Here is a 56,068-nt window from a genome sequence, read left to right as displayed (position 1 = left end):
TCCTCGGCGAAGGACGAGGCCGCCAAGCGCAGCGGCATCGCCTTCGAGCAGGAGGGGGCCGGCGGCTGGGCCGGTTTCACCGACAAATACTGGCTGACCGCGCTGGCGCCGGTCGATCCCATGGCCAGGTTCCGCGCCACCTTCCGCGCCGTGCCGGAAGCCGGCCCGCGTGGCCCGGAAGACCGCTGGCAGGTGGATTTCGCCCCGCCCGCGCCGCTCACCGTGGCGCCCGAGGCAACCGGCGGCGGCCAGGCGCTGCGCCTGTTCGCCGGCGCCAAGGAGGTGCATCTGCTGGATGCCTACCAGGACCGGCTGGGCATCACGGATTTCGACAAGGCGATCGATTTCGGCTGGTTCTACTTCCTGACCAAGCCGTTCTTCTACGCGCTCGACTGGCTGTTCAAGCTGTTGGGCAATTTCGGCGTGGCGATCCTGGTCTTCACGGTGGCGCTGAAGCTGGCCTTCTTCCCGCTGGCCAACAAGGCCTACAAGTCGATGGCCCGGATGAAGACGCTCGGGCCGAAAATGCAGGAGATCAAGGAGCGCTACAAGGACGACCCGGCCAAGGCGCAGGCCGAGATGATGGCACTCTACCGGACCGAGAAGATCAACCCGGCCTCCGGCTGCCTGCCCATCGTCATCCAGATCCCGGTGTTCTTCGCGCTCTACAAGGTGCTCTTCGTCACCATCGAGATGCGGCACGCGCCCTTCTTCGGCTGGATCCACGATCTTTCCGCGCCTGATCCCACCAACCTGTTCAACCTGTTCGGCCTGCTGCCCTTCGACCCCATGCAGTGGTCGCACTTCCTGCACATGCCGGCCTGGGCGCTCATCATGGGCGTGACCATGTACCTGCAGCAGCGCCTGAACCCGCAGCCGCCGGACCCCGTGCAGGCCAAGATCTTCCAGTGGATGCCGATCATCTTCACCTTCATGCTGGCCAGCTTCCCGGCCGGGCTGGTGATCTACTGGAGCTGGAACAACCTGCTCTCGATCGCGCAGCAATGGACCATCATGCGCCAGGACCGCCTGGCCAAGGCCGCCCATGGCGCGGCGGTGCCGGTGCCGGCGGCGAAGCCGAAGAAGGGGTGACCGGCCCTGATCGCGGACGGCCGGAGGACGGGAGCGTGAATCAGGGCCGCAACACGGGCCCTGATCGCGGACGGCCGGAGGACGGGAGCGTGAATCGGGGCCGCGACCAACTCCCCGCAGGCGGCCTCTCCGAGGCCACCACCGAGGAACAGCGGGCGGCGCTGATCGAGGCCGGGCGGCTGCTGTTTGCCCGGCCCTGCACCTTCTTCTACGCGGCGCAGCGGATCGACCAATTGCCGCCCACCACCGGGCCGGAGGTCGCCTTCTGCGGCCGCTCCAATGTCGGCAAATCCTCGCTGGTCAATGCGCTCACCGGGCAGAACGCACTGGCCCGCGTATCCCATACGCCGGGGCGGACGCGGCAGCTCAACTTCTTCGATCTCGGCGGCAGGCTGACCCTGGTGGACATGCCGGGCTATGGCTATGCCCAGGCCTCGAAAAGCGTGAAGGAGGACTGGCAGGGGCTGATGTTCGATTTCCTGCGCGGCCGCCCGACGCTGCGCCGCGTGGTGCTGCTGCTGGATGCGCGGATCGAGACCAAGCCCGCCGACCGCATGGCCATGACGCTGCTGAACGAGGCCGCCGTCGCTTTCCAGATCGTGCTGACCAAGGCGGATGGCGCCAAGCCCTGGTGGCTGGCGCAGCGCCGGGCCGAGGCCGAGGCGCTGGCCCGCAGCCACACCGCCGGCCACCCCTTGGTGCTGGTGACCAGCAGCGAGACGGGGGAGGGCATCCCGGAACTGCGGGCCGAGCTGACCTCGCTGGCCCTGCCGCCGGCCGAGCCCTGGGCGCCGCCGCCGCCCCGCGCTTGACCCTGCACGGCCCGCCCCTTAAGCGCGCAACGCCATCGCGGGAATCCCGGCCCATGACCGAACCGACAGCCGACCAGATGGAGATCCTGGCCGGCGCACTGCCTTTCCTGAAGCGCTATGACGACCAGATCGTCGTGGTGAAATACGGCGGCCACGCCATGGGCGAGGAGGAGACGGCGCTGCGCTTCGGCCGCGACATCGCGCTGCTGGAGCAGGTGGGCGTCAACCCCGTGGTGGTGCATGGCGGCGGGCCGCAGATCAACGCCATGCTGAAGCGGCTGGACGTGAAATCCACCTTCGTCCAGGGCCTGCGCGTCACCGACGCGCAGATGCTGGATGTGGTGGAAATGGTCCTTGCCGGGCCGGTGAACAAGCAGGTGGCGGAGGCCATCACCCGGGCCGGCGCGCTCGCGGTCGGCATCTCGGGCAAGGATGGCGGGCTGGTGCGGGCCCGCAAGCTGACGCGCAGGGTCCGCGACCCGTCGAGCCATATCGAGCAGGTACTCGATCTCGGCTTCGTCGGCGAGCCGGAATGCGTGGATACCCGCGTGCTGAAGCTGCTGATCGGCGCCGATATCGTGCCGGTCGTGGCCCCGGTCGGCATCGGCGCCGATGGCCAGACCTACAACATCAACGCCGATACCGTGGCCGGCGCCATCGCCGGTGCGCTCGGCGCCGAGCGGCTGCTGATGCTGACCGATGTACGCGGCGTGATGGATGGCAGCGGCCGGATCGTGTCGGAGATGACGGTGGCCGAGGTGCGCACCGGCATCGCCGCGGGCTGGATCTCGGGCGGCATGATCCCGAAGGTCGAGACCTGCATCTATGCCATCGAGCAGGGGGTGAAGGGCGCGGTGATCCTGGATGGCCGCGTGCCGCATGCGGTGCTGCGGGAGCTGTTCACCGATGGCGGCGCCGGGACGCTGATCAAGCCCTGATCCTGCGGCGGGGCGGACTCAGTCCTCCCGCTCGGCCAGCAGCTCGATCTGCCAGCGCATCTCCTCGGGCGAGAGCGGCCAGCCGCCATGCTCCGCCGCCCCCAGCGCATTGCCGGGGGCCAGGTGGCCGAGCGCGGTCTGCGCCAGCATGGCGCAGCGCGGGCTGAATCCGGCCTTCCAACAGAGGCTGACCAGCCCCTTGGCGCTCCGCAGCCGGATCGCCTGCTCCACTAGGCTGGCGGGCAGGCCGGCGGCCTCGGCCAGCAGCCGGGTCATGCCTTCGCGGTCGCCGCGCAGCCCGGCATCCTCGAAGGCCTGCTCCGGTGGCATCAGCGGCGCCCCACGCGCCGGCAGGGCCGCTGGGTTGCCGGTGGAGGGCACCGCCAGGCGCTGCGCCACCCGCTGGCGCAGCGCTTGCGCCAGGCCGGGATCGAGATCCGGCCGGGCCGCCAGCGCGCCCAGCAGATGGTCGGCGATGCACACCGCCAGGTTGCGCGCCGCATGCGGCGGCAGGCAGGGGCGGCGGACCAGGCTTTCCTGCCAGGCGGTATGCGCCGCGGCATTGGCGATCAGCGCGTCGAGCGTCGATTCGCGGATGGCGGCGGAGGGATTCTCCAGCAGCAAGCCAACGATGCCAGGATCGGCGGCGGCAACGATCGCATCCGACAGCGCCTCGCTCAGCCGCGGCCGGCGGGCGACCGCGGCGACGGTTTCCGGCACCGGCGGGGCCGCCACCAGCGCCAGGAGGTCTGCCTCGGTCAATTGCGGGGAGAAGCGGATGACCGGCTCCGCCACCTCCATGGCGGCGTCGCTGGCGAGGCGCAGGATCAGCTCCCGTGGCGCATCCGGCATCGCCTGCAACTCCTCGGCGATGACGGCGCGGACCATGACCGCAGTATCGGCGGCAAGGTCGCAGAGGGTGCTCCAGGCCAGTTGGCGGAGCCGATCCTGCTGCGCCGCCGCCAGGGCAGGGGCGAGCTGGGCGAGCTTGCGGCCGAGCACGGCGCGCACCCGGGGCTCCGCATCCGCCGCCAGCAGCCGGTCGGCCTGGGCCGGCGTCGCGACATTGGCGGCGACCGCGGCGCGTACCATCACCTCGGGCGCGCCGGCCAGGAAATAGAGGATCTCCGGCGCGGCATCGGGCAGGCAGGCCAGGGCGACCCGCTCGGCCTCCCCGCCCGCCTGCGCGATGTGCCTGGCGGTGTCGTAGCTGGCGGGGTTCACGGTGGAATCTCCGGCGCAACGGACCAGGCGTTCCGCCCCGCCCGCTTGGCGACATACATGGCGGCATCGGCGCGGGCGAGCAGCGCCTCCGGCGTTTCCACCCCATGCCCCGGCCGGGCACAGCCGATGCTGAAGGTCAGGGCGGCCGCGCCGCTCCGCAGCAGCGGCGGCAGCAGGGTGGTGGCGGCGGCACAGATGGCGGCGGCGCGATCGGCCGCGGCAGCCGCATCGGCACCTTGCAGCCAGAGCGCGAATTCATCGCCGCCGATCCGGGCGACGAGATCGGTGGGCCGCACCATCTCCCGCAGCAGCCCGGCCACCGCGACCAGCGCCGCATCGCCGGCCTCATGGCCCAGCAGGTCGTTGATCGGCTTGAAGTTGTCGAGGTCGATGAACAGCAGCGCACCGCCCGGCCGATGCTCCTCCGGGGCCTGCGCCAGCCGGTCCAGCCTGCGGCGCAGATCCTCCAGGAAGGCGCGGCGGTTGAGCAGGCCGGTCAGCCCCTCGGTCCGGGCCTGCAATTCCAGTTCCCGTTGCAGCACCTGGTTGCTGAGCGTGACGAAGGTCAGGTCGGCCAGCGAGGCCAGCAGATGCCGGTCATCGGCATCGAATTCGCGGCCGCCAGCGGCGCGCCAGACCAGCAGGGCGTGGCGCGGCGTGGCGCGATACGGCTGCGGCAGCAGCGCCAGGTGCTCGCCCCCCGGGCCGGCCAGGAAGCGGGGTGCCGCAATTGCCGGGAGGAACTGGAGCGCGGTGAGCAGCGGGGTCGGGTCGGCGCCATGCCGCGCGCCCACCAGCAGGCCGCCGGCGGGCTGGCACTCCAGCATCGCGGCGCCGGCGCAGCCGAGGGCGGGGGGCAGTGCTTCGAGCATCGCCGTCAACATGCGCGGCGCCAGGACCTCCTGCCGCACCCGGCGCACCATGGTTTCCAATGCCGCCGCGCGGCGGAGCGCCGCGGCCTGCGCCTCGGATTCCGCGATTTCCGCGGTCACGTCGCGGGCGGTGCCGCGCAGCCCGGCGAAGCCCCCCGGCGGCATCGGTCAGCGGCATCAGGGTGAAGGACAGGCAGGCGGGCGCCGCATCCGCCTGGTGAAGCCAGGCGATCATCCCCCGCACCGGCTGGCGCAGCGCGAAGGGATCGGGCTCCGGCCGCAGCAGCAGCCGCCGGGCGGGGCGGCCGAGCAGCGCCGCGCCGTCCCAGCCCAATGCTCCATCCGGCGCCAGGAAGGTGAGGCGGTCCGCCGCATCGGTCTCGAAGACCAGGTCCGCCGCCAGCATGGTGAGGTCCCGCCAGCGCTGGCGGGATTCCAGCAGGGCGCCGCGCAGCGGCTGGTCGAGTGCCGCCGGCCCATGCAGGCGGGCAGGTGCCGTGCGGGGCAGCACGGTGGCGCCCATGGCGCAGGCCTCCAGAGCCTCGGTTTCGGCGGGGTCCATGCCTGGAAGCTTGGCCGGCAGGCGGTGAATCCCTGGTTATCGCCGCCGCCGTTGTATTCGTGGCGGCGCGTTGACAGCCGCCCTTGGGCATCGGCATGGTCCGGCGCCATTCGAACCCCGCCCGATGCAGGAACCAGCAGGATGACCCATTCCGCCCTCCAGGCCCCGATCGAAGCCCTGTGGGAGCGCCGCGATTCCGTCTCCTCCGCCACCGGCGGCGAGGACCGGGCGGTGGTGGAGGCGGCGCTCGACCTCCTGGACCGCGGCGAGGCGCGGGTCGCCGCACCGGACGCGGCGGGCAATTGGCAGGTGAACCAGTGGTTGAAGCAGGCGGTATTGCTCTCCTTCCGGTTGACCGATTCGGCGCCCATGGAAACCGCGGCCGGTGCCTATGACAAGGTGCCGCTGAAATTCGCCGGCTGGGGCGCCAACCGCTTCCGCGAGGCCGGCTTCCGCGCCGTCCCCGGCGCCGTGGTGCGGCGTTCGGCCTTCATCGCGCCGGGCGTGGTGCTGATGCCGAGCTTCGTGAATGTCGGCGCCTGGGTCGGGCAGAACACCATGGTGGATACCTGGGCGACCGTCGGAAGCTGCGCCCAGATCGGCCGCAACTGCCATCTTTCGGGCGGGGTCGGCATCGGCGGCGTGCTGGAGCCCTTGCAGGCCAACCCGGTCATCATTGAGGACGACTGCTTCATCGGCGCCCGCTCCGAAGTGGCGGAGGGCGTGGTGGTGGAACGCGGCGCGGTGCTCTCCATGGGCGTCTTCATCGGTGCCTCCACGAAGATCATCGACCGCGCGACGGGTGAGCTCTTCATGGGCCGGGTGCCGGCTTATTCGGTGGTGGTGCCGGGCAGCCTGCCGGGCAAGCCGCTGCCGGACGGCTCGCCGGGGCCGAGCCTCTATTGCGCGGTGATCGTCAAGCGGGTGGATGCGCAGACCCGCGCCAAGACCTCCATCAACGAATTGCTGCGGGACTAGCCGCGCCTTGCGGAACACCCCGACCGACCCGCTGCCGCTCGCGCAGGCGCTGATCCGCTGCCGCAGCGTGACGCCGGCCGATAACGGCGCGCTGGCCGTGCTGGAGGCGGCGCTGCGGCCGCTCGGCTTCACCTGCCACCGGCTGCGCTTCGGCCCCGAGGGACAGGAAGTGGAGAACCTCTTTGCCCGGCGCGGCACGGAGGGCCCGCATTTCTGCTATGCCGGCCATACCGATGTGGTGCCGCCCGGCACCGCCGGCTGGGTGGACGATCCCTTCGCCGCGGCGGTGCGGGATGGCGTGCTGTACGGGCGCGGCGCCTGCGACATGAAGGGCGGCATCGCCGCCTTCGTCGCCGGGCTCGGCGATTTCCTGGCCGCCAATCCGAGCCACCCCGGCAGCATCAGCCTGCTCATCACCGGCGACGAGGAAGGCCCCGCGCTGGACGGCACCGCCCGCGTGCTGGACTGGATGGCGGCCAATGGCCAGATCCCCGACATGGCGCTGGTGGGCGAGCCGACCTCCCGCGCGGCGCTCGGCGACATCGTCAAGATCGGCCGGCGCGGCAGCATGACCGCCTGGATCACCGTCTTCGGCACCCAGGGCCATAGCGCCTATCCGCAGCGCGCCGACAACCCGGTGCATCGCCTGCTGCGGGTGCTGGGGCGCCTGACCGCCGAGCCGCTGGATGCCGGCAGCGCGTGGTTCGAGCCGAGCACCCTGCAGGTCACCGGCTTCGAGACCGGCAATGCCGCGAGCAACGTCATCCCCGCCGAGGCACGGGCGATGCTGAACATCCGCTTCAACGACCACCATGACAGCACTGGCCTGACCGAGCGGCTGCACGCCGCGCTGCGGGCCGAGGAGGCGCGCTACGAGATGCGCGTCGCCGTCTCGGGCGAGAGTTTCCTCACCTCGCCCGGGCCCTTCGTGGACCTGCTGAAGCGCGCGGTGGAGCGTGCCACCGGGGCGGCGCCGCGGCTGGATACCGGCGGCGGCACCTCCGATGCCCGGTTCATCGCGCGGTTCTGCCCGGTTGCGGAGCTGGGTGGCCTCGGCAGCAGCCTGCACCAGGTGAATGAAAGCGTGCCGGTGGCGGAATTGCGCGATCTGGCGGCGCTCTACCGCATGGTGCTCGAGGAGGCATTCGCCTGAGCGGGACCGGCCAGCAGGGCAGCCCGCCCCCGGTCGCGCCGCAGCCGCCACCACCGCTCAACATGGTGATCGAGGCCGGGCTGCGTGGCGCCTTCATGCTGGCGCGCGGCCATGCGCATGGGCTGATGCTGATCGAGGAGACGCCGGCCGGCGTCGCCCGCAGCTTCTGGGCCGCCGCCATCTGCCTGCCGGCCTTCCTGGCGCTCCGCTTCCTGGCCTGGTCCGGCGAGACGGATGCGGCGGCCGGGACCGGGCTTGCGCTGGTGGCCGAGCTGATCGGCTATGCCTGTGCCTGGGTCGGTTTCGCGCTGGCCGCCCTGCCGCTGGCCCGGGCGGTGCAGCGGGAAGCGGAATGGGCGCATTTCATCGCCGCCTGGAACTGGACCAATGTGGTGCAATACCTGGTGCTGCTGGCGCTGACCGTGCCGGCGGCGCTGGGCCTGCCGCCCCTGCTGGCGCAGGGGCTGGGGCTGGCGGCGCTGGGCTATGCGCTGTGGATCGAATGGTTCGTGGCGAAGGCGGCGCTCCGGCTCGGCAGCCGCCAGGCGCTGGGCTTCGTGGCGCTCGACATGGTCATCGGCATCTTCATCGGCGGGCTGGTGCGGAAGGTGTCGGGTGGCTGAGGCTCACACCCAGTCCGGCTCCTGCGGATAGCGGGCGAAGAGGAAGGTCAGCCCCTCCGGCGGCGCGGTCTGGCCAGCCTGGCCGCGGTCGCGGCCTTGCAGCACGCGGCGCGGCCATTCCACGCCGCGCCGGCCATCGCCCACCTGCACCAAGGTGCCGACCAGGTTGCGGACCTGGTGGTGCAGGAAGCTGCGCGCCTCCGCCAGGATCACCACCTCCTCGCCGAGCCGGCTGACCTCCAGCCGGTCCAGGGTGCGGAGCGGCGAGGCGGCCTGGCAGGCGGCGGCGCGGAAGGCCGAGAAATCGTGCCGGCCGAGCAGCCCCTGCGCCGCCGCATGCATCGCCACGGCATCGAGCCGGTGCTGGATGTGCCAGACCCGGCCGAGATCCAGCGCCGGGCGCGGCCGGCGGTTCAGGATGCGGTAGCGGTAGCCGCGGCGGGTGGCGGAGAAGCGGGCATTCCAGCCCTCCGGCGCCAGGGCGGCGCGCCGCACCGAGAGGGGATGCGGGCGGGTGTGGAAGTTCAGCGCCTCCCGCAGCCGCTCCGGCGGCAATTCGCGGGCGATTTCCATCTGCACCACGAGCGCCTCGGCATGCACGCCGGAATCGGTGCGGCCGGAGGCGATGGCGGTCGGCGGGATGCCGCCATTCAGCCGCGCCGCCGCTTCCTCCAGCACCTGCTGGACGGAGAGGCCTTCCGCCTGCCGCTGCCAGCCGACGAAAGGGGCGCCGTCGAATTCCAGCATCAGGGCATAGACGGGCATCAGCCCAGCGCCATGCCTGGCGGCAGCGGGAAGCCGCGCAGGAAATCGGCGGCAGGCAGGGGGCCGCGACCGGGGCGTTGCAGGCGGGTGAGGCGCAGCGCGCCCCGGCCGCAGGCGATGGTGGCCTCGCTGTCCAGAACCGTGCCGGGCGTGCCGCCGCCCGTGGCAGGTTCGGCCGCGAGCACCCGGATCGCCTCGCCGCCGGTTTCAAAGAAGGTGCCGGGCCAGGGGTTGAGGGCGCGCACGCGGCGGTCCAGCGCGGCGGCATCCTGGCGCCAGTCCAGCCGGCCATCCGCCTTGGTGAGCTTCGGGGCATAGGTCACGCCGGCTTCGGGCTGCGGCACGGCCGGTGGGTTCAGCGCCAGCGCCTCAGGCGCCAACCGGGCGCCGAGTTCCGCCAGCGCATCATGCAGGTCCGGGGTGGTGGTGCGCGGGCCGATCGGCACCTCGCCGCGCAGCAGCATCGGGCCGGTGTCCAGCCCCTCCTCCATCTGCATGATGGTGATGCCGGAGACCGCATCGCCCGCCAGGATCGCCGCCTGGATCGGCGCCGCGCCGCGCCAGCGCGGCAGCAGCGAGGCATGGATGTTGAGGCAGCCGCGACGCGGCGCTTCCAGCATGGGCGCGGGCAGGATCAGCCCATAGGCGGCCACCACCGCCGCATCGAGATCGAGCGCCGCGAAACCGGCATGCTCGGCCGCATCGCGCCGGAGCCGCGCCGGGGTGCGGACCGGCAGGCCGAGATCGAGCGCCGCGCGATGCACGGGGCAGGGCGTCTCGCGCTGGCCGCGGCCGGCGGGGCGCGGCGGCTTGCAATAGACCGCGGCGATCGCATGCCCAGCCGCATGCAGCGCCCGCAGCGCCGGCACCGCGAATTCCGGGCTGCCCATGAAGGCGAGGCGAAGCGGCCGACCCGGGCCGCTCACTCCCGCGCCTTCGCCTTCAGGTCCTTGGCCAGGCGGCGCAGGATCATGTTGCGCTTGAGCGGGGTCAGGTGGTCGATGAAGAGCACGCCATCCAGATGATCCAGCTCATGCTGCAGGCAGGTGGCGAGCAGCCCCTCCGCCTCGACCTCCCGGCGCGCGCCGGTGAGGTCCTGGAAGCGCAGCTTCACCCGGGCCGGGCGCGTCACATCCGCATATTGGCCGGGCAGGGAGAGGCAGCCCTCCTCCCGCACCGCCGTCTCGGCGCTGGCGGCGAGGATTTCCGGGTTCACCAGCACCATCGGATCGGGCTTTTCCTCCGGCTGCAGGTCCACCACCATGAACCGGAGCGCGGAACCTACCTGCGGCGCGGCCAGGCCGATGCCGGGGGCGCGATACATGCTCTCCAGCATGCGCGGCGCCAGGGCGCGCACCTGGTCGGCGTCGCCGGGGCCGACGGGGCGGCACTTGGCGCGCAGCCGAGGGTCGGGCACCAGCAGGATCGGCAGCAAGAGGTCGGCGTCGGGCGGGGTATCGGGCATGGCGCGGGGGAGCGTGTCTCGTTCTGCCGCCGGTCCAGGAAGGAGGAGCCTTGCGGCGAGGAAGCCCGCGGCCGGGATCGGCCACGGGGCGGAGCCGGCATGTAGCCCTCGCGCCAGCCCCTTGCAACGTCCGGGCCGCCCGACAACATCTGGGGCGCGGCGGGGTGCTTCGGGCCCTGCCGGCATGCTTCGCTCGGGATGAGGAGGCCCTGGCCATGTCACGCTCTTCGGTTTTTGGCTCGCCGTTGTTTCTCGGCTTCGACCATCTGGAACAGATGCTCGACCGCGTCGCGAAGAGTGCCGACGGCTATCCGCCCTATAATATCGAACAAACCGCCGATAACCGCCTCTGCATCACCCTGGCCGTGGCCGGCTTCGCAATGGACGACCTCCAGATCACCCAGGAGGACAACCAATTGGTGATCCGCGGCCGGCAGCGGGATGATTCCGAGGGCCGCATCTTCCTGCATCGCGGCATCGCCGCGCGGCAGTTCCAGCGCGCCTTCGTGCTGGCCGAGGGGATCGAGGTGGAGGGTGCTTGGCTCGACAACGGGTTGCTGCATGTGGACCTCCGCCGGCCGCAGCCGGAGGTGCGGGTCCGGAAGATCGAGATCACCGGCGGCAGTGCAGCCAAGGGCAATGGCGCGGCCAAGCCCTCGGCCGGTGGCGTGGGGCATATGATCGTGGAAGGGCGTGCCAATCGGGGCGAGAGCCTCTGAACCGGGCGCCAGCTAGCGCATGGGCCATGCAGCCATGCGGAAAGGAGATGACATGATGAGCGGCAAAGATGGTCCGGGCGGCGCGCAGCCGCCGGTCTCCCTGAAGCAGCTTTCCGTGGCGGATTGGGCGCGTTTCGGCCTCCAGGAGGTCGCCTATATCCGCCCGGTCCTGGTGAATGGCGTGCAGGCCATCGCGATCCACGCCGCGGACGGCACCCCGATCGGTGCCGCGCCCAACGCGCAACTCGCGATCGCCGCCATCCTGGAGAACGAGATGGAGCCGGTGCTGGTGCACTGAACTCCAGGATCGCGCCCGGAACCTCCCCCGCAAGCCTGCGGGGGAGGGGGAAGCGCGGCGTTCAGGCCGCGGGGGTATCGATCCAGCCGACGCAGCCATCCGGCCGGCGATAGACCACGTTCAGGGTGCCCGATCCGCTGTTGCGGAACATCAGCACCGTCAATTGCGCCAGATCCAGGCGCATCACCGCTTCACCCACCGATAGCCTGACGATCTCGGTTGCCTGTTCCGCCACGATGAGGCTGCGGTCCGGCGTCCCTTCCAGGGCGTGGCCGTTCACCGTTCCGGCCTCGTCCTCCGGTGTGGAGGCCGTCTCCTCCGTCTCCTCCTCCGGCTGCAGGATGTATTGAGTCGCAGTTTCGGCCTCGGTGCGGTTCTCCGCCTGGCTGCGGGCGTGGTCGTTCACCCGGCGGCGGTAGCGGCGCAACCGCTTGGCGACATGCTCGGCCGCCACCTCGAAGGCCCGGTGGGCATCGGCGCCTTCCCCCCTCGCCCCGCATCAGCAGGCCACGGCCGGCCTTGAGGTTGATATCGCAGGCGAAGAAGGACCGGTCGCGGCGGAAGGTGACATTCGCCTCCACTGCGTGGTCGAAATACTTGCGTGCAATGGTATTGAGGCCTTCCCGGACATGCGTCTTCAGCGCCTCGCCGGTTTCGACCTGCTTGCCCGCAACGGTGATGTGCATAAGGACCAACCCTCCTCTCAGTGTCGGGAAGGGTCCGCCCGGTTCACCGGCGGCGGCCGCACGGCAGTATTGCCGAGGGGCTCCGTCTTGTACCGGCCGATCAATGCCCCCAGGGCTGCGCCCCAGGGAATGACTGGCCGGCAGGGTCAGGCCGGGACGGCCTTTTCCCGCTTGCGCTGCACCGAACTCGGTATCCGCAGCGCCTCCCGGTATTTGGCCACGGTCCGGCGGGCGATGTCCACGCCTTCCTGCCGCAGCCGATCCACGATCGCGTCGTCGGAAAGGATGGCCTCCGGGTCCTCCGCCCCGATCATCGCGCGGATGCGGTGCCGCACCGCCTCGGCGCTGTGGGTTTCACCGCTGCCGGTGCCGGCGATGGCGGTGGTGAAGAAGTACTTCAACTCGAAGGTGCCACGCGGGGTTGCGAGGTACTTGTTGGCCGTGACCCGGCTGACGGTGCTTTCATGCATCGCCACCTCCTCCGCGACATCCCGCAGGATCAGGGGCCGCAGATGGCCGACGCCATGGCGGAAGAAGCCATCCTGCCGCCGGACGATCTCGCTGGCGACCTTCAGGATGGTGGTGGCGCGCTGTTCCAGGCTCTTCAACAGCCAATTGGCACTCTGTAATTGCTCCGCCAGGAAGGCCCGGTCGTCGCGGGAGCGGAGACCGGTCTGGGCACGGGCATGGAAGCCGCGATTAAGCAGAACGCGCGGCAGCGTCTCCGGGTTCAATTCCAACAGCCAGCCGCCATCGGGGGCGCGGCGCATCAGCACATCCGGCACCACCACCGGCGCGGGGGCGCTGTCGAAGCTGGCGCCGGGCTTGGGGTCGAGGCGGCGGATCTCGGCGATCATATCCGCCAGGTCCTCCGCATCGACGCCGCAGATCTGCATCAGCGCCGGCCGGTCGCGCCGCGCCAGCAATTCCAGGTTGTCGAGCAGCGCCGCCATGGCGGGGTCGAGCCGGTTGCGCTCGGCGAGCTGCACGGCCAGGCATTCGCGCAGGTCGCGGCAGAACATGCCGACCGGGTCGAAGCGCTGCATGCGCTGGCGCACCGCGGCGACCTTCGCCACCTCGCAGCCAAGCGCTTCCGCCAGCGCCTGGTCCGGAACCGCCAGCCTGCCGGCGGCATCCACCAGCGCCAGCATCTGCGCCGCGATCAGCCGGTCCTGCGGGTCGCTGAAGGTGAGGCGAAGCTGCTCGCCGAGATGCTCGCGCAGCGTCCGCCCAGCCCCGGCCAGGTCCTCGACGCCGGAGAGGTCATCGGCGAAATCGGCGCGGCCGCCGCTGCCATGGGGGGTCTCATAGCTGCCGCCGGAATCGTAGACATTGCTCCAATCGGCATCGAGTGGCGCCTGCGCCTCGGAGGGCAGGGAATCGGAGGTTGCGGCGGCGTGGCTGTCAGGGGTGGCGGGCGCGGGCGGCAGCGGGTCGGCGCGGAGGCCGTCATCGGGGCCGGGCAGGACACGCTCGTCGCGTTCCAGCAGCGGGTTCCGCTCCAGCTCCTCCTCGACGAAGGCGGAAACCTCGATATTGCTCGACTGCAGCAGCTTGATGGCCTGCCGCAGCTGCGGCGTCATGACCAGCGACTGGGATTGCCGGAGGTCGAGGCGGGGGGCCATGCTCATGGCGGCAGCCCCGGATGGGACGTGGCGGCTACCGGCATGGCGGGGTCAGAGACTGAACCTCTCGCCGAGATAGACGCGCCGCACGCCCTCATGCGCCACGATGTCGCGCGGCGTGCCCTCCATCAGCACCTGGCCGTCATGCAGGATATAGGCGCGGTCGATGATCTCCAGCGTCTCCCGCACATTGTGGTCGGTGATCAGCACGCCGATGCCCCGGTCCTTCAGGTGTTTCACCAGATCGCGGATCTCGCCCACCGCGATCGGGTCGATGCCGGCCAGAGGTTCGTCCAGAAGGATGTAGGAAGGATGAGTGGCCAGCGCGCGGGCGATCTCGCAGCGCCGCCGCTCGCCGCCGGACAGCGCCAGGGCCGGGGCGCGGCGGAGATGCGCGATGCCGAATTCCGCCAGCAGCGCATCCAGCATCTGCTCCCGGCGGTCGCGCACCGGCTCCACCACCTCCAGCGCGGCACGGATATTGTCCTCCACCGAGAGGCCGCGGAAGATCGAGGCCTCCTGCGGCAGGTAGCCGAGGCCGAGGCGGGCGCGGCAATACATCGGCAGATGCGTCACGTCATGCCCGTCCAGCACCACCTGGCCCTCGTCGGGCTGCACCAGGCCGGTGATCATGTAGAAGGTCGTGGTCTTGCCCGCGCCGTTCGGGCCGAGCAGCCCCACCGCCTCGCCGCGCCGCAGGCTGATGGAGACGTTCCGCACCACCGGCCGCTTGCGGTAGCGCTTGCCGAGCCCGGTGGCGGAAAGCCCGCCCTCTCCGGGCAGGGCGCGCAGCGGGCCTTGCCCGATGCCGATGGCAGCTTGCCGATTCATCGTCCGCGGCGCTCCGTTGGGGCGGACCCGGCGCCGGGCAGCGCCGCCGCCGGGTCGCCCTGCTGCTGGTTCGGCAGGATCAGGCCCTGCACCCGGGCGCCGGGCGCGGCCACCAGCCGGGCCACGCCGGTCCGCATGTTCACGATCGCCTCCCGGCCATTGAGCTGATTCTCGCCGCGGGTGATGCGGACATCGCCGAGCAGCCGGGCCATACCGGTGGCCGGGCTGTAGACGCCGCGATCGCCGCGCACCACATCGGTCGGCGTGCGGATCTCGACATTGCCGAAAGCCTCGACACGGTCGATCCGGCCGGCACCCGGCACCTCCTGTTCGCCCTGGGCCGCCGGGCGGGCCACCGGCGGCGGCGAGGTCTGGCCGGGCGCGGCGGGGCCTTCCAGGAAATAGGCAACCAGGGTGTCGGCGGTGATGCGGCGCCCCTCCTGGGTGTCCACCACCACCGCATTGCCGCGCGCCACCGCCATGCGCCGCGCGCTCCAGTATTCCAGGCTGTCGCGGGCGGTGATGGTCTGCTGCGGCGTGGTGAGGGACAGGTTCCGCCCGCTCAGCACCAGCACCGCCTGGTCGATGTCATAGACGGCGCGCTCGCCCCGGGCGGTATCGGTGGCGGTGGAGATCTTCACCCCGCCCTCCGCCTCCAGCCGCCAGATCTCGCTGCTGCCGCCGAGCGCCGATTCGCCGGGCGCCCCGGTGGCCGGGGGCGGCGGCGCGGCCGCCCGCCCGCCGGTGGGACGGTAGCGGGCCAGCAGCCGGTCCGCATCCACGGTGACGCCGCCGCGCACCGCGCGCGCATTGCCGCGGGCGATCACCACCTGCTCCGCCTGGCGCCATTCGATGCCGTCGGTGGCGGTGACATCCACCGGCCCGCCCTGCGAGAGGTCGATGCCCTGGGCCGGCGCCCGGTCCAGCACGGCGCCGGCCAGCGGCAGGGCCAGGGCGGCGGCGAGGAGCAGGCGCCTCATTCCCGGCCGCCTTCCAGCACCGCATGGGCGCGGCCGGTGAAGACCACCACCGCGCCGCGATCCGCCAGGCGGAAGCCCTCGGAGGTGAGGGTCCCGAAGGGACCCTGCGCCGCCACCGGCTGGTCGCCGCTGGCGGTTCCGGCATCGATCTCCACCGCGGCCTGATCGGTCCGCAGCATGGTGCCGTTGTCGTGGTAGATCGTGACCTCGCCGGCGAGGTCGAGATGGCTGTCCGGCTTGTCGTAGCGGCCCTTGCGGGCCTGCAGGTAGATCCAGCCGCCATCGGTCAACAGGATATCGGCGCGCGGCTCATCGAGGTCGAGGATCTCGGCGCTGCCCTGCTGCTGCCCGGCATTGGCGGTGACGGTATAGGGGCGGTTCAGCTCGTCGATGCCCTGGTAGCGCGGGTTCACCACCCGCAGCGCCTCCGGGCGCGGCTGCGTGGTGCGGCGGAAGCTGACGCGGGAGCGGTCCTCATTGCCCTCGATCTCCGGCCAGAACACCACGAGCGCGAGCAGCGCCAGCGCCAGCGCCGGCAGCAGCCGCTTCGATACGCTGACGAAGAAGCGCCGGCGCGCCATCTGCCCCGAGGTCGGCGCCCGGCGCTGCCGGGAGGGCGGCAGCATGTGGCGGGACGGCGCCGCCATGGGCTTCTCGGCCACGGGGGAGGGCGCAGGGGTAGCCACAGGAATGGAAGAGGGCGATTCGGGTGGCGGACGGTCCGGCATGGCCTGGCTCATGCCACGCCCGCGCGCAGCAGGTCGTGCACATGCAGGATGCCGACCGGCGCGCCGGCCGCGTCCACCACGAAGAGCGCCGTGATCGAACGCTCGTTCATCAGCCGCAGCGCCTCGGCCGCCAGCGCCTCGGGGCCGATGCTGCGGGGGCCGCGGGTCATCACCTCCGCGGCGGTACGGGTGAGCAGGCCGCCTTCCGCTGCGGCGCCGCCGGGTTCCAGCGCCCGGCGCAGGTCGCCATCGGTGATGACGCCGACCAGCCGCCCATCCTCCACGATGCCGAGGCAGCCGAAACGCTTGGCGGTCATCGCCACCAGCGCGGCATCCATGCGGAGATCGGGCGGCGCCAGCGGCATCTCGGCACCGACATGCATCAGGTCGCGCACCCGGGAGAGCTGCGCGCCGAGCTTCCCGCCGGGGTGGAAGACGCGGAAATCGGCCGCGCTGAAGCCACGCCGGGTCAGCAGGGCCACCGCCAGCGCATCGCCCAGCGCCATCTGCATGGTGGTGCTGGTGGTCGGCGCCAGGCCCATCGGGCAGGCTTCCGGCGCGGCGGGGAGCACCAGCGCCACATCCGCGGCACGGGCCAGCGCGCTCTCGGCCCGGCCGGTGATGCCCACCAGCGACAGGCCGAAGCGGCGGGCATGGGCGACGAGATCGGCCAGTTCCGGGGTTTCGCCCGAATTCGACAGCGCCAGCACCGCATCCCCGGCCACGATCATGCCGAGATCGCCGTGGCTGGCCTCGGCCGGATGAACGAACAGCGCGGGCGTGCCGGTGGAGGCGAAGGTGGCGGCGATCTTGCGGGCGACATGGCCGGACTTGCCCATGCCGCTCACCACCACCCGCCCGGTGGCGGCGGCCAGCAGCCCGGCGGCACGGCCGAAGCCTTCGTCCAGCGCGGTGCCGAGCAGGCCGAGCCCCTCCGCCTCCTGGGCCAGCACGCGGCGGGCAACGGCGAGATCGGCATCGGCCCCGGGCTCTTGGCCGGGGCCGGGCGAGGAGGGAGTGAGGGAAAGGTCCACGGCCGGATGTATGGGCTGGCCTGCCCCCAGGGTCAACGAGCCGGTGGATGCTTCAAACAAGAATCATGCCAGGGCTTGCAGGAGCGTGGCGCGCGCTTAATGCGCGAGAATGTCCGGGTCCTCATAGCCCAGCAGGTCCAGCTCGCCCCGTGCCGGCAGGAAGCGGAAGCAGGCCTCGGCCAGGGCCAGCCGCCCCTCCCGCCGCAGCAGCCCCTCGAGCCGGGACCAGAGGGCGTGCAGGTGCAGCACGTCGGAGGCCGCATAGGCGAGCTGCTCCGGCGTGAGGTCTGGGGCGCCCCAGTCCGAGCTCTGCTGCTGCTTCGAGACCTCGACCCCCAGCAACTCCTTGCAGAGATCCTTCAGGCCGTGCCGGTCGGTGAAGGTCCGCACCAGCTTGGAGGCCACCTTGGTGCAGATCACCGGGGCCACCGTGACGCCGAGATGGCGCTGCAGGGCGGCGCAATCGAAGCGCGCGAAATGGAACAGCTTGGTCACCGCCGGGTCTTCCAGCAGGCGCTTGAGATTGGGGCAGTCGGCACCGCGGCCGCCGAGCGACTCGGGCAGGATCTGCACCAGATGCGCGTCGCCGTCGCCGGCCGAGAGCTGCACCAGGCAGAGCCGGTCGCGATGCGGGTTGAGACCCATGGTTTCGGTATCGATCGCAACCATCGGGCCGAAGGCGAGGCCATCCGGCAGGTCGTTCCGGTGCAGGCGGATCACGGCGCGGCTCCCTGTCCCACGGCCCGGGGCCATGGCGTTGCGGGCGAAGAGTGTCGTTGTCACTGCTGTCTCCCGCCGCGGGGGGAGTGGTGCCCAGGAAAGGACTCGAACCTTCACGACCTTGCGGTCACTGGCACCTGAAGCCAGCGCGTCTACCAATTCCACCACCTGGGCACAGGCTGCGGCTGCGGCACCCAATAATGGCACCGGAGGCGGCGCTATTAGAGGCGCGGCCCGAAACCGTCAAGCGGCTGGTTGCGCGTTTGCGCCCCTTGGCGGCTTGGCGCCGCCCCGCCGCTTCCATATGGTCCGGCGCCGGCCTGGATTGGAGCCCTCGGATCATGCGCGGAACCACGATACGCAAAATCGCCACGGTCTTCGGGGGCTCCGGCTTCATCGGCCGCTATGTGGTGCAGCGCCTGGCCCATCGGGACTACGTGGTGCGCGTGGCCACCACCGATCCGGGGGGCGCGCGCTTCCTGCAGACCCAGGGACGGGTCGGGCAGATCGTGCCGCTGGCGGCCAGCGTGGTGGATGCGGGCGCAGTGGAGCGTGCTGTGGCCGGCGCCGACCTGGTGGTGAACCTGGTCGGCATCCTGCATGAGCGGCGCCGCGGCGACTTCCAGCGCATCCATGTCGAGGGCGCCGGACTGGTCGCCCGGATCGCCGCCGCCGCCGGGGTGGAGCGGTTGGTGCATGTCTCGGCCATCGGTGCCGACCCTGCGAGCCGGAGCGCCTATGGCCGCAGCAAGGGGGAGGGCGAGGCGGCGGTGCGCGCCGCCTTCCCGCAGGCGACCATCCTGCGCCCCTCCATCGTCTTCGGGCCGGAGGACCAGTTCTTCAACCGCTTCGCCGGTCTGGCGCGGATGCTGCCCTTCATGCCGGTGATCGCCGGGAATACGCGCTTCCAGCCGGTCTATGTCGGCGACGTGGCGGATGCCGTCCTGGCGGCGGCGGAGCGGGAGGATGCGCCGGGCCGGACCTATGAACTCGGCGGGCCGCGCAGCCTGAGCTTTCGGGAAGTGCAGCGATTCGTGCTCGACACGACCGGATACCGCAAACCACTGGTGGATATCCCGCTTGGGCTGGCGCGGATGCAGGCGCGGTTCTCCGAATTCCTGCCGAATCCGCCGCTGACCCGGGACCAGTTGCTGATGCTCGGCCACGACAATGTGGTGGCGGAAGGGGCGCCGGGGCTGCCTGAACTCGGCATTTCCCCGAGCGCGCTGGAGGCCGTGGTGCCCGGCTATCTGACCCGGTTCCGGGAGGGCGGCGGCCGCCGGCCGCAAGGCGCGATGGGTTAGGTCCGATTCGGGCCTTACTGGCTTGGGAAATCGGCTGCCCAGGTTGAGGCCACCCCAACTTAGCGCCGAATAGGTCAGGCTCTTTGACCTGACGGCGAAAAAACACTGGCGCCGCCGTTGCCGGGCCATTAATGCTGCGCTGCATGCAGGCTGCGGCGCCGCCCGGTCTCGGCTGGGCCTGCGCCCGCCGCAACCCAGACGCTGCGGCTCCACAACGAGACTTCGGGGATCGCCACCATGGCCGAGCGGATGCTGCAATTCGTGCGCCTGTCGCAGGCCCAGCCCGAGAAACGCGATCTGGCCGCACGGCGCAGCGATTTCGGCGAGATCTACCGGGAATTCGCGGAGGCGGCCGCGGCCGAGCAGTCCAGCCGGTGCAGCCAGTGCGGCGTGCCCTTCTGCCAGATCCACTGCCCGCTCCATAACAACATTCCGGACTGGCTGAAGCTGACCGCGGAAGGCCGGCTGGAGGAAGCCTATGAGGTCTCCTCCGCCACCAATACCTTCCCCGAGATCTGCGGCCGCATCTGCCCGCAGGACCGGCTCTGCGAGGGCAATTGCGTCATCGAGAAGGGCTTCGAGAGCGTCACCATCGGCGCGGTCGAGAAATACATCACCGATACCGCCTGGGAGCGGGGCTGGGTGCAGGCGCCGAAGCCGCGCCGGGAATTGTCCTGGAGCGTCGGCATCATCGGTGCCGGTCCCGCCGGGTTGGCGGTGGCCGAGCGGCTGCGCACCCGCGGCTACCAGGTGCATGTCTATGACCGCTACGACCGGGTCGGCGGGCTGATGATCTACGGCATCCCCAACTTCAAGCTGGAGAAGGAGGTGGTGCTGCGCCGCTGGAAGCAGTTCGAGGAGGGCGGAATCCATTTCCACCTGAACTGCGCCATCGGCACCGATATCAGCATCGCCGAATTGCGCGAGCGGCATGATGCGGTCTTCATTGGCACCGGCGTCTACAAGGCGCGCGACATCGCCTGCCCCGGCATTGGCCTGCCGGGCATCGTGCCGGCGCTCGACTACCTCACCGCCTCCAACCGCGACAATCTCGGGGATGCGGTACCGGCCTTCGCCTCCGGCGCGCTGGATGCGGGGGGCAAGGCGGTGGTGGTGGTGGGCGGCGGCGATACCGCCATGGATTGCGTGCGCACCGCGGTGCGGCAGGGCGCCACCTCCGTCACCTGCCTCTACCGGCGCGACCGGGCCAACATGCCGGGTTCCATGCGCGAGGTGAAGAATGCCGAGGAGGAAGGCGTGACCTTCACCTGGCTGGCGGCGCCGGAAGCCTTTCTCGGCGATACGCAGGTGACCGGCGTGCGCGCGGTGCGGATGCATCTCGGCCTGCCGGATGCCACCGGTCGGCAGCAGGTGGCGCCGATCCCGGGCAGCCATTTCGTGCAGCCCTGCGACCTCGCCATCACCGCGCTTGGCTTCGACCCGGAGGACATGCCTGCGATGTTCAACGAGCCGGGGCTGGCGGTGACGCGCTGGGGCACGCTGAAGGTGCATCACCGCACCATGATGACCGAATTGCCCGGCGTCTTCGCCGGCGGCGACATCGTGCGCGGCGCCTCGCTGGTGGTCTGGGCGATCCGCGACGGCCGCGATGCGGCGGACCAGATCGACCGGTATGTGCGGCAAAAGGCCAGCGAAACGCTGGCAACGGCGGCGGAGTGACCGACATGGATGGCATGAGCGAGAAGGGTTCCGCCTTCGTCGAGGCCTTCCGGGCCAATGCCGCCCGCCTGGGCGCGGCGCATATCGACCTCACCGAGCATGACGCCTGCGGCGTCGGCCTGGTGGCGGCGCTGGATGGCAAGCCGCGGCGCCAGGTGGTGCAGGCCGGCATCGATGCGCTGAAGGCGGTGTGGCACCGCGGCGCCGTGGATGCCGATGGCAAGACCGGCGACGGCGCCGGCATCCATGTCGAGATTCCGCAGGACTTCTTCGCCGAGGTGGTGCAGCGTGGCGGCGACCGGCCGCGGCCGGGCCGCATCGCGGTGGGCCAGGTCTTCCTGCCCAAGACCGACCTCGGCGCGCAGGAGCGCTGCCGCCAGATCGTGGAAAGCGAGATCCTCTCGGCCGGCTATGCCATCTATTCTTGGCGCCAGGTGCCGATCCATGTCGAATGCATCGGCGAGAAGGCGAATGCGACGCGGCCGGAGATCGAGCAGATCCTGATCTGGAATCCGCTCGGCACCGATGATGCGACCTATGAGCGGGATCTCTATGTCATCCGCCGGCGGATCGAGAAGCAGGCCATCGCGGCGCAGATTCCGGAACTCTATCTCTGCTCGCTCTCCTGCCGCTCGATCGTCTACAAGGGCATGTTCCTGGCGCAGCACCTGGCGGAGTTCTACCCGGACCTGCTGGACGAGCGGTTCGCCTCCCGCTTCGCGATCTACCACCAGCGCTACAGCACCAATACCTTCCCGACCTGGCGGCTGGCGCAGCCCTTCCGCATGATCGCGCATAACGGCGAGATCAACACGCTCTCCGGCAACATCAATTGGATGAAGAGCCACGAGACGCGGCTCAGCCACCCGTTGCTCGACTCCTATCTCGACGACATCAAGCCGGTGGTCCAGGCCGGCGGCTCCGACACCGCGACGCTCGACAACGTATTCGAGCTGCTGGTGCGCGGCGGCCGTGACGCGCCGATGGCCAAGGCCATGCTGATCCCCGAAAGCATCAGCAACAACGCCACCCTGCCGGAGGCGCATCGCGACCTCTTCCTCTACTGCAACGCGGTGATGGAGCCCTGGGACGGGCCGGCGGCGATCGCCGCCACGGATGGCCGCTGGATGATCGCGGGGCTCGACCGCAACGGACTCCGGCCGATGCGCTACACCATCACCCAGGACGGGCTGCTGGTGGTGGGGTCCGAGACCGGCATGGTGAAGCTGCCCGAGGAGGCCATCATCGCCAAGGGCCGCGTCGGCCCCGGCCAGTGCATCGGCGTCGATCTCGAAGACGGCCGCTTCTACCGGGACCGCGAGCTGAAGGACGCGCTCGCCGCCCGCCGGCCCTTCGGCAAATGGGTGGAACGCACCACCCGCATCGACGAGATCGTGAAGGCCGATTCCAACGAGCCCGACCTGCTGCACGGCGAGGAATTGCGCCGCCGCCAGCTCGCGGTCGGCTACACGCTGGAGGAGCTGGAGAGCATCCTGCACCCGATGGTGGAGGATGCGAACGAGCCGGTGGGCAGCATGGGCGACGACACGCCCATCGCCGTGCTGTCGCAGCAGTATCGCGGGCTGCACCACTATTTCCGGCAGACCTTCAGCCAGGTGACGAACCCGCCGATCGACAGCCTGCGCGAGACGCGGGTGATGACGCTGAAGGTGCGGCTCGGCAATCTCGGGAATATCCTCGACGAGGACCCGACGCAGTGCGACATGCTGATGCTGGACAGCCCGGTGCTGTCCAATGCCGAATTCGCCGCCATGCGTGCCTATATGGGCGCCACCGCCTGCGAGGTGGATTGCACCTTCGCGGTGGCTGAGGGCGAGGCCGGGCTGCGCCGTGCCATCGACCGCATCCGGCGCGAGGCCGAGGAGGGCGTGCGCAGCGGCTGCGCCCATATCGTGCTTTCCGATGAGAACCAGGGGCCGGAGCGCGCGGCCATCCCGATGATCCTGGCGGTCGGCGGCGTGCATACGCATCTGGTGCGGCACAGCCTGCGCACCTTCACCAGCCTGAATGTCCGCGTGGCGGAATGCCTGGACGTGCATTACCTGGCGGTGCTGATCGGCGCCGGCGCCACCACGGTGAACGCCTACCTGGCGCAGGAGAGCATCGCCGACCGCCAGCGCCGCGGGCTGTTCGGCGAGTTCTCGCTGAAGGACTGCGTCGGCCGCTACAAGAAGGCGGTGGACAAGGGGCTGCTGAAGGTGATGTCCAAGATGGGCATCTCGGTCATCAGCTCCTATCGCGGCGGCATGAATTTCGAGGCGATCGGCCTCTCCCGCGCCCTGGTGAACGAGTTCTTCCCCGGCATCCAGAGCCGCATCTCCGGCATCGGCCTTTCCGGCATCGCGCAGCGCGTGCTGGCGCTGCACCACACCGCCTGGGACGCCGAGGCCGTGACGCTGCCGGTCGGCGGCCTCTACAAGATGCGCAAGCGCGGCGAGAGCCATGCCTTCGAGGGCGGGCTGATCCACACGCTGCAAAGGGCGGTGGAGACGGACAGCTACACCACCTTCAAGCGCTATTCCGAGGCGGTGCGCCGGCTGCCGCCGGTGGCGCTGCGCGACCTGCTCGATTTCCGCGCCGAAGGCCGCAGCGCGATCCCGATCGAGGAGGTCGAGAGCATCACCGAGATCCGCAAGCGGCTGCTCTCGCCCGGGATCTCGCTCGGCGCGCTGAGCCCCGAGGCGCATGAGACGCTGTCGATCGCGATGAACCGCATCGGCGCGCGTTCCGACAGCGGCGAGGGCGGCGAGGACCCGGGGCGCGCCAGGCCGCGCGCCAATGGCGACAATGCCAATAGCGCCATCAAGCAAATCGCCTCCGGCCGCTTCGGCGTGACAGCCGAATACCTGAACAATTGCCGGGAGATCGAGATCAAGGTCGCGCAGGGCGCCAAGCCCGGCGAGGGCGGGCAATTACCCGGCTTCAAGGTGACGGGGCTGATCGCCAAGCTCCGGCATTCGACGCCGGGCGTGATGCTGATCTCGCCGCCGCCGCATCACGACATCTACTCGATCGAGGATCTGGCGCAGCTCATCTACGACCTCAAGCAGATCAACCCGGAGGCTTCGGTCTGCGTGAAGCTGGTGTCGCGCGGCGGCATCGGCACCATCGCCGCCGGCGTGGCCAAGGCCAAGGCGGATGCCATCCTGATCTCCGGCCATTCCGGCGGCACCGGGGCCAGCCCGCAATCCTCCATCAAATATGCCGGCCTGCCCTGGGAAATGGGGCTCTCCGAGACGCACCAGGTGCTGTTGCTGAACCGGCTGCGGCACCGGGTGAAGCTGCGCACCGATGGCGGCATCAAGACCGGCCGCGACGTGGTGGTCGCCGCCATGCTGGGCGCCGAGGAATTCGGCATCGGCACGGCCAGCCTGGTCGCCATGGGCTGCATCATGGTGCGGCAGTGCCACAGCAATACCTGCCCGGTCGGCGTCTGCACCCAGGACGAGACGCTGCGGCAGAAATTCGGCGGCACCCCGGAGAAGGTGATCAACCTGTTCTCCTTCGTGGCGGAGGAGGTGCGGGAGATCCTGGCCTCGCTCGGCTTCCGCAAGCTGACCGACGTGATCGGCCGTGCTGACCTGCTGAAGCAGGTGAGCCGCGGTTCCGAGGATCTGGATGACCTCGACCTCAACCCGCTGCTGGTGAAGGCGGATGCCGGCCCCTATGCCGCCTACTGCACGCTGGAAGGGCGGAACGAGGTGCCGGAGACACTCGATGCCGACATGATCCGCGACGCCGCGGCGCTGTTCGAGCGGGGCGAGAAGATGCAGCTCGCCTACAACATCCGCAACACCCACCGCGCCATCGGCACCAAGATCAGCAGCCGCATCACCCGCAAATTCGGCATGGACGGGTTGCAGCCCGGCCATCTGAGCGTGCGGCTGCGCGGCTCCGCCGGCCAGAGCCTCGGTGCCTTCGCGGTGCGCGGGCTGAAGCTGGAGGTCTTCGGCGACGCCAACGACTATGTCGGCAAGGGGCTCTCGGGCGGCACCATCGTGGTCCGGCCGGCGCCTTCCTCCACCCTGGTCTGGAACGAGAACACCATCATCGGCAATACCGTGCTTTATGGCGCGACCGCGGGCGAGCTTTTCGCCGGCGGCCAGGCCGGCGAGCGTTTCGCTGTCCGGAACAGCGGCGCCATCGCGGTGGTCGAGGGCGTCGGCGCCAACGGCTGCGAATACATGACCGGCGGCACGGTGGTGATCCTCGGCCCGGTGGGCGATAATTTCGGCGCCGGCTTCACCGGCGGCACCGCCTTCCTCTATGACGCAGACGGAACCTTCGAGCGGCGCCTCAACCCGGAGACCCTGCTCTGGTCCCGCCTGGCCTCCGCTTACTGGGAGGGCGTGCTGCGCGACCTGATCGCCCGGCATGTGCAGGAGACCGGCTCCCGCCTGGCCGCCCGGCTGCTGAACGACTGGGCGCAGGAGCGCGACTGCTTCTGGCACGTCGTGCCGAAGGACTATGCCCGCTACCTGCCCGTGCCGATGCAGGACCCTGCGGCGGTGGCCGCCGAGTAAATGCGCGGTGGGGGCGCTGGCCGCCCCCGCCGAACTACCTGCGTATGGAATGCGGCTGCCGCTTTCCCGTGTCGCGTGTGGATGTCATAAGCCTGCCCGTGCGAATACTTCATCACCTGCCCCTCTCGCCCTATGCACGGAAGGTCCGGCTTGCCCTGGCCGAGAAGCGCATTCCCTTCGAATTGCGCATCGAGCGCGTCTGGGAGAGGCGGCCCGAATTCCTCGGGCTGAACCCGGCCTGCACCGTGCCGGTGCTGGTGGAGCCGAATGGGCTGGCCATCGCCGACAGCTATGCGATCTGCGAATACCTCGATGAGGCCTACCCGGATATCCCTTTGTTCGGCCGGACCTTGGCGGAGCGGGCCGAGGTGCGGCGGCTGGTCGCCTGGTTCGACGGCAAATTCGCCACCGAAGTCACCTCCCGCCTGCTTCATGAGAGGCAATTGAAGCGGCTGCTCGGCCGCGGCAACCCGGATGCGGCGGTGATCCGCGCCGGCTACGCCAATCTGCGGCCGCATCTGGACTATCTCGGCTGGCTGGCGGAAACCCGGCCCTGGCTGGCCGGGCCGCATGTGAGCCTGGCGGATTTCGCGGCCGCCGCGCATCTCTCGGCGCTGGACTATATCGGCGACGTGGACTGGGGCCTGAACGAGGCGGCCAAGGATTGGTATGCCCGGATGAAGTCCCGGCCCTGTTTCCGCGGCCTGCTCACCGACCGGGTCAGCGACCTGACGCCGCCGGCGCATTACGCCGACCTGGATTTCTGAGACCCTCCTGCCGCCGCTGGGGCTCGGGCTGGTTCAGCGCCAGGTTCTGCTGCGCCAGCTCGGCCGTGGGTGAAGCCGGGGCCAGGGCGATCGCCCTTTCCCAATCCGCCCGGGCGCCCCTGGCATCGCCCTGCATCTGGCGAAGGATGCCGCGCTCCAGCAGCGCCTCCGCATTGTCGGGGGTCAGGGTCAGGGCCCGCGCCGCATCCGCTGCCGCCTCGTCCATCCGGCCGAGGTGCCGGAGCGCGGCGGCGCGGAACACCAGGGCCTCGGCCCGGTCGGGGTCGAGCGCCACCACCCGGTTCAGGTCATCGAGCGAATCCGCATAGCGCCCCATGCTGCCCAGGGCCACGGCGCGGTCCAGCATCAGTGCGGTGTCGTCCGGTGTCAGGGTCAGCGCCATGGTGGCGGCGGCATAGGCCCGGCCGGTTTCGCCGAGCAGCATCCAGGCCTGGCCGGCCTGGGCGAAGACCGCGGCGCGCGCCGCCGTGCTGCCCTGGCTGGTCCGGGCCAATTGCTCCAGCCTTTCGGCGGCCCGGGCGGTCTCGCCCGTGGCCAGCAGGGCGAGCGCGCCGCAGTGCCGCGCGCCCTCGCCGCCGCCGGCGCCCTCCCAGCCCTCGGCGAAAGCGCGGGCGCTTCCGGGATCGCTCCGCAACAGGCCAAGACAGCGGTCATACTCGGGCCCTTCGGCCAGCCGGGGGATATCGGGAGGCGGGGTTTCGCCGGCGGCCCTGGCCTCCGGCCCCGCCAGGGCGAGCCAAGCGGTGCTCGCGGCCACGGCCAGCAGCACGGCGGCACAGGCGCCGCGCAGGGTGGGGCAGACGGGCTTCACGCGGGCAGTCTAGCCGCCGGGGCCGATAGGCGCCAGATCAGGGGCATGGAACACGCGAATGCAGGGGCCGCAGGGCGGCTGGTGGTGGCGGGGCTCGGCTATAGCGGCGCGGCGGTGGCGCGGGAGGCTGCCGCCGCGGGCTGGCAGGTGGCCGGCACGGCGCGCGACCTGGCGGGCGCCGCCGCGCCGCCGGGGGGTTTCGGTGCTGCGCTTCGCCGAGGCCGGGCCGGCCATCGCGGAGGCCACGCATCTGCTGGTGACGGCCGCGCCGGGGGAGGCGGGCGACCCGGTCCTCAACGCCCATGCCGGGGCCATCGCGGCCGCGCCGCAACTCCGTTGGATCGGCTATATCTCCACGACAGGCGTCTATGGCGACCGCGGCGGCGCCTGGGTGGACGAGGCAACCCCGCCCGCCCCGCGCCAGGATCGTACCCGGTGGCGGCTGGAAGCCGAGCAGCAATGGGCACGCTTCGCCGCCGGTCGGGCGGTGGACCTGTTCCGCACCGGGGGCATCTATGGCCCCGGCCGCAGCGTCTTCGACGATCTGCGCGCCGGCACCGCGCGGCGCACCGTGAAGCCCGGCCATGCCTTCAGCCGCATCCACCGCGACGATATCGCGCGGGCCGTCTGCGCCGCGCTACGCCAATCGCTACCGCCGGGGCTGCGCGTTCTGCATCTGGTGGATGATGAGCCCTGCGAAAGCGCCATGGTGGTCGAGGCGGCAGCGCGGATGCTGGGCGTACCGCCGCCGCCGCCCGCCCCCTTCGAGCAGGCGGCGCGGAGCATGTCGCCCATGGCGCTGAGCTTCTGGGCGGAGAACCGGCGCGTCGCCAATGCCGCCACCAAGGCCGCGCTCGGCATCGCCTGGCGCCATCCCACCTGGCGCGAGGGCCTAGCCGCCATCCTCCGGGAGGAGCGCGGCGAGGGTCCGGCGCAGCACTAGCAGATCCGCCGGCCGCGACAGCCGGTGGTCGCCATCCTTGATGAGCGTGACCTGCACATCGGGGCCGGTGATGGCGGCGGCGGTGCGGAGCGAGAGTTCCCAGGGCACATCCGGGTCCTGCTGGCCATGCAGCAGCCGTACCGGCACCGCGATCGGCACCGGCCCCTGCAACAGCAGGTGGCGCTCGCCATCCTCCAGCAGCGCGCGGGTGATGGGGTAGGGATCGCCATAGGCGCTGGGCCGGTGCCAGGCGCCATCGCGCTCGATCGCCGCCCGGGCCTCGGGTTCCAGCGTCGCAGTGATACGGCTGGTGAAATCCGGCGCGGCGGCGATGCCGACCAGCCCCGCCACCCGCTCCCGCCGCCTGAGCGCCAGCAGCAGCGCGATCCAGCCGCCCATGGAGGAACCGACCAGGATCTGCGGCCCCTCGGTCAGCGCATCCAGCACGCAGGCGGCATCCTTCGCCCAGCGGCCGATGGTGCCATCGACGAAGCGGCCGCCGCTGGTGCCATGGCCGGAATAATCGAATCGGAGGAAGGCGCGGCCCTGCGCGGCGCAGAACGCAGCCAGGTCCTCGGCCTTGGTGCCGGTCATGTCGCTGTTGAAGCCGCCGAGGAAGACCACCCCCGGCCCCCGCCCGGCGAGCCGCCGCCAGGCCAGTTCCACCCCATCGCCGCGATCAAGGCGGCCCGTCGCCTCGGCCGTCATGCGCGCGGGTATCCGCGGCGGGCCAGGCTGGCAAAGAGCGCGCCGGTGCCGAAGCTCCAGGGCTCGCATTCATCGGTACGCGCTACCTGGTTCACCAACGCGCCGAGCCGCGGCGTGGCGATCCGCACCACATCGCCGGGATGGTGGGTGAAGCCCTGGCCCGGCGCGCCACGGTCCTTGGCGGGCGAGAAGGGCGTGCCGAGGAACAGCACCGCGCCATCCGGATACTGGTGATGCAGGCCGATCAATTGCTCCACCAGGGAGGCCGGGTCGCGGCTGATGCTGCCGATCTCGCCGGTCTCTTCCAGCCGGAAGCCATCGCTGCCCTCGATGCTGAGCGTCACGGTGGCGCGCCCTGCATCCGTCAGGGTGAACCCCGCATCGAAGAGCCGCAGCAGCGGGCCCAGCGCGCAGGAGGCGTTGTTGTCCTTGGCGCGGCCGAGCAGCAGCGCCGAGCGGCCCTCGACATCCCTGAGGTTCACGTCATTGCCCAGCATGGCGCCGAGAATCCGGCCCGCCGCGCTGACCGCCAGCACCACCTCCGGCTCCGGGTTGCTCCATTGGCTGACCGGATGCACGCCCACCCGGGCGCCGGTGCCGACCGCCGCCATGGGCTGGCATTTGGTGAAGATCTCGGCATCCGGGCCGATGCCCACCTCCAGGTATTGGCTCCACCAGCTCTTCGCCACCAGCGCCGCCTTCAGCCGCATGGCCTCGGGGCTGCCGGGGCGGAGCGCCGTCAGGTCGTCGCCGATGATCTGCCGCACCTCGGCGCGCACCGTTGCCGCCCGGCTGGCATCGCCATGGCAGCGTTCCTCGATCACCCGTTCCAGCATGCTCCGCGCATAGGTGACGCCGCAGGCCTTCACCGCCTGGAGGTCGACGGGCGCCAGCAGCCAGGGGCGGCAGGGGTCGCGCGTGTCATGCGCGCTATTCTCCAGCAGTGCCGTGAGGTCGAGCGGCAGCGGCACGCCGCGGCCGCGGATGGCGGCCAGCGGGTCGGCCGCGTTCAGCCAGGCGCTGACCGTGCCGAAGGCGGGCGTCATGTCGAAAGCCGCGCCTTCCAGCAGGGCGATGGCGCTCGGCCCCTCCGGCGTCATCACGCGGGCGGCGTAGGCGCCGCCCGGCCAGTCCGCCGGCAGGCTCGTCGCGTCCAGGCGCAGCATGGGGCCTCTCCTCCCTGATCGGCTCGATGGGCCGGCACCTTAGCGGCGGCGGCGCGCGCACGGCAGGCCCCCCCGGCGGAAGGCGGCCGGTGAAACCCGCGAAACCGGAATGCCGCGGGGCCGGCATCCCCGCGAAACCGCATGTGCCTAGAGGATGCGCATCGCAAGACGGGACGGAGCACGGGGACATGATGCTGGACATCCTTCAGGCGGCGCTGCAACTCACCCGGCTGCACTGGGAGATGCGGGCGCGGGGCTGGGGCACGCGCACGCTCGGCGACCGGCTGCGGCGCGATATCGGCCTGCCGCCGCGGCACGAGGCGGGGCGCCTCGCCACCCGGCCCGACTGGCACTGATCCGCCCATCCGCATCGAACCCATGCAGGCCATGATCCTCGCCGGTCGCCACGGCCGGGCGTGGTCCGGCGCCAGCCACGCCGCGCTGGGCCGCTACGGCCATGCCGTGGCGCGTGGCTTCGCCGCTCCGGCCAAGGCATCTCCACCGGCTGCCTCACCGCCCTCTGACGGCATGGGGGCCTACCGCACCGGCCATTGACGAAAACCTCCGCCAGACCGAGGAGAAGGCAGCCATCACCGCTGGCCCCTGCGGAGGACTCCGTTTTGCACCACCCCGTCCCACGGCTCGCCGCCGCTGAAGCCCCGGGCGAATGACCGTTCGCCACGACGCCGCCGCACTGCGCCGCTTCGCCGCCCTCCTGTTCGAGAGGGGTGGCATGGAGGGGGAGAAGGCCGCCACCGTCGCGGAGGTGCTGGTCGAGGGCGACCTGCTAGGCCACGACACCCATGGCCTGGCCCTGCTGCCGCCCTATCTCGATGCGCTGGCCAGCGGCGACATGCTGGGGCGGGGCGCGCCGGAGGTGCTGACCGGCACGCCCGTGGTGGAAACCTGGGATGGCCGCAAGCTGCCCGGCCCCTGGCTGGTGCGCCGCGCCGCCGATCTCGCCGCGGAGCGCGCCGCCAGCTTCGGCCTGGCGGCGGTGGCGATTCGGCGCTGCCACCATATCGGCTGCCTCGCCGTCTATCTGCCGCGGGTGGTGGAGCGGGGGCAGGTGCTGCTGGTGTTTTCCTCGGACCCCGCCACCGGCTCGGTCGCGCCCTGGGGCGGCACGCGGCGGCTCTTCACGCCGAATCCCATCGCCGCGGGCTGGCCCTCGCCTGATGGGCCGGTGATGCTGGATGTGTCGATGTCCATCACCACCAATGCCATGACCGCGCGCCGGCGCGCCGAGGGCGGGCGCTTCCCTGCCGATGCCCTGCTGGATGCCGAGGGCCGCCCGACCAGCGACCCGGAGGCCTTCTTCACCAGCCCCGCCGGCAGCCTGCTGCCGCTTGGCGGCATGGCGGCTGGGCATAAGGGCTCGGCGCTCGGGCTGATGGTGGAGGCGCTGACCAGCGCGCTCGTCGGTCATGGCCGCGCCGATGCACCTGGCGGCTGGGGCGCTTCCGTCCTGGTGCTGGTGCTCGACCCCGCCCGTTTCGGCGGTACCGAGGCCTTCCTGCGCGAGACCGGCTGGATGGCGGCGGCGGTGCATGCCAATCCGCCGCCGCCGGGCGCCCCGCCGCCCCGGCTGCCCGGCGAGCGTGCCTGGCAGCGCCGGGCGGCGGCGCTGGCCGAGGGCGTGGCGCTGCACCCCTCACTGCCGCCGCTGCTGGCCGAGCGCGGCGCCCTGGCCGGCATCGCCATGCCCGCCCCGCTTTGAGCGCGACCATCCTGCAGGTGCTGCCCGCCCTGGTCTCGGGCGGGGTCGAGCGCGGCACGCTGGAGATCGCCGAGGCGCTGCTGGCCGCGGGCTGCCGCGCCCTGGTCGCCTCCGCCGGCGGGCCGTTGGTCGGGCCGCTGGAGCGGCTGGGCGCCCGGCACGTGACCCTGCCGCTCGGCACCAAATCCCCGGCCGGGATCTGGCGCAATGCCGCGGCGCTCACGGCGCTGGCGCGGGCGGAGGGGGTGGCGATCATCCATGCCCGTTCCCGCGCCCCCGCCTGGTCGGCGCTGCTGGCGGCGCGGCGGGCAGGGGCGCATTTCGTCACCACCTATCACGGCACCTACAATGAGGGATTTCCGGGCAAGCGCCTGTACAATTCGATCATGGCACGGGGCGAGCGGGTGATCGCCATCAGCGAGTTCATCGCGGCGCATATCCAGGCGCGGCACGGCACCGATCCGGCGCGCATCCGGGTGATCCCGCGCGGCGTCGATCCGGCGCGCTTCGATCCGGCGGCGGTGACGCCCGCCCGGGTGGCGGCGCTGCGCCAGGCCTGGAATGTCCCGGAGGGGCGTCCGGCGGTGATGCTGCCGGGGCGCCTGACGCGCTGGAAGGGCCAGGCCGTGCTGCTCGACGCCATGCCGCTGCTGCCTCCTGAGGTGATGGTGCTGCTGGTCGGCGCCGGCGCCGGCAATGGCGGCTTCCGGGATGAGCTGGCATCGCGCGTCGCAAATGCTGGGCTCGGCGAGCGGGTGCGCCTCTGCGGTCATGCCGAGGACATGCCGGCGGCGCTGCTGCTGGCGGATGTGGTGGTGCATGCCTCGACCGACCCGGAAGCCTTCGGCCGCACCGTCATCGAGGCGCAGGCCATGGCCCGGCCGGTGATCGCCGCCGATCTCGGCGCCCCGCGTGAGACGGTGCTGGAGGGCGAAACCGGCTGGCGGGTGCCCCCCGGGAGACCCCGCCGCACTGGCCAGCGCCATCACCGCCGCGCTCGCCCTGCCGCCGGCGGCGCGGGCGGCGCTCGGTGCCCGGGCGCGGGCGCGGGTGCTGGCGCGCTACACCACGGCGGCGATGCAGGCGGCGACCCTGGCGGTGTATCGGGAACTGCTGTGAGGCGGTGATGCAGCGCATCCTGGTCATCAAGCTCGCGGCCCTCGGCGACTTCGTGCAGGCCTTCGGGCCCTTCGCGGCCATCCGTGCGCATCATCCGGCGGCCGAGATCACCCTGCTGACCACGCCCCCCCTATGCGGACCTCGCCCGGCGCAGCCCCTGGTTCGACCGGGTCTGGGCCGATGGCCGCCCGGGCTGGGCCGATCTGCCGGGGCTCTGGCGCCTGGCGCGGCGGCTGCGCGGGGCGGGGTTCAGCCGGGTCTATGATTTGCAGACCTCCGCCCGCTCCTCCCGCTACCGGCGGCTGCTGGGGGATGGGGTCGAGTGGTCCGGCATCGCGCCCGGCGCCAGCCATCCGCATGCCAATCCGCGGCGCGATTTCATGCATACGATCGAGCGGCAACGGGAACAGTTGGAGATGGCCGGCCTCCGCGCCTTCCCGCTGCCGGAACTGGACTGGCTGGATGCCGATATCTCCGGGTTTGGCCTGCCGCCGCGCTTTGCCCTGCTGGTGCCCGGCGCCTCTCCCGGCCGGCCGGGCAAGCGCTGGCCGGCGGAACGCTATGGGGCCCTGGCGGCCGGGCTCGGCCTGCCGGCCACGGTGGTGGGCGGGCCGGCCGAGGCGCCGCTCGCCGCCGCCATCGCCGCGGCGGCGCCGGGGGTGATCGACCTTACCGGCCGCACCAGCTACGCGGCGCTGGGCGCCGTGGCGCGGCGGGCCGCCTTCGCCATCGGTAACGATACCGGCCCGACGCACCTGATCGCCGCCGCCGGCTGCCCGACCCTGGCCCTGTTCGGCGCCGAGAGCGATCCCGCGCTTTGCGCCCCGCGCGGCCAAGCCGTGGCGGTGCTGCGGCATGCGCGGCTGGCGGCGCTGGAGGTGGCGGAGGTGCGGGTGGCGCTGGCGGGGTTGGTTGCGGCCTGAAGGCGGCGCGTCGCCTGGCCGCAAGGCAGGCCATGTTGCCGGCTATGGCAGTTTCCGATGCGGTATGGCATCGGCGCAAGCACCATGCTTGACGCCGACCGGCTCGCCCGCCCATGGTCCGCGCCCCCAAAGCCCAAGGAGCCCGTTGCCCGATGCCTGCGATCACCCTGCCCGATGGTTCCGTGCGCCGCTTCGACGGGCCGGTCACGGGCACCGAGGTCGCCGCCGCGATCGGGCCCGGCCTGGCCAAGGCCGCGCTGGCGATGAGCGTGGACGGCAGGCTGCGCGACCTCTCCGCAACGCTGGAACAGGACAGCGCCCTCCGCTTCATCACCCGCAAGGACCCCGAGGCGCTGGAGCTGATCCGCCACGACGCCGCGCATGTGCTGGCGGAAGCGGTGCAGGCACTGTTCCCCGGCACGCAGGTGACGATCGGCCCTGCCATCGAGAACGGCTTCTACTACGACTTCGCCCGCAACGAGCCCTTCACGCCGGAGGATTTCGCCGCGATCGAGGCGAAGATGCGGGAGATCGTCGCCCGCAACAGCCCCTTCCGCCGCAGCGTGCTGCCACGCGAGGAGGCGATCGCCTTCTTCGAGGCGAAGGGCGAAGACTACAAGGCCGAGCTGATCCGCGACCTGCCGGCCACGGAGGAGATCTCCCTCTACAGCCAGGGCGACTGGATCGACCTCTGCCGCGGCCCGCATATGCGCGGCACCGCCGATGTCGGCAGCGCCTTCAAGCTGATGAAGGTGGCCGGCGCCTATTGGCGCGGCGACCACCGCAATGCCATGCTGAGCCGCATCTACGGCACGGCCTGGCGCGACCAGAAGGAGCTGGACGCCTATCTCCACCAGCTTGAGGAAGCCGAGCGCCGCGACCACCGCAAGATCGGCAAGGAGATGGATCTGTTCCACCTCCAGGAGGAAGCGGTGGGCAGCATCTTCTGGCACCCGAAGGGCTGGAAGCTCTACCGGACGCTGGAGGACTACATGCGCCGGCGGCTGGACGCGACCGACTACCAGGAGGTGCGGACGCCGCAGCTTGTGGACCGGAAGCTCTGGGAAGAATCCGGCCATTGGGAGAAATTCCGCGAGCACATGTTCATCGCCCGCGTCGAGGAGGAGGATGAGCGCGACCGCGTCCTCGCCCTGAAGCCGATGAACTGCCCCTGCCATGTGCAGATCTTCAACCAGGGGCTCCGCAGCTACCGCGAATTGCCGCTGCGCATGGCGGAGTTCGGAAGCTGCCACCGCTATGAGCCGAGCGGCGCGCTGCACGGCATCATGCGGGTGCGCGCCTTCACCCAGGACGACGCGCATATCTTCTGCACGGAGGAGCAGATCGCGGAGGAGACGGTGCAATTCGTGGCGCTGCTCTCCTCCATCTACCGCGATCTCGGCTTCGAGGAATTCCGCGTGAAGTTCAGCGACCGTCCGGCTAAGCGGGCCGGTGAGGACGCCGTCTGGGACCAGGCGGAGGGCGCGCTCAAGGAAGCCTGCCGCATCGCCGGCGTGGACTACACGCTGAACCCGGGGGAGGGCGCCTTCTACGGCCCGAAGCTGGAATTCGTGCTGCGCGACGCGATCGGCCGCGACTGGCAATGCGGCACCTTGCAGGTGGATTTCGTGCTGCCGGAGCGGCTCGATGCCGAATACGTGGCGGAGGACGGCACGCGGAAGCGGCCGGTGATGCTGCACCGGGCCATCCTCGGCAGCTTCGAGCGCTTCATCGGCATCCTGATCGAGCAGCATGCCGGGCGTTTCCCGCTCTGGCTGGCGCCGGTGCAGGTGGTGGTCGCCACCATCGTGGACGAGGCGGCACCCTTCGCCCGCGAGGCGGCCGCGGCCCTGGCCCGCGCCGGGCTGCGCGTGGAACTCGATCTGCGGAACGAGAAGATCAACCGCAAGGTCGTGGACCATATCGAGCAGCGGGTACCGGTGCTGGCCGTGGTGGGGCGGCGCGAGGCGGAGCAGGGCAGCCTGGTGCTGCGCCGCCTGCCAGGACGGGAGCAGGAAATGCTGCCCCTAGCCGAGGCGGTGGCACGGCTGGCGGCCGAGGCAACGCCGCCTGACCGCAGGCCGGAGGCCGCGCAGGCCAGCGATCAAGCAGTTGCAGCGGCCTGACACGGACGCCATAACTATAGTGCTGAACCGTTCCAACATCGACAGGAGAGAGCAATAGCCCGAGGTCCCGTTTCCAACCAGTTGCCGCCGCGCGATGGGCCGCGCGTCAACGAGGATATCCGCGTGCCGCAGGTCCGGCTGATCGACCAGGATGGCGAGATGCAGGGCGTCATGTCCGCGCGCGAGGCGCTGCAGCGCGCCTATGATGTCGGCCTCGACCTGCTTGAGATCAGCCCCAATGCCGAGCCGCCGGTCTGCAAGATCACGGATTACGGCAAGTACAAATACGAGCAGCAGAAGAAGGCCAACGAGGCCCGCAAGAAGCAGAAGGTCGTCGAAATCAAGGAGGTGAAGGTCCGCCCCAACATCGACGATCACGACTACGACGTGAAGATGCGGGCGATGAAGTCCTTCATCGAGGAAGGCGACAAGGTGAAGGTCACGCTGCGGTTCCGCGGGCGCGAGATGGCGCACCAGGACCTCGGCATCAAGGTGCTGGAGCGCATCCGCACCGAGCTCGGCGAGACCATCAAGGTGGAGCAGATGCCCCGCCTGGAGAACCGCCAGATGATCATGGTCCTGGCGCCGAAATAGGCGGCGCCCTGCCGGCGCGCGGTTCCGCCTGGTCGGCCCGCGCGCGCCGGCAGGGCTGCTCTCAGCTTGCCAGCGCCTTCTCCTTCTTGCTGCGCAGTGAGGGCAGCACCATCAGCACCAGCGCGATGAGGGCGAGCCCGAGCATCGAGGCGCTGATCGGCCTTTCGAGGAAGGTCATCGGGTCGCCGCGCGAGAGCAGCATGGCGCGGCGCAGATGCTCCTCCATCATCGGGCCGAGCACGAAGCCCAGCAGCAACGGGGCCGACTCGCAGCCCAGCTTGGTCAGGGCATAGCCGAGCACGGTGAAGATCATCATGGTGTAGACGTCGAAGACGTTGTTGTTGATGCTGTAGGCGCCGATGCAGCAGAAGACCAGGATCGCCGGATACAGGAATTTATAGGGCACCTTCAGCAGCTGCACCCAAACCCCGACCAGCGGCAGGTTGATGACCAGCAGCATCAGGTTGCCGATCCACATGCTGCAGATCAGGCCCCAGAAGAGTTCCGGCTGCGCCGTGACCATCCGTGGCCCGGGCTGGATGCCCTGGATGATGAGGGCGCCCACCATCAGGGCCATCACGGAATTGGACGGGATGCCGAGCGTCAGTAGCGGGATGAAGGCGCTCTGCGCCCCGGCATTATTGGCGCTTTCCGGCCCGGCTAGCCCCTCGATCGCGCCATTGCCGAAGCGTTCCGGGCGGCGTGTCAGGCGCCGCTCCAGCATGTAGGACCCGAAGGAGGAGATGGCGGCGCCGCCGCCCGGCAGGATGCCGAGTGCGGTGCCGAGCAGGGTTCCCCGGATCGAGGCCGGGATCGCGTAGCGCCATTCCTCACGGCTCAGCCAGAGCGGGCCGCGCTTCGCCACCCGGCCGCTGCGGATCTCCGGGCGTTCCAGGTTCAGGATGATCTCCGTCACCCCGAACAGTCCCATGGCCAGGGCCACGAAATTGATGCCGTCCGAGAGTTCGGGGACGCCGAAGGTGAAACGCTGCTGCCCCGTTTGCACATCGGTCCCGACCAGGCCGAGCGCGACGCCCAGCACCACCATCGCTATGGCCTTCGGCACGCTGCCCTGGGCCAGGACGCAGGCGACGATCAGGCCGAGCAGCATGAGGGAGAAGTAGTCCGGCGGCCCGAAGGACAGCGCCACCGATGTGAGCATCGGCCCCGATGCGGCGACGACGAAGGTGGACACCGTGCCGGCGAAGAAGGAGCCGAGCGCCGCCGCGGCCAGCGCCGCCCCGGCGCGCCCCTGCTGCGCCATCTTGTAGCCTTCGATGGCGGTGACGACGCCGGAGATCTCGCCCGGCAGGTTCAGCAGGATGGCGGTGGTGGAGCCGCCATACTGCGCGCCGTAATAGATGCCGGCCAGCATGATAATGGCGGTGACCGGATCCTGCCCGAAGGTGAGCGGCAGCAGCAGGGAGATGGTCGCCGTCGGCCCGAGGCCGGGCAGCACGCCGATGGCCGTGCCGATCAGGGTGCCGAGAAAGGCGAAGGTCAGGTTCTTGAAGCTGAGTGCGACATCAAAGCCGAGCGCGAGGTTCTCGAGCATGCGCCTGCCCCCTCATGCGCTGGGCTGGCGGGCGGCAAGCGCCGCGGAGAGACAGGCGTCGGCCGGCAATATCCTGGCCCCTCCGGGATGCCTGCCCGCAAGCCGATGCAGCTGCGAGGGGAGGTGGGCCAGGGGCGGGCCGGAATGCGAGGTGGGGATGGTCCTGGGCAGCAGGATGCAGCAGGGCGCCATCCGGCCCTGGCGGGCCGTGGCCCGGTCAACTCCGTCGATCAAGATGATCCTCCCGGCAATTCTCTTTTTTTGGTCCTGGCCGGCCGCTGCTCGCGACAATGCCAAGCATTCGGCAAACTCACCTTGGCGGTCCAGGTTTCGTCGGGAAATGATCGCGCGGCCGATTCATCCGCTGCCGCATGGCAGGGCAATCGGGTGAGTTTGTTACGCGGTGCCGCGGAGGAGTTGCTGGAGGTAGTCGGTGCTCCAGCCGGCGAGCTTGCGACGGTTCTTGAGGCTGGTGGTTGGCCTGGCCTGGTGCAGCAGGTTGAGCGCCATATGCTTGACCACGGCCATGTTCTCCGGCCCGTAGCCGGAACGCAGGCGGGCGAGGTCGTCGCGGAAGACGACGTCGAGTGTCCAATGCAGCCGGTTCTCGATGCCCCAATGCGCCCGCACCGCGCGGGCGAAGGTCTCGGCATCCAGCCTGGCTGAGCCGAGGTAGCAGCGGCGCTCGCGCTCGACCCGGCCGTTCCGTTCGGTTTCGCTCTCGACCATGCCGATCATGGCGAGGGCCGGGAAGGCGGGCTCGTCGGGGTAGCGGCGGTCGGAGAACAGCCAGTCCACGACATGGCAGACGCTGTGGCGCCGGACCTCGATGCGGCCGTGCTCGCCATCGGCGGTCTGGTGGGTCTGCACCGGCATCCCCGGAGGTGGGGCGGCAAAGAAGGCGGCGACCTCGGCATGGGTGAGTGGCCGGTTGGCCTTGAGCGCCAGCAGGTAGTTGCCACCGCGTGCCTGGATGGCCTCGGCGATGGCCCGCTGGGTCCCGATGGCGTCGATCGTGACCAGGGCACCGGCCAGTTCCAGCCGCTCCAGCAGCGCCGGGATGGCGGTGATCTCGTTTGACTTGCCGTCCACCACCTCCTGCCCCAGCACCAGCCGCCGCCCGCTGGCCCAGGCCGAGAGCAGGTGCAACGGCTCGCGCCCCTTGCCCCGGGCGTGGCTGCGCCGTGCGGTTTTGCCGTCGATGGCAATCACCTCCGGCCCGCCCAGGTCCGGGGCCGTGGCGCGCAGCCCGGCGACCCAGGCGGTGAAGCAGTCCCTGAACATTTCGGGGTCCAGCCGGGCCACTAGCGCTCCCAGCGTGTCATGGCTCGGGATGCCATGGGCGAAGGGCAGGAACCGGCGCAGGAAGCCAAGGTTCTGATTGCCCCAGACCTCGGCCTCGACAAAGTCGTCCGCCCCGGCCAGCGTCGCGCAGAGCAGCAACAGCAGGATTTCCGGCAAGGGATACAGCACCTTCGCCACCTGCCGCGGGTCCGACAGCGCCGCAAACCGCTCCACCAGCGACCCACCATCCCCAACCATGACGTGCCCCCCCACCAGAGGCACCCCACGAACCACTCCCACCAGCAAGGGGAAAGGCCACCCCGCATTCACCCGATTGCCCTGGGCCGCATGGGCATGCTGCTTGACCCTTGCCCCCCCGTGGCGTAACCAGCCTGCCGAGGGCCGGGTCCCTCTCGCTCGGTCCCCCGTCAGGCGGGGGGCTCCGCCGCTCCGCGAAGACTCGCGCAGCGGTGCGCTACCTTTTGGGGCAATCGGTGGCGGGGTGCTGGAGGATAGGATTTTAAGGAAGGGTCGCGGTTCACCGCCATGTTCGAGGCGCTCTCCAGCAAGCTGAACGGGGTTTTCGACCGGCTGCGCCGCCGCGGCGCGCTGTCAGAATCCGATGTGCAGGAGGCGCTGCGCGAGGTCCGCGTGGCGCTGCTGGAGGCTGATGTCGCGCTGCCGGTGGTGCGCGACCTGGTGGCCCGGGTGCGCGAGCGCGCGGTGGGACAGGAGGTCATCCGCTCCGTCTCACCGGCGCAACAGGTCATCAAGATCGTCAATGACTGCCTGGTGGAGGCGCTGGGCGGCGGCGAGGGCGATGACGGCAAGCGGGGCCTGGATCTCGCCGCGGCCGCGCCGGTGCCGCTGCTGATGGTTGGGCTCCAGGGTTCGGGCAAGACCACCACCTCGGGCAAGATCGCGCTGCGCCTGAAGGGGCGCGACAAGAAGAAGGTGCTGCTCGCCTCGCTGGACGTGCAGCGACCGGCGGCGCAGTTGCAGTTGCAGCAATTGGCGGAGCGGGCCGGCGTCGCCAGCCTGCCGATCATCCCGGGCCAGACGCCGCTCGAGATCGCCGCGCGCGCCATGGATCTCGGGCGCCGTGAACTCTATGACGTGGTGATCCTGGATACCGCCGGACGCCTCGCCATCGACGAGGCGCTGATGGCCGAGGTCGCGGCGGTGAAGGCCGCGACCAATCCGCATGAAACGCTGCTGGTCGTCGATGCCATGACCGGTCAGGACGCGGTGAATACCGCCCGCGCCTTCCAGGAGCGGGTCGGCGTTACCGGCATCGTCATGACGCGGGTCGATGGCGATGCGCGGGGCGGCGCGGCACTCTCCATGCGGGCGGTGACGGGCGCGCCGATCAAGCTGCTCGGCGCCGGCGAGAAGCTGGATGCGCTGGAGGATTTCCATCCCGACCGCATCGCCGGCCGCATCCTCGGCATGGGCGACATCGTCTCCCTGGTGGAGCGCGCGGCCGAGACGATCGACCGGGACGAGGCCGAGAAGATGGCCGCCCGGATGCAGAAGGGGCAGTTCAACCTCGAGGACTACGCCTCCCAGCTCAAGCAGATCGGCAAGATGGGCAGCCTTTCGGGCATCCTCGGCATGCTGCCGGGGGTGGGCAAGATGAAGGCGCAACTCGAGGACGCCAATCTCGACACCACCATCCTGAAGCGCCAGGCCGCCATCATCGGCAGCATGACACCGAAGGAGCGCCGCACGCCCGATATCATCAAGGCATCGCGGAAGCGCCGCATCGCCGCCGGCTCCGGCACCACGGTGCAGGAAGTGAACCGGCTGCTGAAGCAGTTCGACGACATGTCCGCGATGATGAAGCGGATGAGCAAGCTCGGCCAGAAGGGGTTGATGCGGGGTGGGCTTGGTGCCCTCCTGCCCGGCTCCGGCGGCCGCCGACCCTTTTGACAGCAACGACACCAGGAGCCACGGAAGCACTATGGGCCTGAAGATCCGCCTCGCGCGCGCCGGCGCCAAGAAGCGCCCCTATTACCACATCGTGGTGGCCGACAGCCGCAGCCCGCGCGATGGCCGCTTCATCGAGAAGCTGGGCAGCTACAACCCGATGCTGCCGGCCGAGCATGCCGAACGCGTCCGCCTGGTCGATGAGCGCATCGCGCATTGGCTGAGCAATGGCGCGGTGGCGACCGATCGCGTCGCGAAATTCCTCGGCAAGGCTGGGCTGGCGCCGATGCCGGTCTTCCCGGAGCAGCCGAAGAAGTCGGCACCGAAGAAGAAGGCGCAGGAACGCGCCGCCGCTGCCGCCGCCGCGGCCGGCTGAAGGCGGGAAGGACGGGCCATAGGCAATGGGTGCGAAGCGCATCCTGGTGGGCGAGATCGGCAGGCCGCATGGTGTGCGCGGCCTGGTGAAGCTGCGCAGCTTCACCGCCGATCCTGCGGCCATCGCCACCTATGGCCCGCTGACCGACGAGGGCGGCACGCGGCGCATCGCGCTGGCGGTGCTGGCGGAGGGCCTGGCCCGCATCGAGGGCATCGCCGATCGCGACGCCGCTGCGCGGCTGACCGGCACGCGCCTCTATGTGGAGCGCGACAGGCTGCCGCCGCCGGAGGAGGAGGAGTTCTACCTCGCCGACCTGATCGGCCTGCGGGCCGCGACGGCGGCCGGGGAAGCCCTCGGCAGCATCCGCGCGGTGGAGGAGCATGGCGCCGGCGCCTTCCTGGTGCTGGATGGCCCGCCCGAAAGGCTGGTCCCTTTCACCCGCGCCTGCGTGCCGGTGGTGGACCTGACGGCGCAACATGTCGTGGTGGTTCTGCCGGAGGAGATCCTGGTGCCGCCGCAGCCGGGTGAGGAGGCGGCGGCATGAGTTGGCATGCCTCCGTCCTGACCCTCTTCCCGGAGATGTTCCCGGGCCCGCTCGGCCAGTCGCTGGCCGGAAGGGCGCTGCGCGAGGGGCGCTGGCGGCTGGATGCTCTCGACATCCGCGGCTTCGCCACCGACCGGCACCGCACCGTGGACGACACGCCCTTCGGCGGCGGCGCCGGCATGGTGCTGCGGCCGGATGTGGTGGATGCGGCCTGCGGCGCAGCGCTGGAGGCGGGGCCCGAACGGCCATTGCTGTTCCTGACGCCGCGTGGCCGGCACCTCGACCAGGCGCTGGTGCGGGAACTGGCCGCGGCGCCGGGCGTGGTGCTGCTCTGCGGCCGTTACGAGGGCATTGACCAGCGCGTGGTGGAAGCGCGCGGGATGCGGGAAGTCTCCATCGGCGACTACGTCCTCTCGGGCGGCGAGCCGGCGGCGCTGGTCCTGCTCGATGCCTGCGTGCGGCTGCTGCCGGGCGTCATGGGCGCGGCGGCGAGCGCCGAGGAGGAGAGCTTCGCCGCGGGCCTGCTCGAATACCCGCATTACACGCGCCCGGCGGAATGGAATGGCCGCGCCGTGCCGGAGGTGCTGCTCTCCGGCCATCATGCCGAGGTGGCGCGGTGGCGGCACGCCGAGGCGGAACGCATCACCCGCGAACGCCGGCCCGATCTCTGGGCGCGGCACGAGGCTTCACTACGGATCGCGGCCCAGGCCGGCGGCGCAAGGGAGGGCAGCCCTGCGGGTGCCCCGCTTGCCGCTGAGGCCGGTGCCGCCTAAACGGAACGACGAAAGGAATTTCGACCATGAATCTGCTGCAGCAGTTCGAGGCGGAGCAGTTGACCCGCCTCGCCACCGCCCGCCCGGTGCCGGAATTCGGCCCCGGCGACACGGTGCGCGTGATGGTGAGGGTGGTCGAGGGCGAGCGGGTCCGCGCCCAGGCCTATGAGGGCGTGGTGATCGCGCGGTCCAACAAGGGTGTGAACAGCAATTTCACCGTCCGCAAGCTCTCCTATGGCGAGGGTGTGGAGCGCGTCTTCCCGCTCTACTCGCCCTCCGTCACGGAGATCCAGGTGATGCGGCGCGGCAAGGTGCGGCGCGCGAAGCTCTACTTCCTGCGCGGGCGCACCGGCAAGGCCGCCCGCATCCAGGAGAAGCTCGGCACCTATGCCGATGCCGCCAGGGCATCGGCCGAGCGCCGGGCGGAGAAGCAGGCCTGAGCCTGCGGGACTGAAGAGCGGCCCCGTCCCGCGCCGGATGCGCGGGGTGGGCGCCGGGATACGGGGAACGAGGATGTCAGGTCAGAAGCCGCGCACGCTGTTCGACAAGATCTGGGACGCGCATGTCGTCGAGACGCTGCCCGACGGCACCGCGCTGCTCTATGTCGACCTCCACCTCACCCATGAGGTGACGACGCCGCAGGCCTATGACGGCTTGCGCGCGGCGGGGCGCAAGGTGCGCCGGCCGGATGCGACCATCGCGGTGGTGGACCACAACATCGCCACCGACGAGAGCCGCCGCACCGGCATCCTCGACCCCGAAAGCCGGTTGCAGGTCGAAACGCTGGAGCGGAACGTCCAGGAATTCGGCGTTCCCTACATTCCGCTGCTGGATGACCGGCAGGGGATCGTGCATGTCATCGGGCCGGAGCTTGGCCGCTCGCTGCCCGGCATGACCATCGTCTGCGGCGACAGCCACACCTCGACGCATGGCGCCATGGGCGCGCTGGCCTTCGGCATCGGCACCTCCGAGGTCGAGCATGTGCTGGCCACCCAGACCCTGCTGCAGAAGCCGGCGAAGAACATGCGGGTGCTGGTCGAGGGCAATCTCGCCTTCGGCTGCTCGGGCAAGGACATCACCCTGGCCATCATCGGCCGGATCGGCACCGCCGGCGGCACCGGCCATGTGATCGAATATGCCGGCGACACGATCCGCGCGCTCGACATGGCCGGGCGCATGACGGTCTGCAACATGTCGATCGAGGGCGGCGCGCGGGCCGGCATGGTGGCGCCGGACGAGACCACCTTCGACTATATCCGCCGCACCCCGGAGGGGCCGAAGGGCGAGGCGCTGGAGCGCGCGCTGGCCTGGTGGCGGACGCTGCCCTCGGACCCGGGCGCGCGGTTCGACAGGGAAGTGCGGATCGCGGCGCATGAGATCGCGCCGCAGGTCACCTGGGGCACCAGCCCGGAGGATGTGCTGCCGATCACCGGCATCATCCCGAACCCCGAGGAGGCCGCGGATGAGGCGCGCCGCGCGCAGCTTCGCCGCATGGTGGAATACATGGGCGTGGCGCCGGGCCAGCGGCTGCAGGACCTGCCGGTGGATGTGGTCTTCATCGGCAGCTGCACCAATAGCCGAATCGAGGACATCCGCGCCGCCGCCGCCATCGCCCGTGGCCGCCGCGTGGCCGAGGGCGTGCGCGCCATGGTGGTGCCGGGTTCCGGCCTGGTGAAGAAGCAGGCCGAGGCGGAGGGGCTCGACCGCATCCTGCGCGAGGCCGGCTTTGAATGGCGGGAAGCCGGCTGCTCGATGTGCCTTGGCATGAACCCGGACAAGCTGACCCCGGGCCAGCGCTGCGCCAGCACCAGCAACCGTAATTTCGAGGGGCGTCAGGGCCCCGGCGGGCGGACGCATCTGCTGAGCCCCGCCATGGCCGCCGCCGCCGCGGTGGCCGGCAGGCTGGCCGATGTGCGCGACTACCAGCCGAAGGAGGCGGTGTGATGCAGGCTTTCACCACCCTCACGGGCGTCGCGGCGCCGCTGCCGATGGCGAATGTCGATACCGACAAGATCATCCCGGCGCGCTTCCTGAAGTCGATCAGCCGCTTCGGATTCGGCAAGCATCTCTTCGCCAATCTGCGCTTCCGGGAGGATGGGTCGGAGAATCCCGATTTCGTCCTCAACCAGGAACCGTACCGCAAGGCCGAGGTGCTGATCGCCTTCGAGAATTTCGGCTGCGGCTCCTCGCGCGAACATGCGCCCTGGGCGCTGCTGGATTTCGGCATCCGCTGCGTCATCGCCCCGGATTTCGCCGATATCTTCCACAGCAACTGCTTCAAGAACGGCGTCCTGCCGGTCCAGCTCCCGCGCGCCGTCTGCGAGCAGCTTATTGAAGACGCGAAGATGGGGCCGAATGCTCGCGTCACCGTCGATCTGGAGCGGCAGGTGGTGGTCCGCCCGAATGGCGAGGAGATCCCCTTCCAGATCGACCCGCTGCGACGCCACCTGATGCTGAACGGGCTCGATGACATCGGCCAGACCATGCAGCATGTGGGTGCCATCGATGGATTCGAGGCACGGCAGAAATCCGCACAGCCCTGGCTCTATCGCTAGTCCAAAATTCGGAGGTCGCCCCGCCCATGCCCGCCAACAAGAAGCTGCTCGTGCTGCCTGGTGACGGCATCGGCCCCGAGGTGATGCGCGAAGTCCGGCGCATCATCGACTGGATGGACCGCCGCCGCAGCGTCAGCTTCGAGATCGAGGAGGGGCTGGTCGGCGGCGCCGCGCTCGATGCCGAGGGCACCCCCTGCTCGGACGCCACCCTGGCGCGCGCCCGCGCTGCCGATGCCGTGTTGTTCGGCAGCGTCGGCGGCCCGAAATGGGACAGCCTGCCCTTCGACAAGCGACCGGAGCTCGGCATCCTGCGGTTGCGCAAGGAGCTTGGGCTTTTCGCCAATCTCCGTCCCGCGGTGGTACTGGACCCGCTGGTGGAGGCTTCCTCGCTGAAGCCGGATCTGGTGCGTGGCCTCGATCTCATGATCGTCCGCGAATCGACCGGCGGCATCTATTTCGGCGAGCCGCGCGGCGTCGAGACGATGCCGAACGGCAAGCGCCGTGGCATCGACACCGAGGTCTATACCGAGGACGAGATCGCCCGGGTCGCCCGGGTCGGCTTCGACCTGGCGCGCAAGCGTCGGGGCAAGCTGACCTCGGTCGAGAAGGCGAATGTCATGCAGTCCGGCCGCCTCTGGCGCGCCGTGGTCGGGGAGATCGGCAAGGCGGAATTCCCGGATGTCGAGCTGGAGCACATGTATGCCGACAATTGCGCCATGCAGCTCTGTTCGCGGCCGAAGCAGTTCGACGTGATCCTGGGCAGCAACCTCTTCGGCGACCTGCTCTCGGACCTGGCGGCGGCGCTGACCGGCTCGCTCGGCATGCTGCCCTCGGCCACGCTGGGCGCCATCGGCGCGGATGGGCGGCGGCATGCGCTGTATGAGCCGGTGCACGGCTCCGCACCCGACATCGCCGGCAAGGGCATCGCCAATCCCTGCGCGCAGATGCTCTCCTTCGCCATGCTGCTGCGCTGGTCCTTCGGCATGGAGGAGGATGCGGCGCTGGTGGAGACGGCGGTGCAGAGCGTGCTCGCCGGTGGGCTCCGCACCGCGGATATCATGCAGGCCGGCATGGCCCGCGTCGGCACCGGCGTGATGGGCGAGGCCGTGGTCCGGGAATTGGACAAGCTGGCAGCCTGACGACCAAGGCAGGGGTTGCGCAGGGGGCTGTCCTCCGCTATGTCCCCCGCCTCGCCGACCCTTGTCCTTCCGGGTCGGCTGCGCGCCCGTAGCTCAGCTGGATAGAGCACCAGACTACGAATCTGGGGGTCAGGAGTTCGAATCTCTTCGGGCGCGCCATTCTTCCAATTTGGACAAGATCTTATCAGCGACCGCTTGGTGACCTTGGTCCTGACGTGACTTTGGACGCGCGCGGCGCGTCTGAGCGCGTGCTGCCGTGGGCTGTTTTGGCGGCGGTGTTGGCCTTTGGGCCTGCGCTCTTCACATTGGGCTGAGAATCCCCCTTGCCGGCTCGTGCGGCAAACACTCAATTGCGATACTCGTTTTGCGCGTATTGTTGATTCGCCCTGCGCGGCCCTGGCCCTGGCCGGTCGGCTTCCGCAATCGCAGGATAGAGGGTGGGGGACCCGCACCATGGCCGAGCGCCTGACGAAAGCCGCCACGCGCAACATCTTCTACGGGGGATCGGCCTTCTTCCTCGTGGTCTTCGTCGCGCTGACGGTGCACAGCCATCTCTACATGAACAGCACGAGCGCGCCGGTCTCGACGATGAGCGAGGGGGTGGTGCGCGGCAAGCATGTCTGGGAGCGCCACTCCTGCATCAACTGCCACACGCTGCTCGGCGAGGGCGCCTATTTCGCGCCCGAGCTCGGCAATGTCTGGAAGCGCTATGGCGGGCACGAGGACCCGGAGGGGGGCGCGCGCGGTCTTCGCCGCCTGGATGGCCTCGCAGCCGAGCGGGGTGCCGGGCCGGCGGCAGATGCCGCAGTTCCACCTGACCGAGCAGGAGGTCAGCGACCTCGCCGATTTCCTGGAATTCGTCAGCCGGATCAACACCCAGGGCTGGCCGCCCAACGACGCGGGCTGAGGGGACACGAGTGTCATGAAGTATGCCAGCCAGAAGGTCGCCCATGTCTATTTCCTCGGCGCCCTCGGCCTGTTCGTGGTGCAGATCCTGTTCGGCCTGCTCGCCGGCACGGTCTATGCCCTGCCGAATTTCCTCGCCGAGCTGCTGCCCTTCAACATCATTCGCATGATCCACACCAATGCGCTGGTGGTGTGGCTGCTGATGGGCTTCTTCGGCGCCGCCTACTACCTGGTCCCGGAGGAGGCGGAGCGCGAGCTGGAGAGCCCGCTGCTCGCCTATGTCCAGTTCGCGCTGCTGCTGGTCGGCGCGCTGGCCGCGGTGGGCGGCTACCTCATGGGCATCCATGAGGGGCGGGAGTTCCTGGAGCAGCCGCTCTGGATCAAATGGGCGATCGTCGTGGTCGCCGGCCTCTTCCTCTACAATATCGGCATGACGGTGCTGAAGGGGCGCCGCACCGCGATCACCAACGTGCTGCTGCTCGGCATGGTCGGGATCGCGGTGTTCTGGCTCTTTGCCATCTGGAACCCGGCGAACATCGCGGTCGACAAGCTCTACTGGTGGTATGTGATCCATCTCTGGGTCGAGGGGGTGTGGGAGCTGGTGATGGCCTCCATCCTGGCCTTCCTGGTCCTCAAGATGACCGGCGTCGATCGCGAGGTGGTGGAGAAGTGGCTCTATGCCATCGTCGGCCTGGCGCTGTTCTCCGGCCTGCTCGGCACCGGCCACCACTACTACTGGATCGGCGCGCCGGGCTACTGGCAGTGGGTCGGCAGCATCTTCTCGACCTTCGAGGTCGCGCCCTTCTTTGCCATGGTGATCTTCACCTTCAGCATGGTCTGGCGCGGCCGGCGCGACCACCCGAACAAGGCGGCGATGCTCTGGGCGCTGGGCTGCACGGTCGGCGCCTTCTTCGGCGCCGGGGTCTGGGGCTTCATGCACACCCTGCACGGGGTGAACTACTACAGCCACGGCACCCAGATCACCGCAGCCCACGGCCACCTCGCCTTCTTCGGCGCCTATGTGATGCTGAACCTGGCCATCATCACCTATGCCATGCCCTATCTGCGCGGCCGCCAGCCCTACAACCAGGTGCTCAACATGTGGAGCTTCTGGATCATGGTCTCGGCAATGTTCTTCATGACCATCGTGCTGACCTTCGCCGGCGTGGTGCAGGTGCACCTGCAGCGGGTGATGGGCATGATGTACATGGAGGTGCAGGAGCAACTGCTGCTGTTCTACTGGATGCGGCTCGGCGCCGGCGCCGTCGTGGCGGTTGCCGTGCTGCTCTATGTCTGGTCGGTGCTCGGCCCGGTGCATGAGGAACGGCCGGCGCACATGGCCGCCGAACCGCAGCCCGCCGAATGAGCAGCGCCGCCCAGGGGAGGGGCGAGGGGACGCACGAGGGGAAGGGGATGGCACCCGCCATCCCCTACTACGCACCCACCGGCGAGGAATGCACCCTCTTCGAACAGGCCTTCCGCAACCACCTGCCGCTGCTCATCAAGGGCCCGACCGGCTGCGGCAAGACCCGCTTCGTGGCGCATATGGCGGCCCGCCTCGGCCGGCCCCTCTATACCGTCGCCTGTCATGACGACCTCACCGCCGCCGACCTCACCGGCCGCTACCTGCTCAAGGGCGGCGACACCGTCTGGACCGATGGGCCGCTGACCCGCGCCGTCCGGGAAGGCGCCATCTGCTACCTCGACGAGGTGGTCGAGGCGCGCAAGGACGTCACCGTCGTCCTCCACCCCCTGACCGACCACCGACGCGTCCTGCCCTTGGAACGTACGGGGGAGTTGCTGGAGGCGCCGCCCGGCTTCATGCTGGTGGTCTCCTACAACCCGGGCTACCAGAACGTGCTGAAGGGGCTGAAGCCCAGCACCCGGCAGCGCTTCCTCGGCCTAGATTTCGGCTTCCCGCCGCCCGAGGCGGAGGCCAGCATTGTGGCGCAGGAAAGCGGCCTGCCGCGCGACCGCTGCGTGCCGCTGGTGCGGCTGGCGAATGCGCTGCGCGACCTCAAGGGCCAGGACCTGGAGGAGGGCGTCTCCACCCGCCTGCTGGTCTATTGCGCCGCCCTGATCGCCGCCGGGATGAAGCCGGCCCAGGCGATCCGCGCCGCCATGATCGAGCCGTTGACCGATGAGCCGGATGTGCGGCAGGCGCTGCTCCGCGTCGCCGAGATCACCCTCGGCTAGCCGCATGGCCCCGATCTTCGAGCCGGAGGAGAGCATCGGCCAGCAATGGCACCGCCTGGTCGGCGGCGCCAGCAGTTGGCCGCACCACCCCGAGGCCGCGCTGCGGCTGGAGGAGGTCCGCGGCCGGCTCGGCGTGATGTTCCGCGCGCTCGGCGGGCAGGGCGGGGTGCGGCTGATGGCGGCAGGCGCCGCGGTCTCTGGCCACCGGCTCGGGCTGCGCCAGCGCCTCGGCCTTGGTGCTACGGAGAAGCTGGAGGCGCCGCGCTTCGATGGCGCCACCCTGGAACTGCCGGAGACGCTGGACCTGCTGCCGCTCCGCGCAGACAACGAGGCGCTCTATGAATGGCTCGCCGCCTGGTTCGCCGCGGCAGGCCCGCCCTCACCACCCCCCGCCGACCCCTTGCAGGCCGATATCGCCCGGCTGCGCGAGGTCGAGGCAGCCACCGCCCGGCTGCTGCGGCGCTGGCCCGGCCTCCGCCCGCTGCAGGCCCGGCTAGCCGCCGCGCTGCTGGCCGAACGCCCGCGCCGCCGCCTGCCGCGCGAGGAGGCGGTGGTCGAGGCGGCGGTACGGCGCCTGCTGGGCGCGTCGGAACCGGCGCCGGAGGGGCTCCTCGACCCCGCCGTGCCGCTGGCGCGCTTCCGCGCCCCCCGCCGCTACCGCCCCTTCCTGCCCGTGCCGCTCTGGGGCGAGGTCGTCGCGGCCCCGGCCGGGGCCGCGGCGCGCCAGGCCGACCAGCCGGAGGAGGAGCCGAGCGGCCCCGCCGCTGCCGCCGATGCCCGGCGCCGCCGCGCCCGCCGGCGCGAGAACGACCAGACCCGCCGCAACGACCCGCTGCTGCTGAATCGCTTTGAAACCATCATCGGCCTGGCCGAGATGATGAACCTCAACCGCGCGGTCGAGGATGACGATGCGGACTCCGCCCGCAAGGCCGCCGACGACCTCGACGAGATCGCGGTCGGCCCGCACCAGCGCCGCGCGGCGACGCGGCTGAAGCTGGAACTCGACTTGGCGCCTGCCGCCACGGCCACCACGGCGCTGGCGCCGGATATCCACCTCTACCCCGAATGGGACCATTCCCGCCGCGTCTGGCACCCGGCGCATTGCCGCGTCATCGCCGAACCCGCCGCGGCGGAGGGCGAGGACTGGGTGCCGGATGAGGCGGCGCGCCGCCGCCTCCGCCGGGTGCGCCGGCAGTTCGAGGCGCTGCGGCCGCGCCGCCAGATCCTGCACGCGCAGCCGGATGGCGAGGAGCTGGACCTCTCCGCCCTGGTCCGTTCGGTGGCGGACCGCCGGGCCGGGCTGCCCGGCAGCGAGCGGGTTTATAGCAGCGCCCGCGCGGTGCAGCGGGACCTGGCGGTGGCGGTGCTGGTGGATGTCTCGCTCTCGACCGACAGTTGGGTCGAGGACCGGCGGGTGCTGGATGTCGAGAAAGAGGCGCTCCTGGCCCTGGCCGGCGGCCTCGATGCCTGCGGCGACGAGAATGCGGTCTTCACCTTCACCTCCCGCCGCCGCGAGCAGGTCTGGGTGCGGACCGTGAAGGAATTCGACGATGCACTGGACGCCGCCGCCATCCGCCGCATCCAGGCGCTGAAGCCTGGCCACTACACCCGCATGGGCGCCGCGGTGCGGCATGTCACGCGGCGCCTTTCGGAACGGCCGCAGAGCCGCCGCCTGCTGCTGCTGCTGACCGACGGCAAGCCCAACGACGCCGACCACTATGAGGGCCGCTACGCCGTGGAGGATACCCGGATGGCGATTCGTGAGGCGCGGCGCGCCGGCATCCGGGTCTTCGGCATCACCGTGGACCGCGAGGCGCGGGACTATTTTCCCTACATCTTCGGGCCGGGCGCCTATGCGATCTTCCCGCATATCGCGCGCCTGCCCACCGCCCTGCCGGCGATCTACCGGCAGGTCGCCGGGTGAGCCGGCCCGATGACCGCAGGGCGCATGGCCCGGAGGTCTGAATCGGGCCGGAAACCAAGCGGCCCGATGACCGCAGGGCGCATGGCCCGGGGGTCTGAATCGGGCCGGAGAATGCGGCAGATGCACCGGGACCGCCGCATCCCCGCTGAAGGGCAGAGACGATGCTGAGACGAACGCTCCTCCTTGCCGCACTCCTCGCCGCCCCGCAGGGGGGGGGGCGCTGGCCCAGACCCGCATCGTGCCCGACCCCACGCCGCGCCTGCCGGCGCAGCCGGGCCAGGGCCTCTCGGCCGAGGACGCGCGCTCCCTGCAAAGGGCTGTGCGGCTGAGCGAGGCGCAGGTCGAGGCCGGCCGGCTCGGGGCCGAGAGGGCGGCTGGCGCCGAGGTCAAGCAACTCGCCGCCAGCATCGCCGAGGAGCATGCACGGTTCCGGAAGGCCCTGGGGGACCTGGCCGCGGAGCACCAGGTGGCCTTGCAGGGCCGCGAGGCCGCCGGCATCGCGGACCAATCGCTCAGCGCGCTGCGCCAGGCCAGCGGCGAGGCCTTCGACCGCGCCTTCCTGGCGCGCCAGCTCAGCCTCTACCGGGTGATGGCCCAGCTCTACCAGACCATGGCCTCGAACTCGCCGGAGCCGGCCCTGCAACGCTTCGGGATCACGGCGCTGGCGGCGCTGCGCGGGCATTTCGAGACGGCACGGACCCTCGGCGCCCGCTTCGGGCTGAGCGTCGATACCGTCGAGAACCCGCCGCAGTACTGACGCCGGCCCAGGCCGCTTGGCGCGGCAGGCAGTGCGGGGCAGGCGGCCGGCGCAGCCGGTCCCCGATGCCCCAGCGGGTGCCTGCCCGCCAGGCTTCCGCGGCGGTCTGCCGTCTGCCCCGGCACCCGCAGGCGGATCGGGCCGTCCGGCCCTCCAGCCTGAAACCGGCCCGCCTCTCCCACCGTTGAATGGCCGCCCCACGGATCCATGGGTAGCCGCACCCTCCATGCCCCGCCTTGCGGCAAGGAACCAGGCGAGATCGTCCGCCAGGCCGAGGAGATGCCCGCATGAGGCGCCGTCGCCTATTGCTCGCCGCCGCCGCGCTGGCAGATGCTCCGGCCTGGGCCCAGGCCGGGACCTGGAAGCCCTCCCGGCCCGTCACCATCGTCGTGCCCTTTGCCGCGGGGTCGGGGACGGATGCGATCACGCGCATCCTTGCCATGCTGCTCGATCCCGAATGGGGCCAGCCCGTGCTGGTGGAGAACCGGGCTGGCGCGAACGGCGTCCTGGCCGCGACGCAGGTCGCGCGCAGCGCGCCCGATGGGCACACGCTGCTGATGACGACGAATACGCCGCATGCCGCCAACCCTGCCCTGATGCGGCACCTGGACTACGACCCGATCGGCGACTTCACCGCGGTCGGCCGCGCCGGGAACTATACGTTCTGGCTCGTGGTGGGGGAGGGCTCGCCCATCCGCTCGCTGCGCGAATTGCTGGACCAGGCGCGGGCGCGGCCGGGGCAGGTGACCTATGCCTCGGGCAATTCCACCGGCATCGTCGCGGGCGCGACCATCGCCCAGATGGGCGGGGTGGAGATGACGCATGTGCCCTACCGCAGCACGCCGCCGGCGATGACGGATGTGATCGCGGGCCGCGTCACGGCCATGGTGGTGGATGTCTCGGCCTCGCTCGCGCATGTGCAGGGGGGGCAGGCTGCGCGCCCTCGGCGTCACCAGCCGGGAGCGCAGCGCCCTGGTGCCTGACGTGCCGACCCTGCATGAGGGCGGGCTGGAGGGTTTCGACGTGGTCGCCTGGGCCGGACTGGTCGGCCCGGCGCGCCTGCCGCCGGACGTCGTGGCCAGCACCAATGCCGCCTTCCGTCGCGTCTGGGACCGGCCAGAGACGGTGCAGCGCCTGGCCACCATCGGCTTCGAGGCCAAGACCTCCACACCGGAAGCCTTCGACGCCTTCATCCGCGAGGAGATCGCCAAATGGGGCCGGATGGCCCGTGCGGCGGGCATCGAGCCGGAATAGGCGGGCCGCAACGGAAACGCCGGGCCGCGTCGGTGTGACGCGGCCCGGCGCGAAGGAAAGCCCGGTCCCGTCAGACCGAGTAGTACATCTCGAACTCGACCGGGTGCGGCGTGTGCTCGAACCTGTACACCTCCGACCACTTCAGCTCGATGTAGCTCTCGATCTGCTCCTTGGTGAAGACGTCGCCGGCCAGCAGGAATTCGTGGTCGGCTTCCAGCGCGCCCAGCGCCTCGCGGAGCGAGCCGCAGACGGTCGGGATGCCCTTCAGCTCCTCCGGCGGCAGGTCATAGAGATCCTTGTCCATCGGATCGCCCGGATGGATGCGGTTCCTGATGCCATCGAGCCCGGCCATCAGCATCGCCGAGAAGGCCAGGTAGGGATTCGCGCCCGGATCCGGGAACCGCACCTCGACGCGCTTCGCCTTCGGGCTGGTCGCATAGGGAATGCGGCAGGAGGCGGAGCGGTTGCGGGCCGAATAGGCCAGCAGCACCGGCGCCTCGAAGCCCGGGATCAGCCGCTTGTAGCTGTTGGTCAGCGGGTTGGTGAAGGCGTTCAGCGCCTTGGCGTGCTTGATGATGCCGCCGATGTAGTACAGCGCCATCTCGCTGAGATCGGCATAGCCGTTGCCGGCGAAAAGCGGCTTGCCGTCCTTCCAGATCGACTGGTGCACATGCATGCCGCTGCCGTTGTCGCCATAGACCGGCTTCGGCATGAAGGTCGCGGTCTTGCCGTAGCTGTGCGCGACGTTGTGCACGCAGTACTTGTAGATCTGCATGTGGTCGGCCTGGCGCACCAGCGGGCCGAATTTGGTGCCGAGCTCGTGCTGCGACTGCGCCACCTCATGGTGGTGCTTCTCGCCCTCGACGCCCATCTCGATCATGGTCGAGAGCATCTCGGCGCGGAGATCCTGCTCGCTGTCCACCGGCGCCACCGGGAAGTAGCCGCCCTTGGCCAGGGGCCGGTGGCCCATGTTGCCCTCGGGGTAGTCCTTCATGCTGGCGCCCGGCCCCTCGATGCTCTCGAGCTGGAAGGTGCCGAAATTGCCCCCCGGTGCCGAACTTCACGCTGTCGAAGATGAAGAACTCGGCCTCCGGGCCGAAGAAGGCGGTGTCGCCGATGCCGGAGGACTTGAGGTAGGCTTCCGCCCGCTTCGCCGTGCTGCGCGGGTCACGGGAATAGAGCTGCCCGGTGGAAGGCTCCAGGATGTCGCAGAACAGGATGATCTGCGGCTTGGCGGAGAACGGATCCATGCAGGCCGTCTCGGCATCCGGCATCAGGACCATGTCGCTCTCGTTGATCGCCTTCCAGCCGGCGATGGACGATCCGTCGAACATGATGCCGTCGGTGAACATCTCCTCCTCGATGGTGGAGACGTGCTGGGCGGTGTGATGCCACTTGCCGCGCGGGTCCGTGAACCGGAAGTCCACGTATTCGACGCTGTGTTCCTTGATCATCTCCATGACCTTGGAGACGGCGTTGGCCTGGTCCTGCGCCATATCGACTATCCTGTGCCCCTGCTGGTCCCAAGGGTTCCTCGCGGAACCCGATCCTCTGCCCGTGCCCGCGCGCCGCGCCGCCCGGGGGGGGCATGCGTCGCACGGGAGTTCCGCCTGCGGCCGCGGGCTTGCTCCCGGCCGTGGCGTATGCCTGGTGGCCTAGACCGCGTCCTCGCCCCGCTCGCCGGTGCGGATGCGGATCACCTCCTGGATATCGGAGACGAAGATCTTGCCGTCGCCGATCCGCCCGGTGCGCGCCGCCTGCTGGATCGCCTCCACGGCGCGGTCGAGCATGTCGTCGCTGCAGACCACCTCGATCTTCACCTTGGGCAGGAAATCGACGACGTATTCCGCCCCCCGGTAGAGCTCCGTATGGCCCTTCTGCCGGCCGAATCCCTTGGCCTCCACGACGGTGAGGCCCTGCAGACCGATCTCGTGCAGGGCGTCCTTCACTTCGTCGAGCTTGAAGGGCTTGATGATGGCCTCGATCTTTTTCATCGGCTCCGCTTCGCAGTCTGGCGCTTCGCAGTCGGTTCTCAGCCTGGCGCGATGGCCCGGGAAGCATGCCCCGGGTCTTCGCCACCGCCGGCCCGCCGTCCTTATCACAGGGGAGCGAACCAGTGGCGCGGGGTGTTTTGCACGCCCCGTGCCAGAGGTTCAATCGGCTCCTGGGCCGAATTCCACGGGTTTTCGACCGACTGCGCCCGTTTCAGCGGCAATCCGCCCAAGGAAGCGGCAAGCCCCGTCCGGCCAGCGGCTTGCGGCGCGACCGGACGGGCCGCATTATGGCTCCCACATGTCTTGCGGACCGGCCGGGGGCTCGGGCCGTCCGGCCCCCTGGCCCATGGC

At 70.4% G+C, this 56,068-nt stretch carries 51 protein-coding genes, 2 tRNA genes and 2 pseudogenes (1 of these 55 cut by a window edge); 35 read left to right on the top strand and 20 right to left on the bottom strand.

Annotated features, from left to right (window positions below):
- The 3 genes from yidC to argB form a co-directional block, all read left to right on the top strand.
- On the top strand, nucleotides 1–1,092 hold the 3' portion of the coding sequence (yidC, locus tag KSF81_RS19505; protein WP_217380378.1) for a membrane protein insertase YidC. The gene continues 720 nt to the left of window position 1, outside the view; the window shows 1,092 of its 1,812 coding nt (coding positions 721–1,812); the start codon falls outside the window, past its left edge; the stop codon is at nucleotides 1,090–1,092.
- A gap of 89 nt (nucleotides 1,093–1,181) precedes the next feature.
- Nucleotides 1,182–1,904 carry a ribosome biogenesis GTP-binding protein YihA/YsxC gene (gene yihA, locus KSF81_RS19500; RefSeq protein ID WP_309139621.1) on the top strand — a complete coding sequence of 241 codons (723 nt, stop codon included), beginning with the start codon at nucleotides 1,182–1,184 and terminating at the stop codon, nucleotides 1,902–1,904.
- 53 nt (nucleotides 1,905–1,957) lie between these two features.
- Nucleotides 1,958–2,842 (top strand): acetylglutamate kinase, encoded by an 885-nt coding sequence (argB, locus tag KSF81_RS19495; protein WP_217380376.1) that lies wholly within the window; start codon nucleotides 1,958–1,960, stop codon nucleotides 2,840–2,842.
- An 18-nt stretch (nucleotides 2,843–2,860) separates the two neighbouring features.
- On the opposite strand, the gene KSF81_RS31590 is transcribed toward argB, so the two are convergent.
- Together KSF81_RS31590 and KSF81_RS19485 are read right to left on the bottom strand one after the other, a co-directional pair.
- On the bottom strand, nucleotides 2,861–4,066 hold the full coding sequence (locus KSF81_RS31590; RefSeq protein ID WP_217380375.1) for a DUF2336 domain-containing protein: 1,206 nt from the start codon (nucleotides 4,064–4,066) through the stop codon (nucleotides 2,861–2,863).
- Nucleotides 4,063–5,103 carry a GGDEF domain-containing protein gene (locus tag KSF81_RS19485; protein WP_217380374.1) on the bottom strand — a complete coding sequence of 347 codons (1,041 nt, stop codon included), beginning with the start codon at nucleotides 5,101–5,103 and terminating at the stop codon, nucleotides 4,063–4,065. Before KSF81_RS19485 ends, KSF81_RS31590 begins: the two co-directional genes overlap by 4 nt.
- Nucleotides 5,104–5,641: 538 nt before the next feature.
- Here KSF81_RS19485 and dapD point away from each other — a divergent pair.
- From dapD to KSF81_RS19470, 3 genes are all read left to right on the top strand, one after another.
- Nucleotides 5,642–6,478 (top strand): 2,3,4,5-tetrahydropyridine-2,6-dicarboxylate N-succinyltransferase, encoded by an 837-nt coding sequence (dapD, locus tag KSF81_RS19480; RefSeq protein WP_217380373.1) that lies wholly within the window; start codon nucleotides 5,642–5,644, stop codon nucleotides 6,476–6,478.
- A 7-nt stretch (nucleotides 6,479–6,485) separates the two neighbouring features.
- Complete coding sequence (dapE, locus tag KSF81_RS19475; protein ID WP_254453626.1) at nucleotides 6,486–7,631, top strand: succinyl-diaminopimelate desuccinylase; 1,146 nt, start codon at nucleotides 6,486–6,488, stop codon at nucleotides 7,629–7,631.
- 62 nt (nucleotides 7,632–7,693) lie between these two features.
- Nucleotides 7,694–8,254 carry a hypothetical protein gene (locus KSF81_RS19470; protein ID WP_217380371.1) on the top strand — a complete coding sequence of 187 codons (561 nt, stop codon included), beginning with the start codon at nucleotides 7,694–7,696 and terminating at the stop codon, nucleotides 8,252–8,254.
- A 3-nt stretch (nucleotides 8,255–8,257) separates the two neighbouring features.
- Here the strand turns inward: KSF81_RS19470 and truA are convergent, their stop codons facing one another.
- From truA to def, 3 genes are read right to left on the bottom strand one after another with little or no spacing between them, the layout of a single operon-like run.
- Complete coding sequence (gene truA / locus KSF81_RS19465; protein WP_217380370.1) at nucleotides 8,258–9,019, bottom strand: tRNA pseudouridine(38-40) synthase TruA; 762 nt, start codon at nucleotides 9,017–9,019, stop codon at nucleotides 8,258–8,260.
- Entirely contained in the window at nucleotides 9,019–9,909 is an 891-nt protein-coding gene (gene fmt, locus KSF81_RS19460) for a methionyl-tRNA formyltransferase (protein ID WP_217381771.1), read from the bottom strand. The genes truA and fmt overlap by 1 nt, the downstream gene beginning before the upstream one ends.
- Nucleotides 9,910–9,941: 32 nt before the next feature.
- Complete coding sequence (def, locus tag KSF81_RS19455; protein WP_217380369.1) at nucleotides 9,942–10,484, bottom strand: peptide deformylase; 543 nt, start codon at nucleotides 10,482–10,484, stop codon at nucleotides 9,942–9,944.
- A gap of 215 nt (nucleotides 10,485–10,699) precedes the next feature.
- Here def and KSF81_RS19450 point away from each other — a divergent pair, with 215 nt between their 5' ends.
- Both KSF81_RS19450 and KSF81_RS19445 read left to right on the top strand, forming a co-directional pair.
- The gene (locus tag KSF81_RS19450; RefSeq protein ID WP_217380368.1) at nucleotides 10,700–11,203 is read left to right on the top strand and encodes an Hsp20 family protein; all 504 of its coding nucleotides are present in this window, start codon (nucleotides 10,700–10,702) and stop codon (nucleotides 11,201–11,203) included.
- Between the two features lie 55 nt (nucleotides 11,204–11,258).
- Complete coding sequence (locus KSF81_RS19445) at nucleotides 11,259–11,501, top strand: DUF1150 family protein (protein ID WP_217380367.1); 243 nt, start codon at nucleotides 11,259–11,261, stop codon at nucleotides 11,499–11,501.
- Nucleotides 11,502–11,562: 61 nt separating this feature from the next.
- Here the strand turns inward: KSF81_RS19445 and hpf are convergent.
- The 8 genes and pseudogenes from hpf to KSF81_RS19405 form a co-directional block, all read right to left on the bottom strand.
- Nucleotides 11,563–12,187: pseudogene (hpf, locus tag KSF81_RS19440) on the bottom strand (ribosome hibernation-promoting factor, HPF/YfiA family).
- A gap of 146 nt (nucleotides 12,188–12,333) precedes the next feature.
- Nucleotides 12,334–13,818, bottom strand: a complete 1,485-nt coding sequence (rpoN, locus tag KSF81_RS19435) for an RNA polymerase factor sigma-54 (RefSeq protein WP_217380366.1) — start codon at nucleotides 13,816–13,818, stop codon at nucleotides 12,334–12,336.
- A gap of 45 nt (nucleotides 13,819–13,863) precedes the next feature.
- A complete protein-coding gene (lptB, locus tag KSF81_RS19430) occupies nucleotides 13,864–14,643 on the bottom strand; it encodes an LPS export ABC transporter ATP-binding protein (RefSeq protein ID WP_217380365.1) in 780 nt (259 codons plus the stop codon).
- Nucleotides 14,640–15,623: an LptA/OstA family protein gene (locus KSF81_RS19425; RefSeq protein ID WP_217380364.1), complete on the bottom strand. Its 984-nt coding sequence runs from the start codon at nucleotides 15,621–15,623 to the stop codon at nucleotides 14,640–14,642. Before KSF81_RS19425 ends, lptB begins: the two co-directional genes overlap by 4 nt.
- Nucleotides 15,620–16,270 carry an LPS export ABC transporter periplasmic protein LptC gene (gene lptC / locus KSF81_RS19420; protein WP_254453625.1) on the bottom strand — a complete coding sequence of 217 codons (651 nt, stop codon included), beginning with the start codon at nucleotides 16,268–16,270 and terminating at the stop codon, nucleotides 15,620–15,622. The genes KSF81_RS19425 and lptC overlap by 4 nt, the downstream gene beginning before the upstream one ends.
- A gap of 89 nt (nucleotides 16,271–16,359) precedes the next feature.
- The gene (locus KSF81_RS19415) at nucleotides 16,360–17,385 is read right to left on the bottom strand and encodes an SIS domain-containing protein (protein WP_217380363.1); all 1,026 of its coding nucleotides are present in this window, start codon (nucleotides 17,383–17,385) and stop codon (nucleotides 16,360–16,362) included.
- Nucleotides 17,386–17,481: 96 nt separating this feature from the next.
- Nucleotides 17,482–18,138 carry a ribonuclease D gene (locus KSF81_RS19410; RefSeq protein ID WP_217381768.1) on the bottom strand — a complete coding sequence of 219 codons (657 nt, stop codon included), beginning with the start codon at nucleotides 18,136–18,138 and terminating at the stop codon, nucleotides 17,482–17,484.
- A gap of 54 nt (nucleotides 18,139–18,192) precedes the next feature.
- A tRNA-Leu gene (locus KSF81_RS19405) sits at nucleotides 18,193–18,279 on the bottom strand.
- 167 nt (nucleotides 18,280–18,446) lie between these two features.
- Here KSF81_RS19405 and KSF81_RS19400 point away from each other — a divergent pair.
- The 4 genes from KSF81_RS19400 to KSF81_RS19385 all read left to right on the top strand — a co-directional run bounded on the left by KSF81_RS19400 (nucleotide 18,447) and on the right by KSF81_RS19385 (nucleotide 26,400).
- On the top strand, nucleotides 18,447–19,409 hold the full coding sequence (locus KSF81_RS19400) for a complex I NDUFA9 subunit family protein (protein ID WP_217380362.1): 963 nt from the start codon (nucleotides 18,447–18,449) through the stop codon (nucleotides 19,407–19,409).
- 237 nt (nucleotides 19,410–19,646) lie between these two features.
- Nucleotides 19,647–21,089, top strand: coding sequence for an NAD(P)-dependent oxidoreductase (locus tag KSF81_RS19395; protein WP_217380361.1), 1,443 nt, complete (start codon nucleotides 19,647–19,649; stop codon nucleotides 21,087–21,089).
- Nucleotides 21,090–21,103: 14 nt separating this feature from the next.
- The gene (gene gltB / locus KSF81_RS19390; RefSeq protein WP_375293338.1) at nucleotides 21,104–25,633 is read left to right on the top strand and encodes a glutamate synthase large subunit; all 4,530 of its coding nucleotides are present in this window, start codon (nucleotides 21,104–21,106) and stop codon (nucleotides 25,631–25,633) included.
- A 98-nt stretch (nucleotides 25,634–25,731) separates the two neighbouring features.
- Nucleotides 25,732–26,400, top strand: coding sequence for a glutathione S-transferase family protein (locus tag KSF81_RS19385; RefSeq protein ID WP_309139620.1), 669 nt, complete (start codon nucleotides 25,732–25,734; stop codon nucleotides 26,398–26,400).
- Here KSF81_RS19385 and KSF81_RS19380 read toward each other — a convergent pair.
- Entirely contained in the window at nucleotides 26,354–27,232 is an 879-nt protein-coding gene (locus tag KSF81_RS19380) for a tetratricopeptide repeat protein (RefSeq protein WP_217380359.1), read from the bottom strand. The two genes, KSF81_RS19385 and KSF81_RS19380, sit on opposite strands and share 47 nt — an antisense overlap.
- 202 nt (nucleotides 27,233–27,434) lie before the next feature.
- Here KSF81_RS19380 and KSF81_RS19375 point away from each other — a divergent pair, with 202 nt between their 5' ends.
- Entirely contained in the window at nucleotides 27,435–28,175 is a 741-nt protein-coding gene (locus tag KSF81_RS19375) for an SDR family NAD(P)-dependent oxidoreductase (protein ID WP_254453624.1), read from the top strand.
- On the opposite strand, the gene KSF81_RS19370 is transcribed toward KSF81_RS19375, so the two are convergent.
- Both KSF81_RS19370 and KSF81_RS19365 read right to left on the bottom strand, forming a co-directional pair.
- Entirely contained in the window at nucleotides 28,125–28,883 is a 759-nt protein-coding gene (locus KSF81_RS19370; protein WP_217380358.1) for a carboxylesterase, read from the bottom strand. The two genes, KSF81_RS19375 and KSF81_RS19370, sit on opposite strands and share 51 nt — an antisense overlap.
- Nucleotides 28,880–30,049 carry a fumarylacetoacetate hydrolase family protein gene (locus KSF81_RS19365; RefSeq protein ID WP_217380357.1) on the bottom strand — a complete coding sequence of 390 codons (1,170 nt, stop codon included), beginning with the start codon at nucleotides 30,047–30,049 and terminating at the stop codon, nucleotides 28,880–28,882. Before KSF81_RS19365 ends, KSF81_RS19370 begins: the two co-directional genes overlap by 4 nt.
- A 188-nt stretch (nucleotides 30,050–30,237) precedes the next feature.
- Here KSF81_RS19365 and KSF81_RS19360 point away from each other — a divergent pair, with 188 nt between their 5' ends.
- From KSF81_RS19360 to infC, 6 genes are all read left to right on the top strand, one after another.
- Entirely contained in the window at nucleotides 30,238–30,405 is a 168-nt protein-coding gene (locus tag KSF81_RS19360; RefSeq protein ID WP_217380356.1) for a hypothetical protein, read from the top strand.
- Nucleotides 30,406–30,716: 311 nt separating this feature from the next.
- Complete coding sequence (locus KSF81_RS19355; protein ID WP_217380355.1) at nucleotides 30,717–31,769, top strand: Ldh family oxidoreductase; 1,053 nt, start codon at nucleotides 30,717–30,719, stop codon at nucleotides 31,767–31,769.
- Nucleotides 31,766–32,896, top strand: coding sequence for a glycosyltransferase family 4 protein (locus KSF81_RS19350; RefSeq protein ID WP_309139619.1), 1,131 nt, complete (start codon nucleotides 31,766–31,768; stop codon nucleotides 32,894–32,896). The genes KSF81_RS19355 and KSF81_RS19350 overlap by 4 nt, the downstream gene beginning before the upstream one ends.
- A 258-nt stretch (nucleotides 32,897–33,154) precedes the next feature.
- Nucleotides 33,155–33,811: a glycosyltransferase family 9 protein gene (locus KSF81_RS19345; protein ID WP_309139618.1), complete on the top strand. Its 657-nt coding sequence runs from the start codon at nucleotides 33,155–33,157 to the stop codon at nucleotides 33,809–33,811.
- Between the two features lie 152 nt (nucleotides 33,812–33,963).
- Entirely contained in the window at nucleotides 33,964–35,937 is a 1,974-nt protein-coding gene (gene thrS / locus KSF81_RS19340) for a threonine--tRNA ligase (RefSeq protein WP_217380354.1), read from the top strand.
- An 81-nt stretch (nucleotides 35,938–36,018) separates the two neighbouring features.
- Nucleotides 36,019–36,531 carry a translation initiation factor IF-3 gene (gene infC / locus KSF81_RS19335; protein WP_217380353.1) on the top strand — a complete coding sequence of 171 codons (513 nt, stop codon included), beginning with the start codon at nucleotides 36,019–36,021 and terminating at the stop codon, nucleotides 36,529–36,531.
- Between the two features lie 61 nt (nucleotides 36,532–36,592).
- On the opposite strand, the gene KSF81_RS19330 is transcribed toward infC, so the two are convergent.
- Nucleotides 36,593–38,086 carry a tripartite tricarboxylate transporter permease gene (locus tag KSF81_RS19330; RefSeq protein WP_217380352.1) on the bottom strand — a complete coding sequence of 498 codons (1,494 nt, stop codon included), beginning with the start codon at nucleotides 38,084–38,086 and terminating at the stop codon, nucleotides 36,593–36,595.
- A 396-nt stretch (nucleotides 38,087–38,482) separates the two neighbouring features.
- Nucleotides 38,483–39,628 carry an ISAs1 family transposase gene (locus KSF81_RS19325; RefSeq protein ID WP_217380773.1) on the bottom strand — a complete coding sequence of 382 codons (1,146 nt, stop codon included), beginning with the start codon at nucleotides 39,626–39,628 and terminating at the stop codon, nucleotides 38,483–38,485.
- A gap of 288 nt (nucleotides 39,629–39,916) precedes the next feature.
- Between KSF81_RS19325 and ffh the strand changes: the two genes are divergently transcribed.
- The 16 genes from ffh (at nucleotide 39,917) to KSF81_RS30040 (ending at nucleotide 53,723) form a co-directional block, all read left to right on the top strand.
- Complete coding sequence (gene ffh, locus KSF81_RS19320; protein ID WP_217380351.1) at nucleotides 39,917–41,302, top strand: signal recognition particle protein; 1,386 nt, start codon at nucleotides 39,917–39,919, stop codon at nucleotides 41,300–41,302.
- Nucleotides 41,303–41,333: 31 nt separating this feature from the next.
- Nucleotides 41,334–41,675 (top strand): 30S ribosomal protein S16, encoded by a 342-nt coding sequence (gene rpsP / locus KSF81_RS19315; protein WP_217380350.1) that lies wholly within the window; start codon nucleotides 41,334–41,336, stop codon nucleotides 41,673–41,675.
- 25 nt (nucleotides 41,676–41,700) lie between these two features.
- Nucleotides 41,701–42,219 carry a ribosome maturation factor RimM gene (gene rimM / locus KSF81_RS19310; protein WP_217380349.1) on the top strand — a complete coding sequence of 173 codons (519 nt, stop codon included), beginning with the start codon at nucleotides 41,701–41,703 and terminating at the stop codon, nucleotides 42,217–42,219.
- Nucleotides 42,216–42,992: a tRNA (guanosine(37)-N1)-methyltransferase TrmD gene (gene trmD / locus KSF81_RS19305; protein ID WP_217380348.1), complete on the top strand. Its 777-nt coding sequence runs from the start codon at nucleotides 42,216–42,218 to the stop codon at nucleotides 42,990–42,992. Before rimM ends, trmD begins: the two co-directional genes overlap by 4 nt.
- A gap of 26 nt (nucleotides 42,993–43,018) precedes the next feature.
- Nucleotides 43,019–43,432, top strand: a complete 414-nt coding sequence (rplS, locus tag KSF81_RS19300; RefSeq protein WP_217380347.1) for a 50S ribosomal protein L19 — start codon at nucleotides 43,019–43,021, stop codon at nucleotides 43,430–43,432.
- 73 nt (nucleotides 43,433–43,505) lie between these two features.
- A complete protein-coding gene (leuC, locus tag KSF81_RS19295; RefSeq protein ID WP_217380346.1) occupies nucleotides 43,506–44,936 on the top strand; it encodes a 3-isopropylmalate dehydratase large subunit in 1,431 nt (476 codons plus the stop codon).
- Nucleotides 44,936–45,547: a 3-isopropylmalate dehydratase small subunit gene (gene leuD / locus KSF81_RS19290; protein ID WP_217380345.1), complete on the top strand. Its 612-nt coding sequence runs from the start codon at nucleotides 44,936–44,938 to the stop codon at nucleotides 45,545–45,547. The genes leuC and leuD overlap by 1 nt, the downstream gene beginning before the upstream one ends.
- Nucleotides 45,548–45,573: 26 nt before the next feature.
- Nucleotides 45,574–46,686 carry a 3-isopropylmalate dehydrogenase gene (gene leuB / locus KSF81_RS19285; RefSeq protein ID WP_217380344.1) on the top strand — a complete coding sequence of 371 codons (1,113 nt, stop codon included), beginning with the start codon at nucleotides 45,574–45,576 and terminating at the stop codon, nucleotides 46,684–46,686.
- A gap of 82 nt (nucleotides 46,687–46,768) precedes the next feature.
- Nucleotides 46,769–46,845 (top strand) — tRNA-Arg (locus KSF81_RS19280).
- A 550-nt stretch (nucleotides 46,846–47,395) separates the two neighbouring features.
- Nucleotides 47,396–47,593, top strand: a complete 198-nt coding sequence (locus tag KSF81_RS30045; RefSeq protein ID WP_254453623.1) for a hypothetical protein — start codon at nucleotides 47,396–47,398, stop codon at nucleotides 47,591–47,593.
- A gap of 15 nt (nucleotides 47,594–47,608) precedes the next feature.
- Nucleotides 47,609–48,958 (top strand): cbb3-type cytochrome c oxidase subunit I, encoded by a 1,350-nt coding sequence (locus tag KSF81_RS19270; protein WP_217379392.1) that lies wholly within the window; start codon nucleotides 47,609–47,611, stop codon nucleotides 48,956–48,958.
- 47 nt (nucleotides 48,959–49,005) lie between these two features.
- Complete coding sequence (locus tag KSF81_RS19265; protein ID WP_217380343.1) at nucleotides 49,006–49,788, top strand: CbbQ/NirQ/NorQ/GpvN family protein; 783 nt, start codon at nucleotides 49,006–49,008, stop codon at nucleotides 49,786–49,788.
- Between the two features lie 4 nt (nucleotides 49,789–49,792).
- Nucleotides 49,793–51,712 carry a nitric oxide reductase activation protein NorD gene (locus KSF81_RS19260; RefSeq protein ID WP_217380342.1) on the top strand — a complete coding sequence of 640 codons (1,920 nt, stop codon included), beginning with the start codon at nucleotides 49,793–49,795 and terminating at the stop codon, nucleotides 51,710–51,712.
- 238 nt (nucleotides 51,713–51,950) lie between these two features.
- Nucleotides 51,951–52,469: a DUF4142 domain-containing protein gene (locus tag KSF81_RS19255; RefSeq protein ID WP_217380341.1), complete on the top strand. Its 519-nt coding sequence runs from the start codon at nucleotides 51,951–51,953 to the stop codon at nucleotides 52,467–52,469.
- A 287-nt stretch (nucleotides 52,470–52,756) separates the two neighbouring features.
- On the top strand, nucleotides 52,757–53,452 hold the full coding sequence (locus KSF81_RS19250; protein WP_254453622.1) for a tripartite tricarboxylate transporter substrate binding protein: 696 nt from the start codon (nucleotides 52,757–52,759) through the stop codon (nucleotides 53,450–53,452).
- Nucleotides 53,445–53,723, top strand: coding sequence for a tripartite tricarboxylate transporter substrate-binding protein (locus KSF81_RS30040; protein ID WP_309139617.1), 279 nt, complete (start codon nucleotides 53,445–53,447; stop codon nucleotides 53,721–53,723). The genes KSF81_RS19250 and KSF81_RS30040 overlap by 8 nt, the downstream gene beginning before the upstream one ends.
- A 70-nt stretch (nucleotides 53,724–53,793) precedes the next feature.
- Here the strand turns inward: KSF81_RS30040 and glnA are convergent.
- Together glnA and KSF81_RS19240 are read right to left on the bottom strand one after the other, a co-directional pair.
- A pseudogene (gene glnA, locus KSF81_RS19245) lies at nucleotides 53,794–55,219 on the bottom strand (type I glutamate--ammonia ligase).
- 159 nt (nucleotides 55,220–55,378) lie between these two features.
- Nucleotides 55,379–55,717 carry a P-II family nitrogen regulator gene (locus KSF81_RS19240; protein ID WP_217380340.1) on the bottom strand — a complete coding sequence of 113 codons (339 nt, stop codon included), beginning with the start codon at nucleotides 55,715–55,717 and terminating at the stop codon, nucleotides 55,379–55,381.
- Nucleotides 55,718–56,068: the final 351 nt, after the last annotated feature.

The organism is Siccirubricoccus sp. G192, from assembly GCF_019084075.1.
Taxonomy (GTDB): Bacteria; Pseudomonadota; Alphaproteobacteria; order Acetobacterales; family Acetobacteraceae; genus G192.
Note: the sequence above shows the minus strand (reverse complement) of the source record. Positions and strands in the feature narration are given on the sequence as shown.

Coding starts and splice junctions, on each gene's coding strand:
- rimM (WP_217380349.1), top strand. CDS start 41,701: ATGGGTGCGAAGCGCATCCTGGTGGGCGAGATCGGCAGGCCGCATGGT.
- KSF81_RS19330 (WP_217380352.1), bottom strand. CDS start 38,086: ATGCTCGAGAACCTCGCGCTCGGCTTTGATGTCGCACTCAGCTTCAAG.
- KSF81_RS19470 (WP_217380371.1), top strand. CDS start 7,694: ATGGTGATCGAGGCCGGGCTGCGTGGCGCCTTCATGCTGGCGCGCGGC.
- KSF81_RS19325 (WP_217380773.1), bottom strand. CDS start 39,628: ATGGTTGGGGATGGTGGGTCGCTGGTGGAGCGGTTTGCGGCGCTGTCG.
- leuD (WP_217380345.1), top strand. CDS start 44,936: ATGCAGGCTTTCACCACCCTCACGGGCGTCGCGGCGCCGCTGCCGATG.
- leuB (WP_217380344.1), top strand. CDS start 45,574: ATGCCCGCCAACAAGAAGCTGCTCGTGCTGCCTGGTGACGGCATCGGC.
- KSF81_RS19400 (WP_217380362.1), top strand. CDS start 18,447: ATGCGCGGAACCACGATACGCAAAATCGCCACGGTCTTCGGGGGCTCC.
- KSF81_RS19395 (WP_217380361.1), top strand. CDS start 19,647: ATGGCCGAGCGGATGCTGCAATTCGTGCGCCTGTCGCAGGCCCAGCCC.
- fmt (WP_217381771.1), bottom strand. CDS start 9,909: ATGGGCAGCCCGGAATTCGCGGTGCCGGCGCTGCGGGCGCTGCATGCG.
- leuC (WP_217380346.1), top strand. CDS start 43,506: ATGTCAGGTCAGAAGCCGCGCACGCTGTTCGACAAGATCTGGGACGCG.
- truA (WP_217380370.1), bottom strand. CDS start 9,019: ATGCCCGTCTATGCCCTGATGCTGGAATTCGACGGCGCCCCTTTCGTC.
- KSF81_RS19355 (WP_217380355.1), top strand. CDS start 30,717: ATGACCGTTCGCCACGACGCCGCCGCACTGCGCCGCTTCGCCGCCCTC.
- gltB (WP_375293338.1), top strand. CDS start 21,104: ATGAGCGAGAAGGGTTCCGCCTTCGTCGAGGCCTTCCGGGCCAATGCC.
- KSF81_RS19270 (WP_217379392.1), top strand. CDS start 47,609: ATGAAGTATGCCAGCCAGAAGGTCGCCCATGTCTATTTCCTCGGCGCC.
- rpsP (WP_217380350.1), top strand. CDS start 41,334: ATGGGCCTGAAGATCCGCCTCGCGCGCGCCGGCGCCAAGAAGCGCCCC.
- KSF81_RS19240 (WP_217380340.1), bottom strand. CDS start 55,717: ATGAAAAAGATCGAGGCCATCATCAAGCCCTTCAAGCTCGACGAAGTG.
- argB (WP_217380376.1), top strand. CDS start 1,958: ATGACCGAACCGACAGCCGACCAGATGGAGATCCTGGCCGGCGCACTG.
- KSF81_RS19410 (WP_217381768.1), bottom strand. CDS start 18,138: ATGGCCCCGGGCCGTGGGACAGGGAGCCGCGCCGTGATCCGCCTGCAC.
- lptC (WP_254453625.1), bottom strand. CDS start 16,270: ATGGCGGCGCCGTCCCGCCACATGCTGCCGCCCTCCCGGCAGCGCCGG.
- trmD (WP_217380348.1), top strand. CDS start 42,216: ATGAGTTGGCATGCCTCCGTCCTGACCCTCTTCCCGGAGATGTTCCCG.
- KSF81_RS19370 (WP_217380358.1), bottom strand. CDS start 28,883: ATGACGGCCGAGGCGACGGGCCGCCTTGATCGCGGCGATGGGGTGGAA.
- KSF81_RS19485 (WP_217380374.1), bottom strand. CDS start 5,103: ATGCCGCCGGGGGGCTTCGCCGGGCTGCGCGGCACCGCCCGCGACGTG.
- KSF81_RS30045 (WP_254453623.1), top strand. CDS start 47,396: ATGGCGGGCACGAGGACCCGGAGGGGGGCGCGCGCGGTCTTCGCCGCC.
- lptB (WP_217380365.1), bottom strand. CDS start 14,643: ATGAATCGGCAAGCTGCCATCGGCATCGGGCAAGGCCCGCTGCGCGCC.
- def (WP_217380369.1), bottom strand. CDS start 10,484: ATGCCCGATACCCCGCCCGACGCCGACCTCTTGCTGCCGATCCTGCTG.
- KSF81_RS19365 (WP_217380357.1), bottom strand. CDS start 30,049: ATGCTGCGCCTGGACGCGACGAGCCTGCCGGCGGACTGGCCGGGCGGC.
- KSF81_RS19450 (WP_217380368.1), top strand. CDS start 10,700: ATGTCACGCTCTTCGGTTTTTGGCTCGCCGTTGTTTCTCGGCTTCGAC.
- dapD (WP_217380373.1), top strand. CDS start 5,642: ATGACCCATTCCGCCCTCCAGGCCCCGATCGAAGCCCTGTGGGAGCGC.
- rpoN (WP_217380366.1), bottom strand. CDS start 13,818: ATGAGCATGGCCCCCCGCCTCGACCTCCGGCAATCCCAGTCGCTGGTC.
- rplS (WP_217380347.1), top strand. CDS start 43,019: ATGAATCTGCTGCAGCAGTTCGAGGCGGAGCAGTTGACCCGCCTCGCC.
- KSF81_RS19265 (WP_217380343.1), top strand. CDS start 49,006: ATGGCACCCGCCATCCCCTACTACGCACCCACCGGCGAGGAATGCACC.
- KSF81_RS19360 (WP_217380356.1), top strand. CDS start 30,238: ATGATGCTGGACATCCTTCAGGCGGCGCTGCAACTCACCCGGCTGCAC.
- KSF81_RS19260 (WP_217380342.1), top strand. CDS start 49,793: ATGGCCCCGATCTTCGAGCCGGAGGAGAGCATCGGCCAGCAATGGCAC.
- thrS (WP_217380354.1), top strand. CDS start 33,964: ATGCCTGCGATCACCCTGCCCGATGGTTCCGTGCGCCGCTTCGACGGG.
- ffh (WP_217380351.1), top strand. CDS start 39,917: ATGTTCGAGGCGCTCTCCAGCAAGCTGAACGGGGTTTTCGACCGGCTG.
- KSF81_RS19250 (WP_254453622.1), top strand. CDS start 52,757: ATGAGGCGCCGTCGCCTATTGCTCGCCGCCGCCGCGCTGGCAGATGCT.
- KSF81_RS19445 (WP_217380367.1), top strand. CDS start 11,259: ATGAGCGGCAAAGATGGTCCGGGCGGCGCGCAGCCGCCGGTCTCCCTG.
- KSF81_RS19425 (WP_217380364.1), bottom strand. CDS start 15,623: ATGAGGCGCCTGCTCCTCGCCGCCGCCCTGGCCCTGCCGCTGGCCGGC.